This window comes from Alcanivorax sp. UBA3183 (genome assembly GCF_002364155.1).
Taxonomy (GTDB): domain Bacteria; phylum Pseudomonadota; class Gammaproteobacteria; order Pseudomonadales; family Alcanivoracaceae; genus Alcanivorax; species Alcanivorax jadensis.
Genome location: NZ_DEXN01000006.1, coordinates 53,104 through 110,774, shown reverse-complemented (window position 1 = coordinate 110,774; position 57,671 = coordinate 53,104). Strand labels below are relative to the sequence as shown.

51 protein-coding genes are annotated in these 57,671 nt (G+C 58.9%); 22 read left to right on the top strand and 29 right to left on the bottom strand.

Annotated features, from left to right (window positions below; genetic code table 11):
- Window positions 1-149: 149 nt before the first annotated feature.
- The 3 genes from B3Q33_RS01780 (at window position 150) to mscK (ending at window position 4,674) form a co-directional block, all read left to right on the top strand.
- A complete protein-coding gene (locus B3Q33_RS01780; RefSeq protein WP_273009273.1) occupies window positions 150-1,004 on the top strand; it encodes a PA2778 family cysteine peptidase in 855 nt (284 codons plus the stop codon).
- Between the two features lie 81 nt (window positions 1,005-1,085).
- Window positions 1,086-1,217 carry a hypothetical protein gene (locus tag B3Q33_RS01775; protein ID WP_269530021.1) on the top strand — a complete coding sequence of 44 codons (132 nt, stop codon included), beginning with the start codon at window positions 1,086-1,088 and terminating at the stop codon, window positions 1,215-1,217.
- Between the two features lie 88 nt (window positions 1,218-1,305).
- Window positions 1,306-4,674 (top strand): mechanosensitive channel MscK, encoded by a 3,369-nt coding sequence (mscK, locus tag B3Q33_RS01770; protein WP_035246584.1) that lies wholly within the window; start codon window positions 1,306-1,308, stop codon window positions 4,672-4,674.
- A 75-nt stretch (window positions 4,675-4,749) separates the two neighbouring features.
- Here mscK and B3Q33_RS01765 read toward each other — a convergent pair whose 3' ends face one another.
- The 3 genes from B3Q33_RS01765 to B3Q33_RS01755 form a co-directional block, all read right to left on the bottom strand.
- Entirely contained in the window at window positions 4,750-4,965 is a 216-nt protein-coding gene (locus tag B3Q33_RS01765; protein ID WP_035246582.1) for a TIGR02450 family Trp-rich protein, read from the bottom strand.
- Between the two features lie 95 nt (window positions 4,966-5,060).
- Window positions 5,061-5,396 (bottom strand): hypothetical protein, encoded by a 336-nt coding sequence (locus B3Q33_RS01760; RefSeq protein WP_035246580.1) that lies wholly within the window; start codon window positions 5,394-5,396, stop codon window positions 5,061-5,063.
- Window positions 5,397-5,517: 121 nt separating this feature from the next.
- Window positions 5,518-5,844, bottom strand: a complete 327-nt coding sequence (locus B3Q33_RS01755; protein ID WP_035246579.1) for a hypothetical protein — start codon at window positions 5,842-5,844, stop codon at window positions 5,518-5,520.
- A 362-nt stretch (window positions 5,845-6,206) separates the two neighbouring features.
- Between B3Q33_RS01755 and trmY the strand changes: the two genes are divergently transcribed.
- Window positions 6,207-6,806 (top strand): tRNA (pseudouridine(54)-N(1))-methyltransferase TrmY, encoded by a 600-nt coding sequence (trmY, locus tag B3Q33_RS01750; protein WP_035246577.1) that lies wholly within the window; start codon window positions 6,207-6,209, stop codon window positions 6,804-6,806.
- A gap of 169 nt (window positions 6,807-6,975) precedes the next feature.
- Here the strand turns inward: trmY and B3Q33_RS01745 are convergent, their stop codons facing one another.
- Window positions 6,976-7,383, bottom strand: a complete 408-nt coding sequence (locus tag B3Q33_RS01745; RefSeq protein ID WP_035246574.1) for an SMI1/KNR4 family protein — start codon at window positions 7,381-7,383, stop codon at window positions 6,976-6,978.
- 111 nt (window positions 7,384-7,494) lie between these two features.
- On the bottom strand, window positions 7,495-8,625 hold the full coding sequence (locus B3Q33_RS01740; RefSeq protein WP_035246571.1) for a sterol desaturase family protein: 1,131 nt from the start codon (window positions 8,623-8,625) through the stop codon (window positions 7,495-7,497).
- A gap of 308 nt (window positions 8,626-8,933) precedes the next feature.
- On the opposite strand from B3Q33_RS01740, the gene B3Q33_RS01735 reads away from it, so the two are divergent.
- Both B3Q33_RS01735 and B3Q33_RS01730 read left to right on the top strand, forming a co-directional pair.
- Window positions 8,934-10,814, top strand: a complete 1,881-nt coding sequence (locus B3Q33_RS01735) for an ATP-binding cassette domain-containing protein (protein ID WP_272974474.1) — start codon at window positions 8,934-8,936, stop codon at window positions 10,812-10,814.
- Between the two features lie 14 nt (window positions 10,815-10,828).
- Window positions 10,829-12,163: a succinylglutamate desuccinylase/aspartoacylase family protein gene (locus B3Q33_RS01730; protein ID WP_414630972.1), complete on the top strand. Its 1,335-nt coding sequence runs from the start codon at window positions 10,829-10,831 to the stop codon at window positions 12,161-12,163.
- Window positions 12,164-12,312: 149 nt separating this feature from the next.
- Here the strand turns inward: B3Q33_RS01730 and B3Q33_RS01725 are convergent, their stop codons facing one another.
- The 12 genes from B3Q33_RS01725 to gyrA form a co-directional block, all read right to left on the bottom strand.
- Window positions 12,313-12,615: a ComEA family DNA-binding protein gene (locus B3Q33_RS01725; protein ID WP_052042612.1), complete on the bottom strand. Its 303-nt coding sequence runs from the start codon at window positions 12,613-12,615 to the stop codon at window positions 12,313-12,315.
- 93 nt (window positions 12,616-12,708) lie between these two features.
- Complete coding sequence (gene pyrF / locus B3Q33_RS01720; protein ID WP_272974473.1) at window positions 12,709-13,404, bottom strand: orotidine-5'-phosphate decarboxylase; 696 nt, start codon at window positions 13,402-13,404, stop codon at window positions 12,709-12,711.
- Window positions 13,405-13,730: 326 nt separating this feature from the next.
- Window positions 13,731-14,900 carry a lipopolysaccharide assembly protein LapB gene (lapB, locus tag B3Q33_RS01715; RefSeq protein WP_035246563.1) on the bottom strand — a complete coding sequence of 390 codons (1,170 nt, stop codon included), beginning with the start codon at window positions 14,898-14,900 and terminating at the stop codon, window positions 13,731-13,733.
- Window positions 14,897-15,127 carry a lipopolysaccharide assembly protein LapA domain-containing protein gene (locus B3Q33_RS01710; protein ID WP_035246561.1) on the bottom strand — a complete coding sequence of 77 codons (231 nt, stop codon included), beginning with the start codon at window positions 15,125-15,127 and terminating at the stop codon, window positions 14,897-14,899. The genes lapB and B3Q33_RS01710 overlap by 4 nt, the downstream gene beginning before the upstream one ends.
- 54 nt (window positions 15,128-15,181) lie before the next feature.
- A complete protein-coding gene (gene ihfB / locus B3Q33_RS01705) occupies window positions 15,182-15,532 on the bottom strand; it encodes an integration host factor subunit beta (RefSeq protein WP_035246558.1) in 351 nt (116 codons plus the stop codon).
- A gap of 68 nt (window positions 15,533-15,600) precedes the next feature.
- Complete coding sequence (gene rpsA, locus B3Q33_RS01700; protein WP_272974472.1) at window positions 15,601-17,283, bottom strand: 30S ribosomal protein S1; 1,683 nt, start codon at window positions 17,281-17,283, stop codon at window positions 15,601-15,603.
- A 174-nt stretch (window positions 17,284-17,457) separates the two neighbouring features.
- The gene (gene cmk, locus B3Q33_RS01695; RefSeq protein ID WP_035246554.1) at window positions 17,458-18,141 is read right to left on the bottom strand and encodes a (d)CMP kinase; all 684 of its coding nucleotides are present in this window, start codon (window positions 18,139-18,141) and stop codon (window positions 17,458-17,460) included.
- Entirely contained in the window at window positions 18,138-20,396 is a 2,259-nt protein-coding gene (locus B3Q33_RS01690) for a bifunctional prephenate dehydrogenase/3-phosphoshikimate 1-carboxyvinyltransferase (RefSeq protein ID WP_272974471.1), read from the bottom strand. The genes cmk and B3Q33_RS01690 overlap by 4 nt, the downstream gene beginning before the upstream one ends.
- Window positions 20,397-20,524: 128 nt before the next feature.
- Entirely contained in the window at window positions 20,525-21,628 is a 1,104-nt protein-coding gene (hisC, locus tag B3Q33_RS01685; RefSeq protein WP_272961730.1) for a histidinol-phosphate transaminase, read from the bottom strand.
- Window positions 21,629-21,752: 124 nt separating this feature from the next.
- Window positions 21,753-22,835 carry a prephenate dehydratase gene (pheA, locus tag B3Q33_RS01680; RefSeq protein WP_035246547.1) on the bottom strand — a complete coding sequence of 361 codons (1,083 nt, stop codon included), beginning with the start codon at window positions 22,833-22,835 and terminating at the stop codon, window positions 21,753-21,755.
- 12 nt (window positions 22,836-22,847) lie between these two features.
- The gene (gene serC, locus B3Q33_RS01675) at window positions 22,848-23,930 is read right to left on the bottom strand and encodes a 3-phosphoserine/phosphohydroxythreonine transaminase (RefSeq protein ID WP_035246544.1); all 1,083 of its coding nucleotides are present in this window, start codon (window positions 23,928-23,930) and stop codon (window positions 22,848-22,850) included.
- A 192-nt stretch (window positions 23,931-24,122) separates the two neighbouring features.
- Window positions 24,123-26,882, bottom strand: coding sequence for a DNA gyrase subunit A (gene gyrA, locus B3Q33_RS01670; RefSeq protein ID WP_272980176.1), 2,760 nt, complete (start codon window positions 26,880-26,882; stop codon window positions 24,123-24,125).
- Between the two features lie 349 nt (window positions 26,883-27,231).
- On the opposite strand from gyrA, the gene B3Q33_RS01665 reads away from it, so the two are divergent.
- The 7 genes from B3Q33_RS01665 to B3Q33_RS01635 all read left to right on the top strand — a co-directional run bounded on the left by B3Q33_RS01665 (window position 27,232) and on the right by B3Q33_RS01635 (window position 34,904).
- Complete coding sequence (locus B3Q33_RS01665) at window positions 27,232-28,575, top strand: TRZ/ATZ family hydrolase (RefSeq protein ID WP_272961689.1); 1,344 nt, start codon at window positions 27,232-27,234, stop codon at window positions 28,573-28,575.
- Window positions 28,576-28,588: 13 nt separating this feature from the next.
- Window positions 28,589-29,287 carry a bifunctional 2-polyprenyl-6-hydroxyphenol methylase/3-demethylubiquinol 3-O-methyltransferase UbiG gene (gene ubiG / locus B3Q33_RS01660; RefSeq protein WP_337896632.1) on the top strand — a complete coding sequence of 233 codons (699 nt, stop codon included), beginning with the start codon at window positions 28,589-28,591 and terminating at the stop codon, window positions 29,285-29,287.
- A 170-nt stretch (window positions 29,288-29,457) separates the two neighbouring features.
- Window positions 29,458-30,138, top strand: coding sequence for an HAD-IA family hydrolase (locus B3Q33_RS01655; RefSeq protein WP_273009269.1), 681 nt, complete (start codon window positions 29,458-29,460; stop codon window positions 30,136-30,138).
- Complete coding sequence (locus B3Q33_RS01650) at window positions 30,135-30,911, top strand: YciK family oxidoreductase (RefSeq protein ID WP_035246535.1); 777 nt, start codon at window positions 30,135-30,137, stop codon at window positions 30,909-30,911. The genes B3Q33_RS01655 and B3Q33_RS01650 overlap by 4 nt, the downstream gene beginning before the upstream one ends.
- Window positions 30,912-31,207: 296 nt before the next feature.
- The gene (locus B3Q33_RS01645; RefSeq protein ID WP_272974466.1) at window positions 31,208-32,374 is read left to right on the top strand and encodes a putative solute-binding protein; all 1,167 of its coding nucleotides are present in this window, start codon (window positions 31,208-31,210) and stop codon (window positions 32,372-32,374) included.
- Between the two features lie 124 nt (window positions 32,375-32,498).
- A complete protein-coding gene (locus B3Q33_RS01640) occupies window positions 32,499-33,581 on the top strand; it encodes a putative solute-binding protein (RefSeq protein ID WP_272974465.1) in 1,083 nt (360 codons plus the stop codon).
- Between the two features lie 129 nt (window positions 33,582-33,710).
- Window positions 33,711-34,904 carry a putative solute-binding protein gene (locus tag B3Q33_RS01635; RefSeq protein WP_272974464.1) on the top strand — a complete coding sequence of 398 codons (1,194 nt, stop codon included), beginning with the start codon at window positions 33,711-33,713 and terminating at the stop codon, window positions 34,902-34,904.
- Window positions 34,905-35,267: 363 nt separating this feature from the next.
- Here B3Q33_RS01635 and B3Q33_RS01630 read toward each other — a convergent pair whose 3' ends face one another.
- Complete coding sequence (locus B3Q33_RS01630; RefSeq protein WP_272974463.1) at window positions 35,268-36,629, bottom strand: ABC1 kinase family protein; 1,362 nt, start codon at window positions 36,627-36,629, stop codon at window positions 35,268-35,270.
- Window positions 36,630-36,804: 175 nt separating this feature from the next.
- Between B3Q33_RS01630 and B3Q33_RS01625 the strand changes: the two genes are divergently transcribed.
- The 6 genes from B3Q33_RS01625 (at window position 36,805) to B3Q33_RS01600 (ending at window position 42,839) form a co-directional block, all read left to right on the top strand.
- Window positions 36,805-37,833 carry a hypothetical protein gene (locus B3Q33_RS01625; protein ID WP_273009268.1) on the top strand — a complete coding sequence of 343 codons (1,029 nt, stop codon included), beginning with the start codon at window positions 36,805-36,807 and terminating at the stop codon, window positions 37,831-37,833.
- A gap of 64 nt (window positions 37,834-37,897) precedes the next feature.
- Window positions 37,898-38,911: a putative solute-binding protein gene (locus B3Q33_RS01620; RefSeq protein ID WP_272975498.1), complete on the top strand. Its 1,014-nt coding sequence runs from the start codon at window positions 37,898-37,900 to the stop codon at window positions 38,909-38,911.
- Window positions 38,912-39,097: 186 nt separating this feature from the next.
- The gene (locus tag B3Q33_RS01615; protein ID WP_272975499.1) at window positions 39,098-41,428 is read left to right on the top strand and encodes a TRAP transporter large permease subunit; all 2,331 of its coding nucleotides are present in this window, start codon (window positions 39,098-39,100) and stop codon (window positions 41,426-41,428) included.
- A gap of 172 nt (window positions 41,429-41,600) precedes the next feature.
- Window positions 41,601-41,753: a hypothetical protein gene (locus B3Q33_RS01610; RefSeq protein ID WP_156964860.1), complete on the top strand. Its 153-nt coding sequence runs from the start codon at window positions 41,601-41,603 to the stop codon at window positions 41,751-41,753.
- Window positions 41,754-41,758: 5 nt separating this feature from the next.
- On the top strand, window positions 41,759-42,121 hold the full coding sequence (locus tag B3Q33_RS01605) for a PilZ domain-containing protein (protein WP_272975500.1): 363 nt from the start codon (window positions 41,759-41,761) through the stop codon (window positions 42,119-42,121).
- On the top strand, window positions 42,114-42,839 hold the full coding sequence (locus tag B3Q33_RS01600) for a class I SAM-dependent methyltransferase (RefSeq protein WP_272975501.1): 726 nt from the start codon (window positions 42,114-42,116) through the stop codon (window positions 42,837-42,839). Before B3Q33_RS01605 ends, B3Q33_RS01600 begins: the two co-directional genes overlap by 8 nt.
- 200 nt (window positions 42,840-43,039) lie before the next feature.
- Here B3Q33_RS01600 and B3Q33_RS01595 read toward each other — a convergent pair whose 3' ends face one another.
- The 5 genes from B3Q33_RS01595 to rnd all read right to left on the bottom strand — a co-directional run bounded on the left by B3Q33_RS01595 (window position 43,040) and on the right by rnd (window position 45,726).
- Complete coding sequence (locus tag B3Q33_RS01595) at window positions 43,040-43,495, bottom strand: HIT family protein (RefSeq protein ID WP_273009266.1); 456 nt, start codon at window positions 43,493-43,495, stop codon at window positions 43,040-43,042.
- On the bottom strand, window positions 43,492-43,839 hold the full coding sequence (locus tag B3Q33_RS01590; protein ID WP_272975503.1) for a hypothetical protein: 348 nt from the start codon (window positions 43,837-43,839) through the stop codon (window positions 43,492-43,494). The genes B3Q33_RS01595 and B3Q33_RS01590 overlap by 4 nt, the downstream gene beginning before the upstream one ends.
- Window positions 43,840-43,902: 63 nt before the next feature.
- Window positions 43,903-44,340, bottom strand: a complete 438-nt coding sequence (locus B3Q33_RS01585; RefSeq protein WP_272975504.1) for a YcgN family cysteine cluster protein — start codon at window positions 44,338-44,340, stop codon at window positions 43,903-43,905.
- A 7-nt stretch (window positions 44,341-44,347) separates the two neighbouring features.
- A complete protein-coding gene (locus B3Q33_RS01580; RefSeq protein WP_272975505.1) occupies window positions 44,348-44,653 on the bottom strand; it encodes a YcgL domain-containing protein in 306 nt (101 codons plus the stop codon).
- Complete coding sequence (rnd, locus tag B3Q33_RS01575; protein ID WP_273009264.1) at window positions 44,653-45,726, bottom strand: ribonuclease D; 1,074 nt, start codon at window positions 45,724-45,726, stop codon at window positions 44,653-44,655. The genes B3Q33_RS01580 and rnd overlap by 1 nt, the downstream gene beginning before the upstream one ends.
- Before the next feature lie 236 nt (window positions 45,727-45,962).
- Between rnd and gpmA the strand changes: the two genes are divergently transcribed.
- On the top strand, window positions 45,963-46,709 hold the full coding sequence (gene gpmA / locus B3Q33_RS01570; protein ID WP_272975507.1) for a 2,3-diphosphoglycerate-dependent phosphoglycerate mutase: 747 nt from the start codon (window positions 45,963-45,965) through the stop codon (window positions 46,707-46,709).
- 397 nt (window positions 46,710-47,106) lie between these two features.
- On the opposite strand, the gene B3Q33_RS01565 is transcribed toward gpmA, so the two are convergent.
- From B3Q33_RS01565 to B3Q33_RS01540, 6 genes are read right to left on the bottom strand one after another with little or no spacing between them, the layout of a single operon-like run.
- Window positions 47,107-50,382, bottom strand: a complete 3,276-nt coding sequence (locus B3Q33_RS01565) for an efflux RND transporter permease subunit (protein WP_272975508.1) — start codon at window positions 50,380-50,382, stop codon at window positions 47,107-47,109.
- A complete protein-coding gene (locus B3Q33_RS01560) occupies window positions 50,379-51,542 on the bottom strand; it encodes an efflux RND transporter periplasmic adaptor subunit (protein WP_272975509.1) in 1,164 nt (387 codons plus the stop codon). The genes B3Q33_RS01565 and B3Q33_RS01560 overlap by 4 nt, the downstream gene beginning before the upstream one ends.
- The gene (locus tag B3Q33_RS01555) at window positions 51,539-52,498 is read right to left on the bottom strand and encodes a phthiocerol/phthiodiolone dimycocerosyl transferase family protein (protein WP_272975510.1); all 960 of its coding nucleotides are present in this window, start codon (window positions 52,496-52,498) and stop codon (window positions 51,539-51,541) included. Before B3Q33_RS01555 ends, B3Q33_RS01560 begins: the two co-directional genes overlap by 4 nt.
- Window positions 52,495-53,586 carry a hypothetical protein gene (locus B3Q33_RS01550; protein WP_272975511.1) on the bottom strand — a complete coding sequence of 364 codons (1,092 nt, stop codon included), beginning with the start codon at window positions 53,584-53,586 and terminating at the stop codon, window positions 52,495-52,497. Before B3Q33_RS01550 ends, B3Q33_RS01555 begins: the two co-directional genes overlap by 4 nt.
- On the bottom strand, window positions 53,583-55,208 hold the full coding sequence (locus B3Q33_RS01545; protein WP_272975512.1) for a GH3 family domain-containing protein: 1,626 nt from the start codon (window positions 55,206-55,208) through the stop codon (window positions 53,583-53,585). Before B3Q33_RS01545 ends, B3Q33_RS01550 begins: the two co-directional genes overlap by 4 nt.
- Before the next feature lie 13 nt (window positions 55,209-55,221).
- Window positions 55,222-55,995: a hypothetical protein gene (locus B3Q33_RS01540; RefSeq protein ID WP_272975513.1), complete on the bottom strand. Its 774-nt coding sequence runs from the start codon at window positions 55,993-55,995 to the stop codon at window positions 55,222-55,224.
- 192 nt (window positions 55,996-56,187) lie between these two features.
- Here B3Q33_RS01540 and B3Q33_RS01535 point away from each other — a divergent pair, with 192 nt between their 5' ends.
- Window positions 56,188-57,201, top strand: coding sequence for an AraC family transcriptional regulator (locus tag B3Q33_RS01535; protein WP_035246497.1), 1,014 nt, complete (start codon window positions 56,188-56,190; stop codon window positions 57,199-57,201).
- A 132-nt stretch (window positions 57,202-57,333) separates the two neighbouring features.
- A partial coding sequence (locus tag B3Q33_RS01530; RefSeq protein ID WP_286826793.1) for a putative solute-binding protein occupies window positions 57,334-57,671 on the top strand: 338 nt, incomplete at its 3' end.

Sequence of the window (57,671 nt, the reverse complement as noted above, 5' to 3'; positions counted from 1 at the left end):
TGTCTGTCCCCTATGGCGAGGAGCCAATCGCTCCTCGCCTTTCACTCGTAAGCCTTACCCGCCCTTTCAACCTGGCATGCCTTGTCAGCCTGCTGGCTCTGCTTTCCTTGAGTGGATGTCAAAGTTTCCCGCCTCCTCAAAGTGCACAGGTGGAAACCGAGCAGCAGTTGGTGGTGCCTTTTGTCCCCCAGGAAAAATACCAATGCGGCCCCGCCGCCCTGGCCATGATGCTGCAATGGGCCGGCAAGCCGGTGAGTGCAAACAGTCTGATTGATGAGGTGTGGTTACCAGAGCGGGAAGGCAGCCTTGGCATCGAATTGCGTGCCGCCGCCCGCAGCCGTGGCCTGATGGCTTACCCGGTGGAAAACAGCGAGGCGCTGTTCCGCGAACTGCAGGCTGGCCGGCCGGTACTGGTATTGCAGAACCTGGCCCTGCGTCGCTGGCCTCAGTGGCATTTTGCCGTAGTCACCGGCTATCAGGACGAAGGTAATACCATGGTGCTGCACAGCGGCACCGACGCCGGCAAGACCAGCCACTGGAACCGCTTTATCCGCACCTGGGCCCGTGCCGATCAATGGGGCTTTACCCTGGTCGAACCGGGACAACTGCCGGCCAGTGCGGAACCGGAAAGCCTGTTCCGGGCGATTTCTGCCCTGCCCAATGCCGAGGCCTTCTGGCCGGCGGCGGTAGAGGCGTTCCCGAACAGCGGCAAGCTATGGTTCGGCCACGGCAACAGCCTGTGGAGCCAGGATCAACAGCAACCGGCGCTCGACGCCTTCCAACGGGCAACCCGCCAGGCGCCAGACTTTGCCGCCGCCTGGAATAACCTGGCCTACGCCCAGCAGGCACTGGGCGATGAGGAAGGAGCCCGCGACAGTATCTGCCGTGCCCATGCCCTTGCCCCCCAGGACAAAGCCATCCGCGATAGCGTCATGGAGCTGACCGGTCAATCCTGTCCCGACGAGGCCTCGTCGACCGGTTCCGTCTGTTGCGCCGATAACTGATCGCGCTGCTCACGTAACCTGGCCAGCTTGGCTTCCCCTTCCGCCAGTTGCGCCAGCCGATGCAAAGAACGCATACATGGCATGCGTCTGATGCTGCTCTTAATGCTGATAAACATGAACGTAGCTATTCTCAAGCAACAGATGCCGACGCAGGCAGAACAACTGCTGCGCCCCTTGCAACGCCTTGGTAAGCTTGCCGAGACTTGGGCGTAAATAATCGTCTCTGCAGGGTGCAGTGAACGCGGCAAATTTCCCTGCAAAACACATTGATAGCCCCCTTACCCATTGGAGCTTGTTGGTTATGGATCGACGTCTGCCCCTTTTCCTGCTGATTTTTCTCCCCGCCATGGCGCAGGCCCAAATCGGCGGCTTTTCCCTGCCCGGCGTCGGCGACCTGGAAAAACAGATATCCGGCAGCGAAGACACCAGCAGCGATGGCAGCGCCAACCCTGACAAGAAAATTCTGCAACAGACCCTGGAACTACGCCGCGAAATCGACAGCAACCAGCAAACCATCAAGGATCTGGAAACTTTCGCGCGACAGGCATCCACCCAGCGGGCACGCCTCAACGCCGAGCTGGCCAAGGCCCGGCAACAGCAGGACAAGGACTGGGCCGCGCAATATAAGGACTTGGCGCTGCAAGCCCTTATCGAGAGGCTGACCAGCCGCCTGGATGCGCTGGAGAAGAACCAGAGCCGCCTGGCCGAGGTCAACGGTGAACTGACCCGCGCCCAGACCCTGCCCGAACAGGCCCAGAATGTGATCAGCAAGGCCATGGAGCGCATGGATACCATCCGCTCCCGGCTCAATGAGGGCACCGACGAAAACGGTGAGCCGCTCAGCGAAAAGCAGGAACAGGGGCTCAATACCGAACTACGCGCCCTGGAAACCCGTATCGAGCGCTACAACCAGGAACTGACCGTCGTCGACAAGAAACAGGATGTGGCCCGCCTGGAACAACAGTTACTGCGTACCGAGCAAGCCACCCTGGAAGCCCAGCTTGATGCCGTGCAGCCCCTGATCCAGCAACGCCGTATCAATCAGCTGGAAGAGATGGCCAAATCGCCAGAATCATCGCTGCCGGACAGCGTGCTGGAAAACAAGCGGATCCAGAATGCCAAGGCGGAAAACCAGGCCCTGCGTGAGCAACTCGCCAGCACCAGCCAGGCCGTCAACAGTCTGCTGCGCCGCGCCATCGACACCAAAACGCAATTGGACAAGGCCCGCGCCCTGTCCAGCACCGTCAACGATCAGATCCGCCTGCTGGATGGCAGCCTGCTACTGTCACGGGTGCTGTATCAGCAACAGAAACGCCTGCCGCAGACCCAGTCGGACATGAACCTGCAGAAACGCATTTCCGACGCTCGCCTGGAGCAATTCGAGCTGGAGCAAAAGATCCAGTCGCTGGATAACTCGCCCCTGCCAGAACAGGAAAAAATCAAAGGGGAGCTCTCCCCGGATCTGGAGCAAGCGTTTACCATCTTGCATCGGGAGCGGCGCGAGCTGTACGACCAGCTCAATCAGGAGCTGGGTCGGCAACTGGCTATCCTCACCCGTACCCAGCTCAACAAGGAGCAACTGGACAAGGTATCACGCAGCCTGCACAGCATTATCTCCGAGCAGACCTTCTGGATGCCCAGCACCCAGCCGGTGAGCCTGGAATGGCTCGGCAAGCTGCCCGGGCATATCACCCAGCAACTGCGCGACATGCCCTGGAAAGCCCTCTGGCAGGGCGCCCGCGAACTGGTTACCGGAAAATGGGGCTGGCTGGTGCTGGCCGCGATTCCCGCCATTATTCTGATGCTGCTGCGCCCACGACTGAAAAAACGCATCGACACCATGAACAAGGATGTGGGTTTCCTGCGCCGCGACAGCCAACTGCACACCCCGTTGAGTCTTATCTATACCGTGCTGATCTCGTCTCCCGCGCCCATCGCCCTGGCCGTGATTGCCGCCGGACTGTGGCGTCAGCCCAGCACCATTAACAGCGTACTGGGGGCCGCCCTGGCCCAGCTCGCCCTGCTCTGGCTGGTGTTCGAAATGCTTTACCGACTGCTGAAAAACGGTGGTATTGCCCAGCGCCATTTCCGCTGGGACAACCAGCAAAATCAGCATATGCGTCGCCGCCTGGCGCTCACCGGCCTGGCCTTTATTCCGATGACCTTCATCATCGCTTTCGGTGACCAGTGGCCCGCGCAACTCAGTAACGACCGGCTCGGCCTGGTAATCATGGTAGTCAGCCTGATCGTGGTGATGATCAGCCTGCCCTCGGTGGCCAGGAGCTATCCCGGCCGGCATTACAGCCGCACCATGAAAGGCCTATCCACCGGCTTGTGCGCCGCCGCCCCTCTTATCCTCACCGTGCTGATCGGCATCGGTTACTACTACACCTCGGTGCGACTGAGCGGCCACATGATCTACAGCCTCTACTTGGTGGTGCTATGGATTCTGCTCGACGCCGTGGCGGTTCGCGGCCTGGCCGTGGCCGCCCAGCGGTTGGCCTACCGGCGCGCAGTGGCCCAGCGGGAAGCCGAGCAAAAAAGCTCTGACACCTCCTCTGCTGCATCAGAAGCGGTGGAAGTGGAAGAACCGCAGCTGGACCTGAAACAGGTCAACCAACAATCCCTGCGCCTGATCCGCCTGGCACTGATCGCCGGTATCGGCCTGCTGGTGTATTGGGTCTGGGCAGATGTGTTCCACGCCTTCTCCTACACCGAAAACATCGTGCTCTGGGAAACCGCCGATGCTGCCGGCCAGGCCAGTGGCACCTCCCCCATCAGCCTGGGCGATGTGATGACCGCCCTGATCATTGGCGCTGTCACCTTCCTGCTGGCCAGCAACCTGCCAGGCCTGCTGGAAGTGCTGGTGTTGTCACGCATGGACCTGCGCCAGGGCACCAGCTACGCCACCACCACCCTGCTCTCCTATGTGATCGTGGCCAGCGGTGTGATCATCACGTTCGGTGCTCTGGGCTTGAGCTGGGACAAAATGCAGTGGCTGGTGGCCGCACTGGGGGTGGGCCTGGGCTTTGGCCTGCAGGAAATCTTCGCCAACTTCATCTCCGGCATCATCCTGCTGTTCGAGCGCCCCATCCGCATCGGCGACGTGATTACCATCAACAACCTGGATGGCACCGTCAGCCGCATCCGCATCCGCGCCACCACCCTGATCGACTTCGACCGCAAGGAGATCCTGGTGCCCAACAAGGTGTTTGTCACCGAGCGACTGATCAACTGGTCCCTGTCCGACACCGTCACCCGCATCATCATCAAGGTGGGCTTCGCCTACGGCTCCGACCTGCAAAAATGCCGCGACATCCTCATGCAGGCCGCCCGGGAAAACAAACGGGTGCTGCGTGACCCGGAACCGGTGGTGTTCTTCCTCACCTTCGGTGCCAGCACCCTGGACCACGAACTGCGTGTCCACGTGAACGATATCGGCGACCGCCTGGCCGCCACAGACGAACTCAACCGCCACATCGATGCCCTGTGCAAGGAACACGACATCGAAATCGCCTTCAGCCAGCTGGATATCCATATCCGAAATGGGGATGGCGACAAGCTGTGTATTGAGGGGGAAAAGAAGGAAAAATCTATACAGCAAGACGACAAGGGTCAGGCACCAAAAGCCAACGACGGGGAGCACAACGAAAGCAACGACCCCCGCTAAACCCGCAGGGCGGAAATACCGACCGGGTATCTCCGCCCTACGCCCCGCTCTCCAGAGGCCACACGACCGGAATAACTACTTCCAGCCCTGCTGCCAGTTCGATTCATCTCTTAGTGCTTTCCAATCAATAGAATCTGAACGGTTTGATATAACCGCCTCTATCAGGCAGTGAATGACTTCACCCTCTTCATCGAACTCGACCTCTGTCACCAGAAAATGTTTTTCTTTCTTTACTGGCTTGACCGCAGTCCACTTGCTGTTAAGCAACTTTTGGGGATTGATTTTATTCATTGCTACTCTTCGGTTACAACCTAACGCCTCAATAACCGGCGCAGCTTGCCTGCGTCCGGCGCCGAAGGCGCGAAGTTGATTGACTTGTTATGCATTTATCTCAAGCCCTCGGACCATACGGCTTTAATAACACCCCAAAACACCTTTTCGAACGGGGTGCGGCCATGTGGAAATTCGAGCACCCCTTTAAATCTTATTTCACAACCGCAGTCATCATAGATAAAAGGAATATCCTTTTTCTTCAAAGAAAACTGAATGAAGGCAGATCCATCCTCAGTGCTGAGAGGGGAGTCGACACCTATCTCCATTTCTTCAAATGTGATCACCCCTAATTCTTTGGATGTGATCTCCCAGCTTATATCTTCTAAGTATTCCACAGGGAATTGCCATAACCCTTTAAAATAAACAATAGGGTTAAAGTGTAAATTCATACTGCTCCTTCTGTTTTCATACGAAGTTAAAGTGGCAGTACTCAAATAGATTTCCATCGAACATCTCAAATTGGCGATGCATAACGCCGGCCATCATGGGCTTGTCGCATGCATGGCATTGTTATGCTTCTTCAGTTTCGACATTTTTTGGCATTGAAGCCTCAAGAATGGCTTGCCGAAGCCCTTTTGCGAGAAAAAAGACACCTGCAATGCCAGAGACATACGCAAAATAGCCAATATATAGACCAGACGCAGTCTCATTTCCAAGCCCCAACACACCTTTAAGAAAACCAGCAACCACTGGAATTATCACCAAAAACAGAAGCGCATTCTTCAGAAGCTTCTTACCCTTCTCCCCTGCTGTATTCGCAATCCCATTAAGAGTAATAACCAGGTAAGCGCTTGCTGCGAACATAGCGCCCGTCATAAGACCATTAAGTAATTGCATTCTTCTCCCTTATTTAATGCATAACAGCGTATTAGTTAGAACGTTCCGTATAACCCAGTTCTGCATAACTCCGAGTCACCCGCCCCACACGATCTAGCAAAATACTCCCATATCAATCGGTTAGAGTGAAATGGCAAATTTCCTACACAGAGTTCAAAGGAACACTCCTTTGAATTCTGTTCCTGCCAACCTCGCACCCCGTGTAGGAATTGTCATTGAAATCAGTGCATTGGAATTGGCCTCTGCAGGATAGTCGGAACGTTCCGTTGAAAACGGGCAACTATTGCCAGCTTATGGGCAAGGATCTACGACCCGGCAGCGACTGATGTACAATCACCTCACACTCTCCTGAGCCCTATATAATGCGTACTTTCGTCCTCCGCGCCCGCGCCGCGCCCACCGATAGCCAGGCTCTGCTGGCCAATGTGGGTGGCGATGCCCATACGGAAATTCTCGCCCATACGCTGATGAACAGCCTGTTTGTGGCCCAGTCTCACCGGGATGACGTGGTGGTGCATCTGGTGCTGGAAAGCACCCAGGATTACTCCCGCACTATCAGTTTCACCGGGGCGGAGATGCAGAATATTGGCGGCTTCCATGAGAAAGCGTTGCTGGCCAAGGTGGCCAACGCCCTGGATGTGTCTCAGGGACTGGGCAAGGAGCAGGAACGGGCCGTGGAGCCGGGCATCCGGGTGCGGACACTGAGTTTTGAGCGGCTGGTGAAGGATCTGGCGGAGGACCATCAGCTGTATGTGATGGACAAGAAGGGCGACAGCATCCGTGAGCTGGATTTCGGGGAGAACCCCTGCTTTCTACTCACCGACCATATCCCCATGCCGAAGAAGACCTTCAACAGTTTGAAGCGACTGGGAGCGGAGAAGATCAGCCTGGGGCCGCGGATGCTGTTTGCGTCGCAGTGTGTGGTGTTGATTCAGAATGAGCTGGATTTGGCAGGGATGTAGAAGGCTCTCACGAGGCGTAAAGCCTCCGGAGCCGTATTCATCGTGATGGATTGGGCGCGCGGGCGGGCGCCGTTTCTTCGCCAAGGCTCAGATCGCCATGCAAGCATAGCTCCTACAGCGGCTTCGTCAGGTCGGCTGGATGTCGGGTTTAGCTATTAACTGCTCTTAATCAGCTTTCCAGCCACACCTCACGTGCCCACTGCCAGATAGAACTCCAATCCTCGTCCTCGTTGACGCCCTCCCCCGGTACCCAGAAGACGATCTGGCCGTCCTGGCCGATGGCGTAAACGCCTTCTTCGGCCTGGCAGACAGGAATCAGCGAACGGGGCATGCCCTGGCTCCAGGCCTGGGCGGCCAGCTCGGGGAGGAAGTTGTGGGCGTAGTCGTCGGTGACGGTGGCCGGTTCCAGGCTGCCGCAAATAATGTCGCCGGTGGTGAGCAGGAATTCCTTGTACTCCCCCGGCAAAGAAATAAGCAGCTGTTCTTCGATTTCTACCAGCCGGTCTTCGTCCGGCAGTTCCAGGGCTACCAGTGCGCCCTGGTGGCGTTCGCGCAGCAGGTCGATCAGGTCATCCATTTACAGCGTCCCGGTTGGCATTGTCAGCAGAATGGTTGTTGGAGCTATGCTTGCATGGCGAATTTCGCCTGGACAATTCGCCATGCAAGCATAGCTCCAACGATACAATTTTTACCCTTGGCGGTGATCCCGACGGAACGGGAACAGGAACTGGTCGACCACGCCTTCCGGCACCTTGGTGCTGGCCCGAGTGCCGTACTCGGCAGCCAGCCGGTTGGGCATGATCAGGGTGCCGAACAGTTTATCGTAGATGGGCAGAAACGCGGCGTAATTTTTGTCCACGGCCTGGTCTTCCGAGGAGTGATGCCAGTGGTGGAATTCCGGGGTGGCGATGAGCCAGCGGATGCCCGGAAAGCGGAAGCGCACATTGGCGTGGATAAAGATGGCGTGGAAGGACACGAACACCAGGTAGGCGTACACCGCCGACGGCGAAAAGCCCAGAATGAAGATGGGCAGGTAGCCGATAAAGCGGTTGGCGATGATTTCCACCACATGCAGGCGTGAGGAGGCCAGCCAGTCCATCTGGGTAGTGGAATGATGCACGGCATGGAATTTCCACAGCCATGGCACTTCGTGGAAGGCCCGATGAATCCAGTAGCTGCCCAGATCGATAACGATAAGAATCTCGATGAACTGCAGCCACAGGGGCTGGCTGGCGATGGCCTGTTGGAAGCCGATGTCCACCTTGTCGTGGAGCACCACCTGAATGGGGATGATGGTGAAGAAGCTGATCAGCTGCAGGCCCACATGGCTGAACAGGAAGTATTTGATATCCGTGACCCAGCCCCCGCGCAGGGTTTTCTGGTCCGGGTCTTTGGGGAAGGCCCGTTCCAGGGGGATAAACACCAGCGCCAGTACCAACAGGGTAAGGATGAAATAGTCGAGCCCGGCATAGAGGCTGCGACCTTCCACCGGCGGCACATCCAGCCGCCCGGAGCCGATCAGCGCGGCCATGCAGGCCAGCACCATGCCGATAATGCCGTAGCGCTTTTCCTGATGACGCAGCACACTGAAAAAGCCACAGACAAAGCCGATACCGATGCCGATGAACAGGGCAATGCGTAGCACCTCGGCGTTGTAGAAGGCACGGAATTCCGGGGTGGTCAGCAGCTCCGGGTAGAGGAAACAGAAGCTGCCCATCAGCGCCAGAACCCCCAATCCAATGGACACGGTGGCGGTGATCTTGCCCTGGCCCGGGGTCAGATCCACCTCTTCGTAACGTTCCCGCAAAAAGTCTGTCATCTGTTGTTCTCCTTCTGGGCCAAGGCTGCCCGATGATCCGTTCAGACACCACTACACGCCCGTAACAAGCTGCTACACTGCGCGTTCAGTTGAGTTACGAGTTGAAAGTTCAAAGTTGAAACGCGGGCAAGCCTGGCCGCCATCCGGAAAACGGGGCGGCCGCGATTAAAGGCAGCCAAGCGCTGGCACGGCATTTGCCATCAAAGCAGCCTCCCCTCCCGCGCTTTTGAACTTTCAACTCATTCCAGAGCCGGTGAATATTGTCACACCGGCAACCCATTATTCAAAACTTTGGTTATTCACACAGTATGCCTCTCATTACCCTCCGCGACATTCAGCTCAGTTATGGGCAGCAGCCGCTGCTGGATCACGTCACCCTGTCCATCGACCCGGGGGAGCGGCTTTGTTTGATTGGTCGTAATGGCGCCGGCAAATCCACCCTGATGAAGGTGATTGCCGAAGAGATCCATGCAGATGACGGCCAGATCGAGAAGACCCAGGGGCTGACCGTGGCCCGCCTGGAGCAGGAAGTGCCGGACGACCAGGACCACAGCGTCCATTTCATGGTGTCGGAAGGGCTGGGCGAGCACGGTGCCCTGCTCAGCGAGCACGCGGAGCTGGTCCATCATCTGGGCGATGGTGACGACAAGGTACTGGCCCGGTTCGAACAATTGAGCAGCGACATCGAGGCCTGTGGTGCCTGGCAGCTATCCCAGCGGGTGGATACAGTGCTGTCCAAGCTGAAACTGGATGGCGATCAGGCCTTTGCCGGCCTCTCCGGGGGGATGAAACGCCGCGTGCTGCTGGCCCGGGCGCTGGTACAGGAACCGGATATCCTGCTGCTGGACGAGCCTACCAACCACCTGGATATGGATTCCATCCAGTGGCTGGAAGAATTCCTCAAGAGCTACGGCGCCACTCTGGTATTCATTTCCCACGACCGGGCCTTTATCCGCTCACTGGCCACCCGCATCATCGAGCTGGACCGGGGCAAGCTGACCAGCTGGCCTGGCAGCTATGAGAAATACCTGAGCGGCAAACAGGCGGCCCTGGAAGCAGAAGAGCGCGCCAACGCCGAGTTCGACAAGAAACTCAGCCAGGAAGAAAAGTGGATCCGTCAGGGCATCAAGGCCCGCCGCACCCGTAACGAAGGCCGGGTGCGTGCACTCAAGGCCATGCGTGATGAATTCGCCCAGCGCCGCAATCGCACCGGCACTGCCAACCTCACCATTCAAGGCGGGGACAACTCCGGCAAGGTGGTGGTGGAAGCCGAGCACCTGGATTACACCGTGGACGGCAAGAGCATCGTGCGGGACTTCTCCGTGAATCTGCTACGTGGTGACCGGGTGGGTATCCTCGGCCCCAATGGCTGCGGCAAATCCACCCTGATCCGCCTGTTGCTGGGTCGGCTGGCGCCGGATAGCGGCAACGTGAAGCTGGGCACCCAGCTACAGGTGGCCTATTTCGATCAGCTGCGCGATACCCTCAACGAGGAAAAGAGCGTCATCGACAACGTGGCCGAAGGCTCCGATGTGGTCACCATCAACGGCCAGAACAAGCACGTGATCGGCTACCTGCAGGATTTCCTGTTTGACCCGAGCCGGGTGCGCCAGCCGGTGAAGTCCCTGTCTGGCGGCGAGCGCAACCGGCTGCTGCTGGCCAAGCTGTTCACCAACCCCTTCAACCTGCTGGTGCTGGATGAGCCCACCAACGATCTGGACGCGGAAACCCTAGAGCTGCTGGAAGAGCAGCTGATGAACTATCAGGGCACCCTGCTGCTGGTCAGCCACGACCGGGAGTTCATCGACAATGTGGTGACCTCCACCCTGGTGTTCGAAAACGGCGAGCTCAACAGCTATGTGGGCGGTTATCAGGACTGGTTGCGTCAGCGTCCGGAACCTGTGAAGGGAAAAACCGTCAAATCCGCCAAGCCAGTGCTCGAACCGGCTCCGACGGCGCCCAAAGCCAAAAAGCTGTCTTACAAGGATCAGCGGGAGCTGGAGCAATTACCGGAGCGGATCGAGCAACTGGAATCGGCACTGGAAGCGGTGCAGGCTCGCATGTCGGACCCGGCTTTCTTCAAGGGTGACCCGGCCGAGATCAGCGCCGCCCAACAGCAACAAACCGAGCTGCAGGCGGAACTGGAAACCACCTTTGCTCGCTGGGACGAGCTGGATCAGCTTGGCTGAATCAAGGAGTGTTTGTGTATAAAACGTGGTCCTCATTCGCTATCACGGCAATGTTTGTCCTGTTCGGCCTAGCGGCAACGCCGGGCTGGGCCAATGAAGTGGAAGACGAAGAACGGGCCGTGGAACGTCAGCAGGAAAGCGACGGCCAGGCCACAGCCGGTGACGGCAATACGGACACGGACAAGGCCGACAGCGCCGTCGCTGATGACCCGACCCAACCGGCGGCCGACCCGGCTCCCCTGCCCTTATCCCTGCTGGGACGGCAAGTGGAACCGGGCAGCTTTGCCACCCTGCACTGGACCCCGGATCAGTCGTTCGCCTCCATTGCCACCCCGGTGCCGGTGCTGGTGGCCCATGGCGACAAGCCCGGGCCGCGGCTGTGTCTGACTGCAGCCATTCATGGCGATGAACTGAACGGCATCGAGATGGTGCGCCGGCTCATGTACGAGCTGGAGCCGGACCAGCTGGCCGGTACCGTGATCGGTGTGCCCATCGTCAATCTGGATGGCTTTCGCAGCGGCTCTCGCTACCTGAGCGACCGCCGGGATCTGAACCGCTACTTCCCCGGCAACAAGAAAGGCAGTGCCGCCAGTCGCGTGGCTCACTCCCTGTTCAGCAATATCGTGCGCCACTGCGATTACCTGGTGGATTTGCACACCGGCTCCCAGAAACGGGTCAACCAGCCGCAACTTCGCGCCGACCTGGACAACCCGGACGTGGTCGCCTTTGCCAAGCACTTCGGCGGCATGACCGTACTGCACAGCCCCGGTGTCACCGGCATGCTGCGCGATGCGGCGGTGAAAAAAGACATTGTGGCGGTGACCATGGAAGCGGGTGGCCCCAACCGGCTGGAAACCGAGGCCGTCAGCTACGGCGTACAGGCCATCGATACCCTGCTGGAAAACCTGGGTATGCGTAAGGCCAGCCGTTTCTGGAGTGCGCCGCAACCGGTGTTCTATGAGTCGGAATGGATTCGTGCCACCCAGGGCGGCATTCTGCTTGCCGAGGTGGAGCTGAACCAGAAAGTGAAGAAAGGCCAGGTGCTCGGCACCGTCACCGACCCGATCAGCAATACCGGCAGTGCCATCATTGCCCCTTATAACGGCCGGGTTCTGGGAATGGCAGTGAACCAGGTGGTCCACGCCGGCTTTGCCGCCTTCCGTATCGGCGAGGAAAAAACCACCGAGGAAGTGGAAGCGAAAGCAGAAAAAGCCACCCGGGAAAAAGAACAGAAAACCCAGCCATCAGAGGATAGCCCCGCCCACGACTCACCGGCACCGGAGCCTGAAGCAGACCGGGCCGATGACCTGAGCCAGGCGGAAGAAGAGGAAAGTCACTCGGAAGAGTGAGACGATCAAGCAGAGAGACAGCAAAAAAGGCTTCTTCCAGGAAGCCTTTTTTGTGGCTGCTTTAAAACCGGCTGGAGCCTTGTTCACAAGGCGAACGTATCGCTACCTCTTCGCTTTACGAGCAAAGCGCCAACGGGGCGGGGACTTGTTTACTGCACGACCAGGCTGTCGCGCATCTTGGCCAGGGTCTTTTCACCGATCCCCTTGATGGCCAGCAGTTGATCCACGCTGGTAAAGGGCCCCTGGCTATCCCGCCACTGCACGATGGCTTCTGCCGTTTTCGGGCCCACACCCTTGAGTTCCTGCAGCTGGGTAACGTCCGCCGTGTTCAGGTCGATGCGGTTTTCAACCTGGGTTTTGGCTGCGTCCTTGACCGCTTCCATTTCCACCGCCAGAGCAGGCAGGCTCAACGCCAACAGCAGGGACATCACAACCGCTTTCAATGCTTTCATATTGATCTCCATTTTTTATACGTTGGAGACCACACCATAGGAAGCCGAGTGAGGAGGCGTTATCAGCCGGGGGTGACAGATTGCGTAAGTGGCTCAGGCAAGACTTTGTAGTATCTCGTCTACTACCGCTGTAGGTTCAGCGGCTTGGGTAATCGGACGGCCGATCACCATATAGTCCACGCCCGCATCCCGCGCCTGCACCGGCGTCAACACGCGACGCTGGTCACCGGCATCGGCACCTGCAGGGCGGATACCCGGAGTAACCAGCTCGAATTGCTGACCGCAGGCCGCCTTGAGCATGCTCGCTTCCTGGGCGGAACACACCACCCCGTCCATGCCGGAGCGCTTGGCCAGCTCGGCCAGGCGTTGCACCTGCACTCGGGGCTCGTCCGTCACCCCGACCTGTTCCAGATCGGCCGCTTCCATGCTGGTCAGCACGGTCACTGCAATCAGGTGCGGCCGACTGGCATGGTTGGCGATGGCATTAGCAGCGGCTTCCATCATGCGCTGGCCACCACTGGCGTGCACATTGACCATCCACACACCCATATCCGCCGCCGCGGACACGGCGCCGGCCACGGTGTTGGGAATGTCGTGGAATTTCAGGTCCAGGAACAGCTCAAAGCCTTTCTTATGCAGACCTTCGACAATGGCCGGGCCACTGCGAGTGAAAATTTCCTTGCCCACTTTGACGCGCACCCTGGTCGGGTCCAGTTGATCGGCCATGGCCAGCGCCTGGGCGGCATCAGGATAGTCCAGGGCGACGATAACAGGGCTGGCAATAGGCATGGCGATTTCCTGAGTGGCGGGTGGGCGTGGGTATGGTAGGCGTTGGGTTAAGCGGGTTCAAGAATTGCCAGGGCACGCTTTGATCGTCATGCAAACGGTTCCTGTAGGAGCACCACTCGAGGTGCGAACCGAACGTAGCGAGGCAACCCCAGGAAGATCACTCTTTAGCGAGCTGTAGAGCCCGGAAATGGCTGATCGCCCTGCGGTCGATTCCGTGCTTCGCACGGTTCGTCCCTCAAGAGGAACTCCTACAGCGGCTTCGTGAGAAATGACGAAGCCCTGGGAACTTCCAGACATTCCCAATCCAATCGAGGGTAGCTCGTAGCCTAGACTTCCTTGACCACCGGCTTGATCGAGCCCCAGCGCTTGCAGCTTGGGCAGCGCCATTGCATCAAGGGAGTTTCGAAGCCGCAGCGGCGGCATTTGTAGAGGCTCTTGTCGTTGAGCAGTTGCTCTGACAATTGCTTGAGCACGCCCAGGTGCTCGCGGGTTTCCCCTTCCGCGCTACCGGCCAGACTCATGTCGATGATGCGGTTGAGGCCACGTACCGAGGGGTTGGCTTTCATGTATTCGGCAATAAAGTCCGACGCTTCCTTGTCGCCGTAGCGCTCCTTGAGCGTTTCAGCGAGCAGCAGGATGCGGCTGGTGCTGGGTTTCTCGGCACTGTAGTCCGCCAGCATCTGGATAAATTCTTCGTCCTTCTCCTGCTGCTGGTAGCTGGTGCGCAGCTTGTCGAGCGCTTCATCGAAGAAATCGCTGTCCTGCACCCAGATGCGCTGCAGGGCCTGGATAGCGGCATCCCAGTTCTGCTCGCCCATCTCCAGCTCGCCTTCCGCAAAGCTGGCGCGGACACACTGCTCATCGAATGACAGCGCCCGCCTCAGCATGCGGCGGGCCGGATTGATGTCGCCGTCGCGGCGCAGGTTTTCTGCCTGCTCGCAGCAGTACTGAGCCAGCACCGAGCCCAGCGCCGGGCGGTTCTTGATCAACCGCTCGCCCATGCTGATGGCATTGACCCAGTCGCGCTCCTGCTCGTACAGGCCCATCAGTTGCTGACAGACTTCATCCTTGGCCTGACAATCCTGATCCAGCATTTCCAGCAGTACCTGCTCGGCCAGATCGAAGATGCCGCTGGCCAGGTAATCCTGGGCCAGTTCCAGCTGGATTTCTTCCTGCACCGGGCGGCCATAGTCGCCGTGCTCCAGCAGGTGGGTATGCAGCTGGGCAGCACGGTCGAATTCACCCCGCTTGCGGAACAGCTTGCCCAGGGCAAGATGGGTATCGAGACCCTCTTCGCTCACGTCCAGACTCTTGAGCAAGGCTTCGATGCCCTTGTCCGGCTCTTCATTGAGGAAGAAGTTGATGCCGGCCACATAGTCCTTGGACAGGGAGGCCATGCGCCGACGCTGCCGGCGCTTGCTCTCACGCCGACCAAGGAAAAACCCGGCAGCGATGGCAACAAAAAAGAACGGCAGCAGCCAGAACGATTCACTCATGAAAACAGGCTCTTCAGGCCGCGCAGCCCGATACCGGCCAGCAAGCCCAGAAACAGGCCAATAGCCAGTACGCTGATCACCAGCACGCCCAGGGAAACCTCCCAGTGCCATTGATAAAACAGCATATCCAGCGTCACCAGATCACGATTGCTGGTGACAAACAGAAAAGCGAAAAGAAATACGGCCAGTACGGCCAGAATTACCAGAATCCGGTACAGGTTTCGCATCGTAAGGTTCCCTCTTTACTGGCCAGGTCTGTGCCGGGCGGTAACAACAAACGTTTAGTTAGCAGCAGCCTGATTGCCGCTTGCGCCATTATCAACACCTTCACCACTTTCTTCATGCAGTGAATCGTTAACGCGCTCGCGCAGCTCTTTGCCGGGTTTGAAGTGGGGAACATATTTGCCGTGCAGCTCGACGCTGGCACCGGTCTTGGGATTGCGTCCCACACGGGGCGCACGAAAATGGAGGGAAAAACTGCCGAAGCCGCGTATTTCGATACGACCTCCGCCGGCCAGGGAATCGGCCATCTGTTCGATAAGCGTTTTGACTGCCAGCTCCACATCCTTGGGCGACAATTGGTTTTGCCGATCGGCAATCCGCTCAATCAATTCCGACTTGGTTAACGCCATTACAGCTTTCTCCCTGGGCTCCCAGCCCAGTGGGACCGGCACGATGCCGGTCCCCGGGAGGAGCCGTATTATGACTCGTTGCTGCTTTCCATCTGTTTCTTGATCAGATCACCGATGGTCTTCGGCGCATTGGCATCCTGCTGTTCAGACAGTCCGTCAATGGCTTCACGCTCGTCGGCCTGGTCCTTGGACTTGATGGACAAGCTCAGAACACGGTTCTTGCGATCAACGTTGGTGATTTTCGCTTCCACTTCGTCACCGACGTTGAGCACTTCGGTCGCATCGTTAACGCGGTCGCGGCTGATTTCGCTGGCACGCAGGGTACCTTCTACGTTCTCAGCCAGCTCTACGATGGCCGCTTTCGCGTCTACCGACTTCACTACGCCCTTAACGATTGCGCCCTTGTCATTAGCAGCAACATACTGAGCAAACGGATCGTCTGTCAACTGCTTGATACCCAAGGAAATTCTTTCGCGCTCTGCGTCGATGGACAGAACCACGGTTTCCAGCTCATCGCCCTTGTTGAAGTTACGCACGGCATCTTCGCCCTGCTCTTCCCAGGAAATGTCGGACAGGTGCACCAGACCGTCGATGCCGCCTTCCAGACCGATGAAGATACCGAAGTCAGTGATGGACTTGATCTTGCCGGAAATGCGCTCGCCTTTCTGGTATTTCTCTTCGAAGGCATCCCACGGGTTGGACTGACACTGCTTGATACCCAGGGAAATACGACGACGGTCCTGATCGATGTCCAGGATCATCACTTCCACTTCGTCGCCGATCTCTACAACCTTGGACGGGTGGATGTTCTTGTTGGTCCAATCCATTTCGGATACGTGAACCAGACCCTCTACACCTTCTTCGATTTCGGCAAAGCAACCGTAATCGGTCAGATTGGTCACCTTCGCCTTCACGCGGGTGCCTTCCGGGTACTTGCCCACGATATCGTGCCACGGATCTTCGCCCAGCTGCTTCAGACCCAGGGAGACACGCATCTTCTCGCGGTCGAACTTGAGTACCTTGACGTCGATTTCCTGACCCACTTCCACGATCTCGCTCGGATGCTTGATACGCTTCCAGGCCATGTCGGTGATGTGCAGCAGGCCGTCGATGCCACCCAGGTCCACGAACGCACCGTAGTCGGTCAGGTTCTTCACGATACCTTTGACTTCCATGCCTTCCTGGAGGGTTTCCAGCAGTGCTTCACGCTCCTGAGAGTGCTCGGCTTCCATCACTGCGCGACGGGAAACCACAACGTTGTTGCGCTTGGGATCCAGCTTGATGACCTTGAAGTCCAGCTCTTTGCCTTCCAGGTGCGCGACATCGCGAACCGGACGGATATCTACCAGGGAACCGGGCAGGAACGCGCGGATCGGGCCGATATCGACAGTGAAGCCACCCTTCACCTTGCCGGAAATCATACCTTTTACGATCTCGTCTTCGTCGAAAGCTTTTTCCAGCTCGCCCCACACTTCGGCGCGCTTGGCTTTTTCACGGGACAGACGGGTGAAGCCCATACCATCGTCGATGGCGTCTACGGCAACATCAACTTCATCGCCTTCGACGATTTCCAGCTCGCCTGACTCGCTAAGGAATTCTTCACGGGCAATAATGCCTTCGGATTTCAGGCCTGCGTTAACGGTTACCCAGTCGCTATCGATGGATACAACAGTACCCTTGATGATAGAACCACGGGCAACGTCCAGGTCCTTAAGGCTTTCTTCAAAGAGATCAGCAAAAGATTCGGTCATGAAATTCACTCAGTGTTTTCGCACATGCCAACCAGCAGACATGGGTTAGTAAAAAAATGAGACCCGCCCTTCCCCAGCTGGCTTACTTTTTCAGGGTTGAGCAGATCGGCCGCTTGACACAGAATCACCCCTCGACAGTGCACTATCGAAGGGTTTCAACAACGTGTGCTGCCTTCACACCAGTTGGCGTGCGGCAGCCTCTTCAAGGATCCGGTTTACCACTTCATCAACCGTCAGGGTGGTGGATTCGATTACCACGGCATCGTCTGCCGGGCGCAACGGCGCCACCTCACGGTTCATGTCACGGTCATCCCGGGTGCGGATGTCCTCGACGAGGGTCGCGAGGGTAGCATCAAAGCCCTTTTCCTTCAACTGCTCAAAGCGCCGTCTGGCGCGCTCTTCAGCGCTGGCGGTGAGGTAAATCTTGAGGGGGGCAGAGGTAAACACCACGGTCCCCATATCGCGGCCATCCGCCACCAGCCCGGGGGGCTCGGCGAACACCCGCTGGCGGGCCAATAGTGCATCACGCACCGGCTGCAGCACGGCCACCTGGCTGGCCAGCTCACCCACGCTTTCCTGGCGGATGATGTTGGACACATCCTCGCCATCCAGAATTACCGCTGTTTCCCCCTCCTGCTCGATAAATCTCACCGGCAAGGTTTTCGCCAGTTCGACCAGGGCGGGCTCGTCATCCAGTGCAAGCCCTTGATTTTTCGCGTGATAACCGAGAACCCGATACAGGGCACCGGAATCCAGCAGGTGCCAGCCGAGACGGATTGCAACCAATCGGGCAACGGTGCCCTTACCGGAGGAAACCGGTCCGTCGATGGTCAATACCGCGGTGGACGGAGCAGTCATTTCACCTCCAGGTTCAAGCCCGCATGGGCGGCCAGCTGGGCAAAGCCCGGGAAGCTGGTGGCCACATTGGCGCAGTCATTAATGGTAATCGGGCCAGTGGCACGCAGGGACGCCATGGCGAAGCTCATGGCAATTCGGTGGTCACCGTGGGACTGAATCTCGCCGCCGCCGAAGGCGCCACCGCTGATGCGGATGCCGTCTTCAAACACTTCGTGATCCACGCCCAGCGCGGCCAGACCGTCCGCCATCACCTGGATGCGGTCAGATTCTTTCACCCGCAGCTCTTCGGCGCCGCGCAACACGGTATCGCCTTCGGCGCAGGCAGCGGCGATGAAGATGGCCGGGAATTCGTCAATGGCCAGGGGCACCAGCTCCTGGGGGATCTCGATACCTTTCAGGGGCGCCGCTTTGACCACCAGGTCCGCCACCGGCTCGCCGCCGGCATCTCGCTGATTTTCCAGGCGAATATCCGCCCCCATCAGCTTGAGGATGTCGATCACGCCGGTACGGGTAGGATTGATGCCCACGTGGGGTAACGTCAGCTCGCTGTCAGCGGCAATGGACGCACCGACCAGGAAGAAGGCTGCCGAGGAGATATCCGCCGGGACTTCCAGCTTGCAGGCGGCGAGTGTGCCGCCGCCAGTCAACGCACTGGTGGCTCCCTCACGGCGCACTTCGTAGCCAAAGCCTCCCAGCATCCGTTCGGTATGATCACGGGTCGGTGCCGGCTCAGTCACTGAGGTGTCGCCTTCAGCGTAGAGACCGCCCAGCAGGACGGCGGATTTCACCTGGGCAGAGGCCATCGGTAGATCGTAATGAATGCCCTTGAGCGGCTGGCCACCGCGGATGCGCACTGGCGGGCGCCCTTCGTTACCGGTGGAAATCTGGGCGCCCATCTCGCGCAGGGGGCTGGCCACCCGCTCCATGGGACGCTTGGACAGGGACGCATCGCCGGTGAGCTCCACATCGAAGGCCTGCCCGGCCAGCAAGCCGGTGAGCAGGCGCATGGAGGTGCCAGAGTTGCCCATGTAGAGCGGTTTTGTCGGCGCCTTGAGGCCATGCAGGCCGACCCCGTGGATGGTCACCTGGCCATTGTGGGGGCCTTCGATGACCACACCCATATCCCGGAATGCCTGTAGCGTTGCCAGAGCGTCCTCGCCTTCCAGGAAGCCTTCTACCTGGGTCACGCCTTCGGCCAGGGAGCCAAGCATGATGGAGCGGTGGGACATGGATTTGTCGCCGGGTACCCGTACCCGGCCAGTGAGTCGGCCACCCGGGGTCACCACAAAGGTGGGGTTGGCACTCTTGCTTTGGAGGATGGTGCTGTCTGTCATGGTTGTGTTGTCACCTGAATGGTGGGCGCGGGTATAGGAGGTGCGCTCGTTCATGGCCATAAAATGGGCCCGCGCCGTATTGGCGCGGGTCATGATGCCCATCAGGGCATCGGAATCATCGTCACTCACCGCCTGACGGAAGCGCGCGATACCGTCGCTGAACAGGTCCAGGGACTGCAGCAGCGCGGCCTTGTTCTCGCGGAAAATGTCATGCCACATCACCGGATCGGAGCTGGCGATACGGGTGAAGTCGCGAAAACCGCCGGCAGCATAGCGGAAGATCTCTGTGGAGTCGCCCTGCCGGGCCAGAGTATCCACCAGCGAAAAGGCCAGCAGATGGGGTAGATGACTGGTTTCCGCCAGTACCTGATCGTGGTAATCCGGCGCCATCTGCAGCACTTCCGCGCCCATGGCGGTCCAGATCGCCCGCACCCGGGCGGTGGCTGCCGGGTCGGTGGCCTCGGTGGGCGTCAGGATGACCCGGTGATCCTGGTACAGGTCCGCATCGGCAGCACCAACGCCGCTCTTTTCCTTGCCGGCAATGGGGTGGCCAGGCACGAAGCGGGAATAATGCTCGCCCAAAGCCGCATGGGCAGCGGTGATCACATTGCCTTTGACACTGCCGCCGTCAGTGATGATCGCCGTGCGGGACAGGCCCGGCTTCAGCGCACTCAACACCTTGCCCATAGCCGAAACGGGCGTAGAGACAAACACCAGATCAGCGCCCTTGACCGCTTCAGCCAGATCCTGACTGCCTTCGTCGACAACGCCGAGGGCGATGCCCTGCTCCAGGGTCCGGGCGGAGCGGGAACCGGCCACAATGGATCCGGCCAGCCCGTGCTTGCGAGCGGCAGCCGCAAAGGAGCCACCGATCAGGCCCAGGCCGATCACGGCAATGCGATTGAAGAGGGGTTCAGACATAACAAACGCCCCCGGTTCGCATTGTAGGAGCACCTCTCGAGGTGCGAACCGAATCTGGCACGGAATGCCGCAAGCAGGTTCGCGTCTCAAGCGACGCTCCTACGGCGGAAAAACCGAAACGATGGAGATTACCCATCCGCCAGCACCTTCTTAAGGGCGGCCAAGAAACGCTCATTCTCGCGGCTGGTGCCCACGGTCACGCGCAGGAAGTTGGTCATGCCGTAGCCTCCCAGAGGACGCACAATCACGCCTTCGCGCAACAGACCCTGGTAAACCGGCATGGCGTCGCGACCACAGTCAAAGGCGATGAAGTTGGCCACCGAGGGAATCTGTTCCAGGTGCAGCTTCTGCAGGCCTTCGGCGATCTGCACCAGACCACTGGTGTTTTCGCCGCGGGAATTCTCGATGTGATCGTCATCGGACAGCGCCGCTTCGGCGGCCACCATGGCCGGGGTGTTCACATTGAACGGCTGGCGCACCCGGTTAAGCACATCGGCAATTTGCGGGTTACAGACACCATAGCCAATACGCAGGCCGGCCAGACCATGTATCTTGGAGAAGGTGCGCGTTACTACCAGATTCGGGTATTTTTGCAGGCGCTCGATGCCGTTCGGGTAGTGGCTTTCTTCCACGTATTCGAAGTAGGCCTCGTCCAGCACCACGATCACCCGCTCCGGGATCCGCGACAGGAACTCATCCAGGGCATGGGCGTTGAACCAGGTGCCGGTGGGGTTGTTCGGGTTGGCCACGAAAATCACCCGGGTGCGCTCGGTGACCGCCTCGGCCATGGCCGCCAGATCGTGGCCATAGAGATTGGACGGCACCGCCACCGGCCTGGCATTGCAGGCCAGGGTCACCAGTGGATACACCGCAAAGGCGTACTCGGAGAAAATCGCTTCATCGCCGGGCTGCAGGTAAGCACGGGCGATCAGGTCCAGCACATCGTTGGAGCCGTTACCCAGGGTCAGCTGATTGGTTTGCACACCCAGCTTTTCTGCCAGCGCTGCCTTCAGGGAAAAACCGGCGCCATCCGGGTACAGGTGCAGCTCATGCAGATGCTTGAGCGCATGCAGGGCCTTGTGGCTGGCGCCCAAGGGATTCTCATTGCTGGCCAGCTTGACGATATCGGTGAGGCCCAGTTCCCGCTCCAGCTCCTCGATGGGCTTGCCCGGCTCATAGGGCTTGAGCTGCTGAACGCCACTGTTGGCGAGTTCGATGTAGTCGCAAGTCATGATGACTCCTTGAACTGTGGGAGCGGTCGTTCGACCGCGATTTCCGGCCTGTGGTGAAATTTCCCGGTCGAACGACCGCTCCCACAGCTTATCGCCAGCCGATAGAGCATTGTCCAACCCTGTGTCACAACACCGCTTTCGGGTACGAGCCCAGCAGCTTGATGGTATTGCCAGCCGCTTCCAGCTTGTCCAGTACCGGCTGCAGCTTGCCATCTTCCTTGTGGCCTTCGCAGTCCACGAAGAACACATAACTCCAATTGGACGTCCGCGAGGGCCGGGATTCAAGGCGGGTCAGGTTAATGCCTTCATCGCGGAACGGTGCCAGCACCTCATAGAGCAGGCCCGGGCGGTTCTTGCCGCTGATCATCAGGCTGGTCTTGTCGTTACCGGACGGCGGCGTGTCCTGCCGGCCGATAATGATGAAACGGGTAGTGTTGTCCGGGCGGTCTTCGATATTGCGTTGCACCGCTTCCAGGCCATACAGCTCTTCCGCCATTTCCCCGGCAATGGCCAGGGCATTCCATTCGTCCTTCAGACGACGGGCAGCTTCGCCGTTGGAGCTGACCGCAATGCGCTCTACCCCGGGCATGTGGGCATCCAGCCACTGGCGGCACTGGGCCAGGGTCTGCTGATGAGAATAAACCCGGGTGACCTTGTCACGACGGGTGTGCTCGCCGGCCAGCAGATGATGGTGGATGCGCAGCTCCACCTCGCCACAAATTTTCAGGCTGGAGGTCATGAAGGTATCCAGGGTGTGGTTGACCACCCCTTCGGTGGAATTCTCCACCGGCACCACGCCGTAGTGAGCAGCCCCGGCTTCCACTTCACGGAATACTTCATCAATTGCGCCCAGCGGTACGCTTTCCACCGCATGGCCAAAGTGCTTGAGGGCGGCCTGCTGGGTAAAGGTGCCTTCCGGCCCCAGGAACGCCACTTTCATGCGCTGTTCCAACGCCAGGCAGGCGCTCATGATCTCGCGGAAAAACCGCGCCATGGTTTCGCCGTCCAACGGCCCCTTGTTGCGCTCTTTTACCTGTCGCAATACCTGGGCTTCCCGTTCCGGGCGATAAAACACCGGGTTGGGGTCGGTGGCGGTCTTCACCTCGGCCACCTTGTGGGCCAGGGTGGCGCGATCGTTGAGCAGATCCTGCAGCCGCTGGTCCAGCTCGTCGATCTGCTGTCGCAGGTTGTCCAGTGATTCGGTCATGGCGGTCCCCGCTCAGCCGTTGCGTTTTTCGAAGTCCGCCATAAAGGCGATCAGCGTATCCACTGCTGCTTCCGGTACCGCATTGTAGATGCTGGCACGCATGCCGCCCACGCTGCGGTGGCCCTTCAGGTTCAACAGGCCCGCCTGGTCGGCTTCACTGAGGAACTGCTTATCCAGGTTGGCGTCGGCCAGCACAAAGGGCACATTCATCCAGCTACGGCTGATTTTTTCCACCGGGTTGCTGTAGAAGCCGCTGTTATCAATAAAACCATACAGCTTTTCGGCCTTGCGCTGGTTGGTTTCTGCCATGTTCGCCACTCCGCCCTGCTTTTTCAGCCACTGGAACACCAGGCCGGCCAGGTACCAGGAAAAGGTGGGCGGCGTATTGAACATGCTGCCATTGTCCGCGTGGGTCTGGTAATTGAGCATGGCAGGCACATGGGCGCCGGCCTTGCCGAGCAGGTCCTTGCGGATAATCACCAGGGTCAGGCCGGCGGGGCCAATGTTCTTCTGGGCACCGGCATAGATCACCCCGAAGCGATTCACATCAATGGGGCGGGACAGAATGGTGGAGCTCATGTCTGCCACCAGCGGGGTATCACCCACGTCGGGAACAAAGCTGTATTCCAGGCCACCGATGGTTTCATTGGGGCAGTAATGCACGTAGGCCGGATTGGCCGACAACTGCCAGCTGTCCTGTGGCGGTACGGTGCTGAAGTTGGTGTCTTCACTACTGGCGGCCACGTTGATGTTGCCGTAGCGGCCGGCTTCCTTGATGGCTTTCTTGGACCATTGCCCGGTATTGATGTAATCCGCGGTTTCGCCCTCGCCCAGCAGGTTCATGGGCACCATGGCAAATTGCGTGGAGGCGCCGCCCTGCAGAAACAGCACGGCGTAATCGTCGCTGATCCCCATCAGGCTGCGCAGATCCTGCTCGGCCTTTTCGGCAATCTCCACGAACACCTTGTCCCGATGGCTCATTTCCATGATGGACAGGCCCATGCCCTGGTAATCCAGCATTTCCTGACGGGCCTGCTCCAGAACGTCCGTCGGCAACGCCGCGGGACCTGCGCAGAAGTTATAGGCGCGGGACATGCATTTTCTCCGTGACTAGATTGAAAGTACCAAACCGGTGAATCAAAGAAGCCCGGTAACACCGGGCTCGGGTTGTTGCTTACTATTGTCTTTCAAGCAGCCCGTAGGAGCGGCGCTTGAGCCGCGAATCGTACTTGGCACGGCTTGTCGCGAGCACGTTCGCGGCTCAAGCGCCGCTCCTACAGCAGCCTTTTATTCCTCGGCATCGTCGGAGGCGTCAGACTCCGGCGCTTCAGAGGTAACGTCCCCTTCCAGCACCTCGCCCTCTTCGATGTCGTCCTCGTCACCGTCCAGGTCGGGGATGGTGGCCAGACCACACAACTTCTCGCCGTCGCCCAGACGAATCAGACGCACACCCTGGGTGTTACGGCTGGAGGTGCTGACCTGATTGACGCCGGTGCGCACCAGGGTACCTTGGTTGGAGATCAGCATGATGTCCTCTTCACCAAACACCTGGGCAGCGCCGACCAGCTCACCGTTACGCTCGTTGACCACCATAGCGATGACGCCCTGGCCACCACGACCCTTGGTCGGGTAGTCAGTCAACGGGGTGCGCTTGCCGTAGCCGTTTTCGGAGGCAGTCAGAATCTGGCCCTCTGCTTCCGGCACGATCAGGGAAATCACGTCCACGCCATCGGCCAGTTTGATGCCGCGCACACCACGGGCCAGACGGCTCATGACACGCACCTTGGACTGATGGAACCGCACGGCCTTGCCGTTGCGGGCTACCAGCATCACATCTTCGTCGCCGTGGGTAATAGCCACATTCACCAGATGCTCGCCTTCCTGCAGTTTCACGGCAATCAGGCCGGAGCTGCGCGGACGGGCAAAGTTGGCCAGGGCGGTACGCTTGACGATACCGCTGGAGGTGGCCATGAAGATAAACGGACCAGGCACGGTATCGACTACCGCTTCTGCCTCGACCTCATCACTGTCGACGGCGTCTTCGATCACCTCTTCCGCATCGATGACGTCATCTTCCTCGGTTTCCACCTCCACGCCAGCGGCTTTCTGCTGGCGTACCATTTCCGCATCGAGACGCAGGATGGCGGTAATACGCTCGTCGTTGCCCAGTGCCGGCAGCAGATTGACGATGGGCTTGCCACGGGACGCCCGGCCACCTTGCGGCAACTCGAAGGTACGCAACCAGAAGACCTTGCCAGCGTCGGTGAACAACAACAGGGTGTCGTGGGTGCCCGCCACCAGCAGGTGCTCCACGTAATCCTCGTCTTTAAGCTGGCCGGCAGACTTGCCACGGCCACCACGCTTCTGCGCCCGGTAGGTATCGATGGGCTGCATCTTGGCGTAGCCACTGTTGGACAGGGTCACTACCACGGTTTCTTCGGCGATCAGGTCTTCCATGCTCAGGTCGAGACGGGAGGTGACGATTTCGGAACGGCGCTCGTCGGCATATTCCTCACGGACCGCCTTCAGTTCATCACGGATCACTTCCATCAGACGTTCGGGGTTACCCAGAATCTTCAGCAGTTCGGCAATCTGCTCCAGCAGTTCCTGGTAATCGTTGATCAGTTTTTCCCGTTCCAGACCGGTCAGCTTCTGCAGACGCAGATCCAGAATGGCCTGGGCCTGTTCCGGGCTCAGGTAATAAAGGCCATCACGCAAACCGAACTGCTCATCGAGGCCATCCGGGCGAGCCGCGTTTTCACCACCGGCGCGCTCCAGCATTTGCAGTACATCGCCGGGGGTCCAGCCTTTGCCCAGAAGTTTTTCCTTGGCTTCCGCGCCGCTGGGGGACGCCTTGATCAGCGCAATCACCGGATCGATATTGCTCAGCGCCACCGCCAGACCTTCTAGCAAGTGGGCCTTTTCGCGGGCCTTGCGCAGTTCGAACACGGTACGGCGAGTCACCACTTCACGGCGGTGACGAATAAAGGCATCCAGCAGCTCACGCAAGTTGAGGGTCTTGGGCTGACCATCGACCAGAGCTACGGTGTTGATACCAAACACCGACTCCATCTGGGTCTGCTGATACAGATTATTGAGCACCACCTCGGCGTTCTCGCCGCGACGCAGCTCGATCACAATGCGCATGCCCTCTTTGTCGGACTCATCGCGCAGCTCGGTGATACCTTCAATCTTCTTGTCTTTCACCAACTCGGCGATCTTCTCGATCAACCGCGCCTTGTTCACCTGGTAGGGAATCTCGTGGACGATAATGGCTTCTTTGCCACTTTTGTCGGTCGGCTCAATCTCGGCACGGGCACGCATATAGACGCGGCCACGGCCGGTACGGTAGGCCTGCACGATCCCGGCGCGACCGTTAATGATGCCGGCGGTGGGGAAATCCGGGCCCTTGATGTATTCCATCAGGTCGTCCGGCGTCAGGCTGTCGTCGTCGATCAGCGCCAGACAGCCGTCTACCACTTCGCCCAGGTTATGCGGCGGAATATTGGTGGCCATGCCGACGGCGATACCGGAGGAGCCGTTCACCAGCAGGTTGGGCACCCGGGTGGGCATCACATCGGGAATCTTTTCCGTGCCGTCATAGTTATCGACGAAATCCACGGTTTCCTTGTCCAGATCGGCCAGCAGCTCGTGGGCGATCTTGGCCATGCGCACTTCGGTGTAACGCATGGCGGCTGCGGAATCCCCGTCGATGGAACCAAAGTTACCCTGACCATCCACCAGCATGTAGCGCAGGGAAAACGGCTGCGCCATCCGCACGATGGTGTCGTAAACGGCGGAGTCACCATGGGGGTGGTACTTACCGATAACGTCACCGACCACACGGGCGGATTTCTTGTAAGCCTTGTTCCAGTCGTTGTTCAGCTCGTGCATGGCGAACAGTACGCGGCGATGCACCGGCTTGAGGCCGTCGCGCACATCCGGCAACGCCCGCCCAACGATCACGCTCATGGCGTAATCCAGGTACGACTGTTTGAGTTCGTCTTCGATGTTGACCGGGGTAACTTCTCTGGCGAGATCCGTCATAGCGATCCTTACTTTCCACAAGTATCGGGAAAGCCCCTGCGGCTTTCCCAAGCCGGCCCTTGATCAGGGCCGTTTTCACAGCGTGCCGATGGCACCCTGTGCAGTCTGTTCTTATGACAGCCCGCTCGCTGCCGACAGCGGCGGACCGGGCGTACATTCCTGCTCCTGGCACGAAGCCCGGAAAAGCCCCGGATGATAGCACAACCGGGCGGCTTCGGCGCCATAGTCCACCGCCATTGTTATCTTGGCGGCAAGAGCGCCGCTGACACGCTATACTGCGGCCTCAATTTGAGGGCAAGCCCCTCTAGCAGGCTGCTGAAAAGCCCGCCAAGATATCAAGGAGTTATGCATGAGCGACAATCAGGCTGACCTGATCGTCCACGCCCGCTGGATTGCCCCGGTCGCGCAGGACAAGGCGCCCAGTGCCGAGGTACTGGAAAACCATGCCCTGGTCGTCCGAGATGGCCAGATTATCGACCTGCTGCCCGGCGCCCTGGCCGACGAAAAATGGCAGGCTGATACGGTCACCCGGCTGGACAGCCACCTGCTGATTCCCGGCCTGATCAATGCCCATACCCATGCCGCCATGAACCTGCTGCGTGGTATCGCCGATGACCTGCCGCTGATGACCTGGCTGGAAAAGCACATCTGGCCGGCGGAAGGCCAGTTTGTCAGCGAGCAATTTGTGTTCGACGGCACCCGGCTGGCGGCGGCGGAGATGATTCGCTCTGGCACCACCTGCTTTGCCGACCAGTACTTCTTCCCGGCCAGCGCCGCACGCGCCACCGTGGAAGCCGGCCTGCGCGCCAGCCTGTTCTGCCCGATTCTGGATTTCCCCACGCCCATGGGCGCCGGGCCGGAGGACTACCTGCGCCTGGCCACCGATGCCATGGACGAGTGGCGCCATGACCCGCGCATCCAGATCGGTTTCGGCCCACACGCTCCCTATACCGTGTCCGACGGCCCCCTGCAGAAGGTGCTGACCCTGGCCGAGGAGCTGGACGTGCCGATGATGATGCACGTGCACGAAACCGCCGGAGAGATCCAGATGGCAGTTGGCAACACCGGTGAGCGGCCGCTCACTCGCCTGAAAAACCTGGGCCTGCTCTCGCCACGTCTGCTGGCGGTGCACATGACCCAGCTCACCGAGGACGAAATTGCGTTGGTGGCCGAAACTGGCACCCAGGTCGTGCACTGCCCGGAATCCAATCTGAAGCTGGCCAGCGGCTTTGCACCGGTGGAAACACTGCGCAAGGCCGGGGTCAACGTGGCCCTGGGCACCGACGGTGCCGCCAGCAACAACGATCTGGACATGATCGGCGAGGCCCGCATGGCCGCCTTCCTGGGCAAGGGCGTCAGTCTCCAGGCCGACGCTCTGCCCGCCGCCGAAATACTGCAGATGGCCACCCTGAACGGGGCCCGCGCCCTGGGCCGGGACGACCAACTCGGTTCACTGGAAATTGGCAAACAGGCGGATATGGTAGCGGTGGATCTGAACCGTCTGGAGACCCAGCCGGTCTATGATCCGGTGGCGCAACTGATCTATGCCGCCAGCCGCGATCAGGTGACACATACCTGGGTGGGAGGGCGCTGTTTAATGGACAACCGCAAACTCACCACCCTCAACGAAGCCGTGATCCTCAAGAATGCCCAGCAGTGGCAGGAAAAAATTGCCGGAGCCGACCGTGACTGAACAGCAACCGCAGATTCCCAATGTAGACGCCGGAGAAATCGCCAAATTCAATGCCCTGGCGGATCAGTGGTGGGACCCCAATTCCGAGTTCCGCCCGCTGCACGACATCAACCCGCTGCGACTGAACTACATCGACGAGCGCGTCAGCCTGCCCGGCAAGAAAGTCATCGACATCGGCTGCGGCGGCGGTTTGCTGTCCGAAGGCATGGCCCGGCGTGGCGCCGAGGTCACCGGTATCGACATGGGTGAAGCGCCGTTGTCGGTGGCACGCATCCACGCAGAAAAAGCCGGTGTAGCGGTTGAATACCGGCAGATTCCGGCGGAACAGATCGCCGAGGAACGGCCCGCCCAGTACGACGTGGTCACCTGTCTGGAAATGCTGGAACACGTGCCCGATCCGTCATCCGTGATTCGCGCCTGCGCCACCCTGGTAAAACCCGGTGGGCAGATTTTCTTCAGCACCATCAACCGCAACCCCAAGGCCTTCCTGTTCGCCATTGTCGGCGCTGAATATGTGTTGCGCCTGTTGCCGCGGGGCACCCACGAATACGCCAAGCTGATCAAGCCCTCGGAACTGGCCGGCTGGGCCCGGGACGCGGGGCTGGAAGTGAAAGACACCACCGGCATGGTCTACAACCCCCTGACCCAGGTGTACAAGCTGAACCGGGATGTGTCGGTGAACTACCTGATGCACGCGGTTAAAGCAGAATAATTTTCCCTGTAGGAGCGCCGCTTGAGGCGCGAAAAAACAGTTTCGAGGTACGAGTAACGCGTTGCGAAAGACATGACAGGTTTTGCTTTTCGCAACTCGAACCTCGTTACTCGCTTCGCTCGTTTCGCGCCTCAAGCGGCGCCCCTGCAGCGGCGTTGTAGAGAGAATCTATGAACAAGCTTGAAGCCGTTTATTTCGACCTGGACGGCACCCTGATTGATACCGCTCCGGATTTTTATACGGTGCTCAATACCCTGCTGAAACAACATGGGCGGCCGGAAGTCAGCTATTCCGCAGTGCGCGCCAATGTCTCCAACGGTGCCCGCGCGCTCACCGAGCTTGGTTTTGGCGCAGGGCCGGAGGATACCGAATTTCCGCCGCTACTGGATGAACTTCTGAACGCCTACGAGCAGCATCTGGCTGTGGATACCTGCCTGTTTCCCGGCATGGCAGAGACGCTGGACTGGCTGGATGCCAATGGTCTGCCCTGGGGCATCGTCACTAACAAGCCGTCACGGTTCACCGGGCCGGTGCTGGCGGGCCTGCATCTAGACCAGCGCGTCAGCGCGGCAATCTGCCCGGACCATGTAAAACAGCGCAAGCCGGACCCGGAAGGGTTGCTGATGGCGGCTCGCCAGGACGGCGTAACCCCGGCCCACTGCCTCTACGTGGGCGACCATCTGCGTGATATCCAGGCTGGCCAGAATGCCGGTATGGCCACCGCCGTGGCGGCCTTCGGTTATATCGACGCGGATGATGACCCCCACGACTGGCAGGCCGATTATTATCTGGAACAGGGCAGCGATCTGTTGCCTCTGCTGCAAACGATGAACACAAGGAGTACCGCATGAGCGAATTATCATCCGTGAATGCACAAGCACTGGCTTACCAATGCCCCGCCGATGCTTTCAAGGATCGCATTATCCTTGTCACCGGCGCGGGCGCCGGCATCGGCCGCAGCGCCGCCCTGACCCTGGCTCGCCACGGCTCCACCGTGATCCTGCTGGGACGCACCCCGGAAAAGCTGGAAAAGGTCTACGACGAGATCAAGGCCGCTGGCGGCCCGGAGCCAGCCCTGGCACCGGTGAATCTGGCGGTGGCCCGCCCGGAAGACTTCCAGGAACTGGCCGGCCTGTTCGACAAGGAATTCGGACGCCTGGACGGCATCCTGCATAACGCCTCCGTGCTCGGCGACATCACTCCGCTGGAGCGCTACGGTGTCGGCACCTGGGACTCGGTCATGCAGGTGAACGTGAACAGCGCCTTCTACCTGACCCAGGCCATGCTGCCGCTATTGCGTGCCAGCGACGATGCTCGCCTGCTGTTCACCTCCTCCAGTGTTGGTCGCAAGGGCCGCGCCTTCTGGGGTGCTTATGCCGTCTCCAAGGCCGCCACCGAAAACCTGGCACAGGTGCTGGCCGAAGAGCTGGAGAACACCAGCAACATTCGCGTCAACACCCTCAACCCCGGCGGCACCCGCACCGACATGCGCGCGCTGGCCTACCCCGGCGAGGACCCGCAGACACTGAAAACCCCGGACGAGATCATGGCCCCCTACCTGTTCCTGCTCGGCCCGGACAGCCGCGATGTGAACGGGGAATCCATCGACGCGCAGCCTAAGTAAAAACTCTGAGTTGAAAGTTAAAAGTTCAAAGTTGAAAAGGCGCGATCACGTTTGGACCGTCTCTGTCCGGTCCAGTGCCAGCGGCCAAATGCAGCGCGGGCACTGGACTGAAATGAACCCCCGGCCCTGCCCGCGTTTCAACTTTAAACTTTGAACTTTCAACTCGCTCCACCATTGACCCTTTCGACGGGGATTGCCGTAACGCGGTCACCCCCTGCGCCAAAGCTCTCCCTTATCCTGCCAGCGCGTGATAAATGTATTATCTATAACAAGAATGCGGCATCAGGGAGATCACCATGCGCACCCCCATTACCCTTTTCTTTCTAGTCAGTCTGCTGTGTTCATCACTGAGCGCGGCCAACCTGACACAAGCTCAAAAGCAGCAACTCCAGGCACTACTGCCCGGCATCACATTGAATGACTCCACCCTCGAAAAGCTCGAGGATGTGTTTTACACCAGAGAGATGCCGGTTCGCAGCCGACTTAAAGCCATCAGCCAGATGGTGGGACTGGATCAGATGCCCGCCGGCAGCACCCTCAAACGGACCATCTGCATCTGGGATATCGGCGGGCGTAACGGCGTGGTATTCAATGCGGCTATGGAGCAACGGGCGCTGGCCCTGGAATACGGCATCAACCTGGATCTGGTGCCTTACACCAACGAAACCGTCATGGTGGATGAGCTCAAGGCCGGCCGTTGCGATGCTGCCCTGATGAGCGGATTGCGTGCTCGCCAGTTCAATCTTTACAGCGGCAGTGTGGATGCCATTGGCGCAGTGCCGTCCCAGAAGCATATGCAAACCTTACTTAAAGTGATGGCTCATCCGAAACAGGCTGGTCACATGGTACAGGGGGATTATGTGGTGATGGGCATCTACCCGGCGGGTGCCGCACATATTTTTGTTAACGACCGAAGCATCAGCTCCCTGGCCAAGGCTGCCGGCAAACGGGTTGCCGTTCTCGATTATGATGAAACCCAGGCAGAAATGGTGGCGGCCATCGGTGCTACCCCCGTTACCACCGATATCGTCAGCGCTCCCAACAAGTTCAACAACGGCCAGATCGATATTCTGCCCGCCCCGCTGGTCGCCTATGAAATTCTCGAACTGTATAAAGGCATGAGTCCGGATGGTGGCGTGGTCGACTATCCGCTAACACAACTTTCCATGCAGTTGATCGGTCGCCTGGACAAGTTTCCCAATGAGGTGGCGCAATTGATTCGTGAGGCCTCCTTTGAAGCCTACCCAGACGTGATAAAGCGCATTGAAGTGGAAACACGCCGAGTGCCTGAGCGCTGGATGATCGCTATTCCTGACAAGGACAAGCGGGAATACGAAGTGATGATGCAGGATGCCCGCGATGCACTGCGTGCGCAGAAATACTACAGCAGCGACATGCTGGATCTGCAGCGCAAAATACGCTGCAAATTCGACCCCACCCGCTCGGAATGCAGCATCACTTGAGCTGACGTTGAAGCGGGCATTACGCGGCGCCACCAGACGCCGCGTACAATTGTCATACAGGCGGTAAAACTTCCCTCCCCTTCTACATGCTATAAGCATGACAACGAATGACAAAGGAAGCGTCATGGGGAATTATCGCACCCTTATTACCAGCCTTCTGGGCTCGGCCCTGCTGTCTCTGGCTTGCACCAGTCAGGCTCTGACACTGACTCCCAAGCAGGAAAAACACCTGACGGAAGCGCGTGAGGAAATGGGCCTGGGCCCGGACGATATGCTCAAGCGTCATATCTGTTTGTGGGATCTGTCCGGTCGCTCCGGCCCCATTTTCAACGGCGCCACCAACCTGCGCCTGGATTTGCTCCGCTATAAAATTGATATCAGCCTGGAGGCCTTTACCAACGAAGGTGCCATGGTCGCATCATTGAAAAACGGTCAATGCGACGCTGCCCTGATGAGCGGTTTTCGCGCCCGCCAGTTCGTCCGCTTCAGCGGTACTATCGATGCCATCGGCGCCCTACCGTCGCTGAAGCATATGGATATGCTGATGCGATCCATCGCTCTGCCTCAGCTCAGCGAAAACATGGTCAGCAACAAATATCAGACTCTGGCAGTTACCCCCGCCGGCGCCGCCTATTTATTTGTCAATGACAAGAGGCTGAATTCACTGGAGCGCGTCGCAGGGAAAAAGATTGCCGTACTGGATTTCGATCCCGGCCAGTCGAAGATGGTTGCACAGATTGGTGCCACCCCGGTGGCTACTACCCTTGCCACGGCCCCCAACCAGTTCAACAACGGCAGCGTGGATGTACTGCCCGCACCTCTCGTTGCTTATCAGGTATTGGAACTTTACAAGGGTATGGAACCCGACGGTGGCATCGTTGATTACCCCATTGTTCAGCTCACCGCCCAGTTGATTGGTCAAACTGATCGTTTTCCTCCCGCATTCGCGGCAGTGATCCGGGAAGTGGCAGCAGACAGCTTTTCGTCTATCCAGAGCGCCTTGGAAAAAGAAGCGGGACAGATCCCGGCAACCTGGTGGATCGACGTGGATCAACATGAAAAACAGGAATATGACAGCATGATGCGCGCCGCGCGTCTGAAACTGCGCGAAACCGGCTACTACGACGCCACCATGCTGAAGATCATGAAACGTATTCGTTGCAAGCTGGATCCTCAGCGCCCCGAATGCAGCCAGGATACGGAATAAGGATTACGCAGCAATATCATCGTTGGCATCGCGGCCAGCCATCCCGGCTGGCCAGCCAGCGACTCATCGGTCACGACTGTCACAATGGGCGTTCAACCTGAAGCAACAACTTCCGGTTCAAACAATAAAATGCCCATGGAGGCTTGCGTGACATTTTTTCGCCATCTGCTCATTCTTCCCCTGCTGATCGGCGCCCTGATCGCCCAGGCAGACAACCAACTGAATCTGACGCCAGCACAACAGGCGGAACTGGAAAAGTTTGCCCCTGGTGTATCGCTCACCCCCGAGCTCGCTGAGAAGCTGCGCGCCATCGCCTACGACCAGAGCCGCAGCCTCGACGATCGCATCGACGCGATGCAGAAAGTGGCCGGCTTCAGCATGGGCGAACCCCTCAAACGACGCATCTGCATCTGGGATATCGCCGGTCGCGCAGGACCGATCTATAAAGCTGCCGAAGACCAGCGCACCCGTCTGCTGGAATACGGTGTGGACCTGGATATTCAAGCCTACACCAGCGAAAGCGTGGTAGTGGAAGACCTGAAGGCTGGCGTCTGCGATGCTGCCCTGATCACTGGCCTGCGCGGTCGTCTTTTCAACAAGTACACCGGCACCATTGATTCCATCGGCGGCGTACCCAGCGACGAGCATATGAGAATCCTGCTGCAGGTCATGGCCAGCCCCAAGTCTGCCGACAAGATGGTGAGTGGCGAATACGTCATTCTCGGCCTGGCCTCTGCTGGTGGCGCCTATGTGTTCGTTAACGACAGAACCATCAACACCCTGGCCAATGCAGCGGGCAAGCGGGTAGCCGTCCTCGACTATGACCCGACCCAAGCGGAAATGGTCTCGCAAATCGGCGCCACCCCTGTCGCCTCCGATATCGTCTCTGCCCCTAACAAGTTCAACAACGGCGTCGTCGATGTCTTGGCCGCCCCACTGGTGGCCTACGAGGTGCTGGAACTTTACAAGGGCATGTCACCGGACGGCGGCATCATCGACTACCCGCTGGCGCAGATCACCATGCAACTGATCGGCCGCAAGGATAAATTCCCCAACGAGGTGGCACAGCTGGTTCGCGAAGAGTTTTTCAACAGCTACCACCTGATCAAAGAGCGGCTGGACCAGGAAGCGGCCAAGGTACCGGACCGCTGGTGGATCGACATCCCGGATGCGGACAAACGCGAATACGAAACCATGATGCAGGAAGCTCGCCTGACCTTGCGCGAAAAAGGCTACTACGATGCGGACATGCTGACCCTGCAACGCAAGATTCGCTGCAAACTCAATCCGTCGAAAGGGGAATGTGCGGATCCGGTGGAGTGAAAAGCAGCTACGAGCTATAAGCTTCTAGCTGCGACGCGGCAGGGACTTGCAAAGCACGCGGCGCCCTGCCCGAGGTTTTTCCATGAAGTTACTTGTAGGCGGTCCAGTAAAGGTTGTAGGAGCCCATGCTTGCATGGCGAACCGAGCGTAGCGAGCGAGGCGGCAAAGGAGAAACCTAGCCGCCGTTCTTTCTGGAAAGACCTGTCGAACACTCAAATGTCTGATCGCCCTGCGGTCGATTTCCGCGCAAGCGCGATTCGCGGCTCAAGCGCCGCTCCTACAGCGGCTTCGTAGAAATGACGAAGCACGAGGAACATTCCAACCTTTGCCTACCCTACCAGTGCAGCTTGTAGCTAGCTGCTTTTAGTGCAGAAAACCGCCCGGCATATCATCAATCGCGCCGAACATATCGACGCGATTATCACTGAACATATCCATTTCAGGTGCCAGCACCTGCACATAACGATCGAAGTAGAGGAACTGCTTGAGTAGCAGGGCGAATTCGCGAGGGAAACGAATGCCGTGGCCCTCACCGATTTTCACCAGATCCATCAGCAAGCGGTTCACTTCCTTGTCGTTGCGGTCGGCCTGCACCAGAGCAGACGGATCGACCTGGCCAAGCGCCCCTTGCAGGCTTTCGATATCCCGCGCCAGCGCATCCACATCCACCTCTTCCCGGGTCATGCCAATGATCGCCATGGCCTCCGCCATCTGGCGAACATCACCACGTCCGATGGCATCAAAGAATTTGGCCATGCCATCCCATGCCTCACGGCGGATCCGGCCGACAATACCAAAGTCGATGAATCCCACCCGACCGTCTTCCAGCAACATCAAATTGCCAGCATGCACATCCGCATGGAAGAAATCGCACAGCATCAGGCTGGAGAACCAGGTATTCAGTGCAGAGATCAGAGTTTGCGCCGGATCATCCGTATATTGCCTGAGCACATTCATGTCGGTGAGGGGCACCCCGAAGAAGCGCTCCATGGTCAGCACCTTGCCGGTGGTGTGAGACATGACCGGATCCGGCGCGACAGCCGAGGTATTGCCGGTGTCACGCAGGAAAGCATTGAACGCCTGGAGATTGTGAGCCTCCTTGATGAAGTCGCACTCCTCCAGCATGCCGGCCTGCAACTCCTCGATCACACCGGAAATGGCGGAGCGCGACAGACCTGGCGCCAGCCGCTCGGTAACCCGGGCAGCAAAGTAGAGAAAGTTGAAATCCGTCAGCAGCACATTACGGACACCGGGCCGCTGAACCTTGATCACCACGTCCTGGCCGTTTTTGAGCTTCGCCGCATGAACCTGCGCAATAGACGCACTGGCCAATGGCTTTGGGTCGACAGACTGATATAGAGACTCCAGCGATCCACCCAACTCTTTCTCGATCGTTTCGCGAATATAGTGAAATGGCAGTGCCGGGGTACGGTCCAGGCAGCGCTGAAATTCCTCGACATACTCTTCCGGGAAAATCGACGGCGAGCTGGCAATAAACTGCCCAAGCTTGATGTAGGTGGTACCTAGGGATTCAAAGGTCGTGCGCAGCAAAGCCGGTACTGGCGGGCGATCGCCGAGCATCCAGCTTAACCCCTGGCGACCGACCACCCCGATCGTCTCCAGTATCCGCCAGCCGCCACGGGCCGTATTCATGGCCAGAGAAACACCGCTTCTCTCGCCTGCCAGCCAGGCCTTCATGTCTTTGATATCAGTATGGTCGGTCATAATAAAGTCTTACTTTCCTGGTGGGTGCGCTGCACAACGTAACGTATTCCATCATAAAGCAAATTTATTGTTTGTAATTGCTTGCAGGCTTTTTTGTAATTGCCGCTTGTGCCAATGGACGGACTTTCGTACCTTTGAATCCGCTAATTCGAGAACAATAACAAGGAGCTTTAGAATGGGTTCTCTGACCTTGACAAAAATGTTACGACATTCCCGTCTGGCCCTGGTAGGGGGCGCCATCCTGGCTCTGCAAGGCTGTGGCGTCATCTACAAGACAACCGGGGACGTGCTGATCAGCTTCGGCCGCTCCGAAATGCTTCCCTACATGCTCACGTTTGATGATGTACGCATGGCCTGTGTCACCGGCGAAGCCCAGACTCCGCTGCTGATGGCCTTTGAACGCGTCGGTTCTCACCCCGAGAAGCTGGGTGCCATGGTCTTCACCACGGCCGCCACCTGTGCCGAACAGATCGCCATCGATGCCGAGTTGCGCTACATGCGTGCTGTGAAGGATGGCAATGTGAACGAAGCCCAGGACGCCCGCATCGAGCAGAAGCGCTGGTCTGCGGTTGCAGCACAGCGACAGTATACCGCCTACCAGAACATGCTCACCGCCTTTGGTGAACAGAAAGAAGGCGAATGTCCCAAGCTGAAAACCGATTTCGACGAACTGGTATGGATGGTCGGCAATATCTCCGGTGTCCAGGCCCTGCTCAATGATGGCGCATCCGATGGCGCCGTGGGTGTACCCCGCGATCTGGCTGCCAAGGTTGAGCGAAACATGAAGTGCCTGGAGAACGACAAGTGGTGGGGTGTGCCACGCGGTGCCCGTGCTGCTGTCTGGAACCTGTTGCCGATGCTGGCTCCGCCCAATGCCGAGCCATGGAAAGAACTGGAAGCGTCCGCCAAAGCCGGCTTTGACGGTGGCGTTCGTCTGGGCAGTGCCCTGTATGCCATGAGCGCCTTCAGCAAAGGCGATGACGAACGTATGCGCAAAGCCATTCGTGACTTTGCCGCCAACGACCAAAACCTGGACCCGGAATATGCCATGATGGATGCCATTGCCGGCTTCATCGTTACTGGCATCTCCGACCGGGAATGGACAGAAAATACCGGTAAGCGCACCCCTATTGGTGGTCTCGGTAGTTTCTGGGATGACGCCGCCAAGTCTGGACCGGCGATCAATATTGACGATTTGCTGTAAGCCTGTTTGCGGCCCCGGTTGGGGCCGCTTTGAATTAGATTAAGAAGTAACCAGGAGACAAGCCATGCGCTATTTGAAGGCGTTTACCACTGCAGCCACTGCTGCACTTGCATTGACATTCAGCCCTGCCCAGGCCGCTGAAGAGCGGACCATGTGTGTGTTTGACATCATCGGCGCCAACGGTGACATCTATAACATCATGAAGGATTACAAGACCGCAGCCCTCGGCTGGGGTGTTGACCTGGAGCTGAAGCCCTACACTGACGAGAAAATCGCCTCCGAGGATCTGAAAGCTGGCCAGTGTGATGCTGCCGTGCTCACCGGTATCCGTGGCCGCCAATTCAATAACTACACCGGCAGCCTGGACTCCATCGGTGCCATCCCCTCCTATGACGCCATGCGAACCGTCATAACCGTGCTGGCCAGCGGCAACCCGTCCATCAATGAGAAACTGGTTTCCGGTCCCTACGAAGTGGGCGGCATTGCTCCCATGGGTGCCGCCTACCTGTTTGTGAAAGATCGCACCATCGACACTGTGAGCGAGCTGTCCGGCAAATCCATCGCCGTACTGGAATACGACAGCGCCCAGGCCAGCATGGCGTCCCGTGTTGGCATGTCTCCGGTAATGTCTGACATCACCAACTTCTCCGGCCGTTTCAACAACGGCTCTGTGGACATCTGCTTTGCCCCCATTGCTGCCTACTCCGCGCTGGAATTGTACAAGGGCATGCAGCCGGACGGCGGCATGATCGACTACGTGCTTGGCCAGCTGACCGCCCAGGTGATCCTGAAGAAAGACCGCTTCCCGGACGGTTTTGCAAACAGCTCCCGTAAGTACATGCTCGGCCAGTTCGACCGTGCCATGACCGTCATTGAGAACGCCAACAACGAAGTCGACAAGAAGTGGTGGATTCGCATCCCCGAGGCCGACAAGCTGCGTTATGACGAAATGATGCGCGAAGCCCGTATTGCACTGACCAATGATGGCGTTTACAGCAAGGACATGATGTCCCTGCTACGCAAGGTGCGCTGCAAGGAAGAGCCTTCCCGCGCGGAATGCGTTAATCCGGTCGAGTAAGCCTATAAAGATTCAAGCGGGGTCTCGCGGCCCCGTTTTCCCTAGCAACCTACTTCTGTCACCCGGCCTGCGTCTGCCGGGTAGTCAAGGTGTTTACACTGTCCTGGAATGCGGCAAAAGGCTTTGAGGGCCCATGGGTTGCCTCTTCCCCCAATCCAAGACGGTATAACAATAACCGGGTGCACAATGGACAAACCTTCTTCTATGAAAGTGGCGAACCGTTCCGTCGGTGAATGGTTGTCATCGCTACCAACCCTGATTCTCCTGTTGCTGACGGTATTTCTCGCGTCAGGGGAAGTCATTCACTCTCAATTGCTGAAAATTGGTGAAAATACCTGGGAAGGCTACTTCCAGTTACGGGGTGCTGGCATTCTCCAGGAACCGACCTGTAATCCAGACGCCAATATTGATGAACAGCTGGAAAAAGCCATCATCAGAAAGAAACAACAGATGGCAGATGACCCTCTTGCCGGCATGTTCGGCACCGAGGTCAACGAAGACGCCCTGCGTACTTCGCTGGAATCCTCGCAGCAGATTTGCCGAGAGAAATGGGCCACCTACACCATGGTGCAGGAGAAAGTGACCCCTGGGGTCATTGCATTCCGGACCCTGGAAGGCGGTGTGGCCAAGATCGTGACCACGCTAGGCCACTACAAGCGACTGCTGCTCTGTATTCTGGTGATTATCTGTGCTGCCACAGCCACCCTGACACGTCACCATATTTCCCTGCGTCCGGCACAGACCCGCAAGGACCATTTCGTTTCCAGTCTTGGCCAGCTTTCCGCCAATGTGATGTTGCTGATGTCTGCCTGGATTTACCGTGGCGAAGAAGTCAGCGCCATGGCCGACGGGGTTCAGGTCAACCACTTCTATCTTCACCAGTTCTGGATCGCTGGTTTCGCGTTGCTGTCCCTGGCCGCGCTCTGGCAGTTGGTCAAGCCCCCCAAGGATCTGGAAGAAGGCGGTAGCTGGGGCAAAGCCCTGCTGACCATTCCGCTGTACAGCTTCATGTGTATCACCGCAGGCATCCAGTTCGTCAGCCAGGGCTATTACCACGGTATCAGTGTCTACCTGGGCATGATGATGGAACTGTCCACCCTGTTCCTGAGCCTGGCTCTGTACATCTGGATCGGTATGATGCTGCGCCAGACCAAGATGGCCCATCTGGTGTTTGATGTACTGCGTCCGTGGAAAATGTCCCCGGAACTGATGTGCTTTGTGGTACTCGCCGTTACTGCGATTCCTACCGCCTTTACCGGCGCCTCCGGTATCTTCGTTATTGCTGCCGGTGCCACTATCTACAACGAGCTGATCCGTGCCGGCGCCCGCAAGCAGCTGGCTCTTGCTGCCACTGCCATGTCAGGTTCCATGGGTGTGGTACTGCGTCCCTGTCTGCTGGTGGTCATCATTGCCGCCCTGAACAACTCCGTAACCACGGACGAACTGTTCACCTCAGGCTTGAAGATCTTCGGCCTGTCGCTGCTGCTGTTCTTCATCTACAGCCAGTTTGCGCGGACCGAAGCGGCCCGAATTGCCCCCTTCTCCGAAGCCGTGCCGGCCAGCATCAAGCGCCTTGTTCCACTGCTGCCCTATGTGATCATCATGGGTACGGTGCTGGTGTTCTTCCGGGACCTGCTGGATACCGAGCTTAACGAAAACTATGCACCAATCATCCTGCCGGTAATGCTGCTTTCCATTCTCATCTACGAGAAATTGAGCACTAAATCCCTGCATTTGTTTACTGTGGTACTGGTTCCTCTCCTGGCGTACTCCATGTACAACCTGGTAGGCATCAATGCGATGCTGGAAGCTGGCAATATTCCCACCGGCACCTCCGCCGAGGATCTGGAGTCCCTGTTCTGGGGGCTGTTGTGGCGCAACCTGTTCCTCGGGGGTGCGGTATTGCTGCAGTACTTCATGAAAAAGCCGCATATCGACACCCATTACGAACCGGAGAAAGGGGTTGGCGAAAAACTGGAGACCTCTCTGCGTTTTGCCACCAACGAGACCACCGGCCATATTGGTGCCCTGCTGATGCTGATGGCACTGTCCGTAAGCGTAGGCGGCATCATCGAGCGCTCCGGTGTCATGGAGAACCTGCCGGAAACCTTCGCCAACGTCTGGCTGGCCATGACCCTGCTGGTAGTGACCATGGTGATCATCGGCATGATCATGGACCCCTACGGGGCGGTGATCCTGGTGAATGCCACCATTGCACAGATAGCCTTCGACAACGGCATTGCGCCGCTGCACTTCTGGATGATTACCCTGGTAGCCTTTGAGCTGGGTTATCTGTCACCACCGGTGGCACTCAACCACTTGCTGACGAGACAGGTAGTCGGCGAAGCCGAGGTAGAATCGGCCAAGCTGAAGGAAGGCAGCTTCTTCCGTCGCTATGAGAAGTTCCTGCTTCCCATCGCGGTGATGCTGACAGCGCTGCTGCTGGTATCTTATCTACCGTTGATGTCCGATTCGGTGCATGAGTACATGTTCCAGAAGATCGAGATTGGCGGCTAAATTCCGCGCTGATCTCAACCCACCAAAGAAGGAGCCTCAGGGCTCCTTCTTTTTTGTCTGGCATTCGGCCGACAATCCAACACTCAAGTAGCAGCCTGATTCGATACCAGTTTCCTATCGTCGGCGGATAGCTGATACTGTAAAGTATCCACACAAATCAGGGAGATGGCTGATGAGTAAAACGCAGGAGACCCGCACTCCACGGGAAACCGAACCCTTGCCGAAAACGGTTAAACCCGCCCTGCTGTTCCTGCTGTTCCTGGCAGGGGTAGTCGCCACCATGGCGATTGCCGCCTATGCCGTCGACAGAATGATTTACGGATAAATCCTATGGCAACGGCAATGGACAATCGTCGCTTCCCCCGCACCTCACGTGAAGAAAACCTGGCGCTAACCCTGCTACCCAGCCAGTCAGGCTCTCTGGATCCCGCTGATCGTCTGTATCTGACCACACACGATGTCTCTCTAGCGGGCATCAGCATTGAGCTGCCTGCTCCGATCAAGCCCAATACCGATGTGGAGCTGTGGGTGGCCCTGCTCGAAGAGCACGGCACCTATCATCTCTACGGCACTGTGGCATGGTGTGCGGCTCCGGAAGGCCAGCTCCTGGCAGGTATTGCCCTGGATCTGGAACGGGCGGATGGCCGACTGTGGTCTGCCCACTTCGACGATGACGGTTTTTTCAGTGACTGAATCGCTGTTTCAGCGCGGCAGTCAATACCAGCAGTTTCGCCCCACTTACCCCCCTTCCCTTTTCCAATGGCTGAGCAATCAGAGTGCTGGCCATGATCGTGCCCTGGATTTGGGCTGCGGCAGCGGACAAGCCAGCCAGGGCCTGGAGCCCTGGTTCCAGCAGGTGCTAGGTGCCGACATCAGCCATGAGCAGTTGCTGGCAGCCCCGGCCTCGCGGAGCCACTATCTGGTCAGCATGGCCCAACGATTACCGCTGGCAGACGCCAGCCTGGACCTGATTACCGTCGCCCAGGCTTACCACTGGTTTGATCAAGCTGTCTTTCAGGCCGAAGCGGAACGCACCCTGCGCACCAACGGCGTGCTGGCGCTGATCAGTTACGGGATCTGTGAGGTGGCAGGACTGGAAGGCATGATCCGGGACTTTCACGACGGCCCGCTAGCGCCCTGGTGGCCCCCTGAAAGGGCCCAGGTGATCGCCGGCTACCCGGACGCCGATCTGCCCTGGCCGGCACTGCCCTACCCTGGTGACACCATCAGCCTTAGCTGGTCCGCCACCGACATGCTCGGCTATCTGGACACCTGGTCCGCTCTGGTTCAGGCCGCCCGAGCCGGGGAGAACCCGCTGGACGACTTCGCACCAAGGCTAAGACAAGCCTGGGGGAATACACAGCGCACGGTTCGATGGCCATTGCGGCTGCGTGCCTGGCGCAAACAGTGAACAGTGAACAGTGAACAGTGAACAGTGAACAGTGAACAGTGAACAGTGAACAGTGAACAGTGAAGGCTGCGTTTCCTGTATCACCTGTCAAGGTTTATTGATTTTTACGCAAGAGGCCGAGCCCAAATATGAGCGCGGCCTCTTGCATCTCAGATACCGGCAAACTCCAATCCGCGACGCTGTTAACTATTCACTGTTAACTATTTAGCTGCTTCCGGAAAGTGCTCACCCAGCAGGCCAGCCAGGCGATCCAGTCGTTTGCGGCGGCGGGCCAGGCCGAAGACGTTGAGCAGTCGGGTAGCCCAGGTGAAGGCAGTCGCCAGGGTGTCGCCACCGCGGCGGGGGATCACGTGCACATGAACGTGGGGCACGTGCTGGTTGGCTTCGCGGCCATCATTAACCACCACGTTATGAGCCCTCACCGCCAATCCGGCCTTTTTCTGGGCCATGATGGTGCGACGAGCCAGATCCATCAGGTGATGCGTCAAGGAGCTATCCAGTTGTTCCAGCAGGGGCGCATGGGTCTTTGGAATCACCAGACAATGGGCTTCGCGGATCGGAAACAGGTCGAGAATGACCATGGCCCGGTCATCCTCATAGACCACGCTGGCGGGCAGCTTGCCGTCACGGATCTGACAGAAAATGCACTCGCTCATTGCTCAGCGGCCCCAGCGCTCTGCTTGCGCCGTTGACGCCACAGTTCCAGCACCGCCACGATCAGGGCCACCACCAGCATGGCCAACAGTGGACCACCGGCACGCCACAGGCTCACATCTTCCTGGGCCAGGCCGTCGAACAGCGTGACCACCCAGGCCGGCGCCCATTCATCATGCTGCGGTGATACCGACCAGGGAGTCAGCAGCATCGCTGTCAGCAGAATACGCAACGGTACCTTGGCCCAGACGGCCAGCGGCCGGGTCAGCCACCACCAGACGAAGAGCACACCCACACAGCCCAACAAGTACGCCAACCAGCCCCACATATACGCTTGTGTTGTCACAATGACTCCCATCCGGTTCAGTCGTGGATAAAGCAGGCCGCCCTGAGCCCAGGCGAAAGGCGCCTACTCTATCCAATGAATAACATGCTCTTCCCAATCATCTTCGTGCACAAGCTGCTCGGAGACCACTCGCCCGGCCACGCTGATTCCCGCCTGCCTGACCGTTCCCGCATCCCCACTTATAAGCGGATGCCACTCGGGCAATGGCTGCCCATGGGCACGTAGCCGGTAGGCGCAAGTGGACGGCAGCCAGGCGGTGTTTCGTGCCACTGCTTCGGTGACCTGGATACAATCGGGCACCTTGCTAAAACGGGTATCGTACACCCGGCACTGGCATTTTTGGCTATCCAGATAACGACAGGCCAGATTCGTGAAGGCCAGCTCGCCACTGTCCTCATCCTGCAATTTCACCAGACAGCAGCGGCCACAGCCGTCACACAGCGCTTCCCACTCCGGTTTCGACAACTCGCCCAGAGGCAGTTCCCAGAAACGTTCGCGCATGCCCTTCTCAGGCATCCGGCCCTGCCGGTTTGTCCGGATGGCCATCGGCCATGAACATGTCTTCATCCGGTGGCGGCGGCATTTGCAGGTAGAACCCCTTAATGCGGATGTCATCCATGACTTTGGCCACTTCGGCACGGGCCAACGGCCGGTCCGGGCTGAGAATCATGTCGCTCACATGCACCGGCTTGCCAAACTGATTCAACAGCACCTCGGGCAGATCTCCGGTTCCCTTCTGCCGATCCACATACAGGTACATGCCCGCCTTGCGGCGGCTTTTATAGATCGAGCAGAACAGCTTGCCCTTCAACATCAAAGCAACTCCAGTAAGGGCCTGGTGACAATGTCATGGCGCCAGCCGGTGAGTGGCTCGGGCACCTGATCCGGATGACGAATCAGGGATTCCAGCCAGCGGCGGCGCATCAGCACATCCGGTTTCATATTCATGGACTCGGCAATCTCACCGACCCGTTTACGCAGAATCTTGGCCAGTTTTTTCTGGTGAGCATCCGGCGGCCCCGGCAACGGCTCAGGCGGCGCGCCACGCCGGCCCTCTTCCAGCAATTCCAGAATGGTATCACCATCACGGCGGACCACCTTGGGATGCAGACCCAGCTCCGAGAACAAACCCCGGTCACTGCGGCTGGAACGCGCCAGGTCCAGTAGCTGGGCATCCTTGAGCACAAAGCCCTTGGGCAGATCCCGCTCCCGCGCCATGCGATCACGCCAGGGGGTCAGCACCGCCAGCACCGCCAAGGCCTGACCCTGAAGCAGGCCGGCGCCTTTCACATTGCGCCAGGCCTTTTCCGGGGCGGTTACCGCCTGGGCCTGGGCCAGCAGCCGCTCGCACTCTTCCCGCCACCAGCTCTCGCGGCCCAGGTTCACCAGCCGGCCACGGAGAATGTCGGTCACCTCGGGCAGGTATTTCACATCATCCTCGGCATAGAGCAACTGCTCCTGGCTGAGCGGTCGCTTCAGCCAGTTGGTGCGGGTGGCGCCCTTGGGCAAGTCCACCCCGAGCAGCATCTGTACCACCTTCTGGTAACCCAGCTGCATGTCCTCGCCGGTGAGGGCGGCGGCAATCTGGGTATCTTCGATGGCCGCCGGGTAGTCGCCGCTGAACGCGGCGATCGCCTCCAGATCTTCGGAACAGGCATGCATCACCAGGGTGTGCTGCTGAAACATAGGCGCCAGATCCGGGCCGCTCGTTTTGGTGGTATCGATCAGCCGGATCTGCTCACCATCGTGAACCTGCACCAGGGCCAGTTGCGGCCAGAAGGTGCGCTCGCGCATGAATTCGGTATCCAGGTAGAGAGGCGTTGTCGCCGCCAGCCCGGAGCGCCAGGAGGAGATGTCGTCGCTGTTGTCACACCAGAGATAAGCCATGAAGTCGCCTGAGTCTGAATTGGCGACGATTATACGGGCTCAGGGCGGCACATTTCAGCAACGCAGGCCCCCGATCTGGCATTTATCCGCAACTGGACCAGATAACCGCCTGATGGCAGTGTGAAAAATTGCACTCAGCGGGTCGAATAGCAGCGAAATATCCCCGCTCACGCTCAATTTCCCGGCGCTTTTCTGCTACGCTTTGCGCCGCACTGAAAACCGCACAGGAATAACCCATGAGCACGAAACTGGTACTGGTCCGCCATGGCCAAAGCGTTTGGAACAAGGAAAACCGTTTCACCGGCTGGAAAGACGTGGATCTCACTGATCAGGGCCGCGAAGAAGCCCGCAAGGCCGGCGAATTGCTGAAGGAAGCAGGCTTTGAGTTCGATGTGGCTTACACCTCCGTGCTCAAGCGCGCCATCCGCACACTGTGGTCCATCCTCGACAATATGGACCAGATGTGGATTCCGGTGATCCGCGATTACCGTCTTAATGAACGCCACTACGGCGCCCTGCAGGGTCTCAACAAGGCAGAAACCGCCGCCAAGTACGGCGACGATCAGGTGCATATCTGGCGCCGCAGCTACGACACCCCGCCGCCGAAGATGGAACGCGACGACGAACGCTACGCCGGTAACTTCCGGGTCTACCAGGGCCTCAGCGAGAACGAGATCCCCCTGTCCGAAAGCCTCAAGGACACAGTGGATCGCTTCGTGCCCTACTTCGAAAGCGAGATCAAGCCGCAGGTCGAAGCCGGCAAGCAGGTACTGATCTGCGCCCACGGCAACAGCCTGCGGGCACTGGTGAAGTACCTGGGTGACATTTCCGACGAGGAAATCGTCAAGCTCAACATCCCCACCGGCGTGCCGATGGTCTACGAGCTGGATGACAACCTGAAGCCCATCAAGAACTACTACCTGGGCGACGCCGAGGAAGTGGCTAAGGCTGCCGAAGCCGTGGCCAATCAGGGCAAGGCGTAAGGGTCGCTGGACGCCAGAGGCCTGACGCAAAAAGCCCGCTCCGGGAAACCGGGGCGGGCTTTTTTGTGGGTGCTGCTCAGCTTCGTAGAGATCCTATAAACGTCAATTTTTTTACCACAGAGGGCACAGAGTTCACTGAGGAAAAAAACCGGGGTTTTCTGAACGTTGCATGCCTTTGTGATAAATCAATCAGATCGTGTCGCGATGTGACATTTTGGAAGGGATTGTTGCGGTCAGCATCGCCGTTTGGTGCGGTTCTGAAAGGGGAAATAGTCAACCATGACGGTGATCAGGAGCACCCAGACACCCTGCTTTTCCTCTGTGAACTCTGTGAACTCTGTGAACTCTGTGAACTCTGTGCCCTCTGTGGTGAAAAAGAATTTCAGGTTCAGAGCGCCTAAAGAAGATCCGTGCTGCCCTGGCCCTGATCCTGCCGCCCCGCTTCCCATGCTGAATGCAACACCGGATCTTCATAGGGATTGCTGGCGCCCCACCAGATAGTCAGGCGGCCCCGTTCGTAGGCCACCTCCACAGTATCGCCCTCAGAGGCATCCGGCGCCCGCCAGCGGTCCAGCCAGCGCTGCTGCAAGGCTCGCACGTCATGGCTGACCACCAGCAGACACGGCACCAACAGCAGACTCACCAGCGTCGCAAACAGCACACCAAAGGCCAGGGACACCGCCATGGGGATCAGGAAGCGGGCCTGTACACTGGTCTCCAGCATCAGCGGCGCCACCCCGGCAAAGGTGGTGATGGAAGTCAGCATCACCGGTCGCAATCGACCGCTCACGCCTTCGATCACCGCATCGCGCAGGCGCATGCCATGGGCCCGGAAACTGTTGATGGCATCAATCAACACCAGGTTGTCGTTGACCACCACCCCGCTCACCGCGATCACCCCCACCAGCGACCACAGGGTCAGGCTGTAGCCCAGCAGGAAGTGGCCCATGAAGGCCCCCACCATGCCGAAGGGAATCGCCGCCATCACCAGCAGTGGCTGACCATAGCCGCCGAACAGCACAGTGAGCAGGAAGAAGATCGCAGCCAGGGCGATCAGGTAGCTGATCGACAGATGATCGAGAAAATCCTGGATGGCCGCCTGTTTGCCGGCCACGGTCCAGCCGGCCTGTTCATCCGCCGTCTGCATGGGGGCCAGTACTTGTTCACGCAACACCGTCATCACCTGGGCCGGAGAGGTCATGTGCTCATCCACGAAGGCACTGACGGTGGCACTGCGACGGCCATCGTAATGACTGATCATGGCAGGCACCTGGCGCCGATTCAGGTCCGCCACCGCCGCCAGCACGGTGATCTCCCCATCCGGCAGCTGCACCGGCAGTCGTTCCAGGTCGCTGATGCGGCGGCTGTCGCCGCTGGCCAGGCGTAGCATCACCGGCACTTCCTGATCCTGTTCGAACCAGCGGTCCAGCTCGATACCGTGGAAGGCATTGCGGATCTGCAGGCCCAGCTGCTCCGCCCGCAGACCGGCCAGCTTGCCCTCCTCACGCAGGCCGATATCGACGATGGTGCGGCGGGCATACAGGTTGTTGGCCACTTCATGGACCCCTTCCATGCGCGACAGGGCCAGCGCCGTCTGCTCACTCAAGCGTTGCAGCGTGGCCAAATCCGGGTGGAACAGATTGACATGAATATCCGGCTTCACCTGCATCAGGCTGGCGTGGAATTTGACCGACAGGGCATCGGCAATCGACCCGTGCTGCTTACGCCACAGGCTGGCCAGCTCCCGGGGCGGCATGGCACTGGTATCGCCACCAATAGCCAGAGTCACCCGCACCCGGAAACGGGCCCCCGGATCGCGGGCATTGGAGGTTTTCTGGCGTACCCCTTGCTCGGCGAACACCGCATCTACGGTCACAGGCTGATCGTCAGCCTGCAACTGCGCCGACAGCTTGCGGGCGGAGCCCTCCAGGGCCTGCACTTCGCGCAGCAGCCGCGCCTCGCCGGTACCCTGCGGAAACACCACCTCCGCCATCACCCGGTCTCCTTCCACCCGGGAGAACAGCACCATGGTCAGCCAACCGCTGTTGACCAGGGCGCAGCAGAAAATAAACAGCCCAACAAACACCACCACCAGCACATAGCGCCAGCGCAGGGAGCGGCGCAGCAACGGCCGGGCGCGGTATTCCAGCCAGCGGTCCAGCCCGGCGTTGATACGGGTGGAGAGCTGCTCGGACTGGCGCCAGATGCCCCGGGCCGGGCGGTCATAGCTGAGGTGGGAAGGCAGAATCCACAGGGATTCCACCAGCGACAGCACCAGAATTGCCATGGAAACGATGGGGATCACCCGCATCAAGGCCCCTTCCGGCCCCGGCAGGAACAGCAGGGGCGCAAAGGCAAACAGGGTGGTCAGCACCGCAAACAGGATCGGCCGTGATACCCGCTGGGCGCCGGCAATGGCCGCCTCCTGGCCGCTCATCCCACCCTGGCGGCGCTGATGGTCGATACTCTCGCCGACGATCACCGCATCATCCACCACGATGCCCAGCACCAGAATAAAGGCGAACAGGGAAATGGTGTTGAATGATTCCCCCAGTACCGGCAGCAAGGCGCAGGCCCCCAGCATGCACACCGGAATCCCCAGCGCCACCCAGCCGGCCAGGCGCAGGGTGAGAAACACCCCCAGCATCAGCGTCAGCAACACCAGCCCCTGCAACGCATTACGCCACAACAGGTGGGAGCGTTCGCGGAACTGAGCGGCATCATCACTCCACACCCGCAGGGCCACGCCGCGGGGTAATTCCGCCTCCTGCAGGTAGCCGCTCACTGCGCCGGCCACGTCCAGCACGTTCTGATCGCCCACCCGGTACACATCCAGGGCCACTGCCGGCTTACCGTCCAGCCAGGCGGCCTGGCTGTCCCGGGAGAACCCATCCTCGATTTGCGCCACGTCTCCCAGCCGCAACAGATCGCCCTGCTCCGACTGGCGGATCACCAGCTGCTCATAGGCAGCGGCATCCCCCGGCTGCTGACCGGTCTGCAGCAGCCAGTCGCCCCGGTCGCTGCGCAACAAGCCGCCGGCAATCCGCTCCACACTCTCGCGGGCTGCGGCGGCCATGCCTTCCAGAGTGAGCTGGTAGCGGTAGAGATCATCCCGCGCCACGGTCAGCGCCATTTCCCGTTCCGGCAGGTTCTCGATATCCACGCTGGAGACCGCATCGTGATTAAGCAGCTGTCGGCGTACCTGGTGGGCCAACTGATAGATATCCTGGCGCGACAGGCTGCCACTGAGCAGAAGCCGCACCACCCGGTTGCGCACGATCAGCTCCTGCACCCGGGGCCGTTCGGCGTCCCCGGGCAAGCTGTCCAGCCCTTCCAGGCGAGTACGGATCTGTTCCAGCACGGTGCGGGTGTCATGGCCCTTGAGCACGTCCAGTTGCACCGAACAGAGCCCCTCACGGGCTTCACTGATCAGCTCGGTACCGCCTTCCACATCGTCGATGGCGGTTTCCACCGGCGTGCAGACCATGGCTTCCACGCTTTCCGGGGTGGCCTGGGGCCAGGCCACATAGATGCCGATACGGTCCAGCGGCACGTTGGGCAGGGTTTCCTGGCGGGTATGGGGAATGGCCATCAACCCGGCCAGCAGCAGGGTAATCATCAGCAGGTTGGCCACTGCACCGTTACGGGCGAACCAGGCAATGCTGCGATTCACAGCGCTGTCCCAGCGGCAGAACGGTCCGCCAGCCCACTGGCAGGAACGCGGGGATCGATGCGCATGCCTTCGAGCAGTTGCAGGTCACCGGCCAGCACCACCCGGGACGACGCTGTCACCCCATCATGCAGGTACAGGTAATCGTCATCGTGATGCAGCACTGCCACCGACTGACGACGCAAGCGCTTGTCCCTATCCACTACCCAGACGGTATTCTCGCCGGCCTGGGCCGCCCGGGGCAGCATTGCCACGTTGCGCGTCGGCGCGCCGCGCAGCTCCGCCTGCACCAGCACCCCCGGTTCCAGGGGCAGGCCATCTTCCGAATTGGTGACCTGGACGATCAGATGCATCATGCGGTTCTTGTTCAAGCCACCCTCGCGACGCACCACCTTGCCCTGCCACAGACCATCGCGGCCGGCAAAACGGCCGCGCAGGGTAACGCTGACCTGCCGCAGGGTCGTTTCATCGCCGGGCATGATGCCAAGCAGCGCCAGCCATTCATCGCGGACCGGCAAACGCACTTCCACCCTGTCCTCCTGATATAACCGGGCCAGCACACTACCAGCCTGAATCTGCTGACCGGCCATCACCTGCACCGCTTTGAGCCGCCCGCTGATGGGCGCCACCAGCTCGGTCTGTTCCTGGTTACGCTGGGCCTGACGCAGCCCGGCGCGAGCAGAGGCCAGCCGGCTGTTGGCCTCGTCCAGTTGTGGCTCGAAACGGCCCAGGGCGGAAGACCGTTTGGAGGACCCGGACACCCGCGCCCGCGCCCGGGTTTCTTCCAGATGCAGGCGCGCCGCGTGGACCGCGTTCTGCTGGGCGGTAACATCCAGCGCAAAGGGTTCTGGATCCAGCTTCAGCAATACCTCGCCGGCAGTCACCCGCCCCCCGTCCGCCAGCAGCGGCGACACCTCCTGCACCCGGCCGGAGACTTCCAGGCTCATGGGCAATTCGTGACGGGCGCGAACCAGGCCCTGGCTGTGCACCGGGATCACCACGTCTTTCCATTCCACTTGCCAGGTATCCAGCGCGAGTATGGTTTCTTCCGTTTTCAGGGTGGGCGTAGCCGGCGGCACCAGATACAGCGCAGTCACCGCCAGTCCCATGGCCAGGGTCGCCAGCAGGGCCACCAACGCGCGCAGACTGAGAATTCGTTTCATGCCGTCACACCCAGCTCATCAACCCAGCGTTGCAGGCACTCCTGCACCACTGCCTCTGACGCACCCAGAGAGGGGTGTAGCTTCAGCGCCAGGCTCAAGCTGCCGTTAACAATCATCATGCCGTTGGCAACCGGATGAGTGGGACTTCCCGGGCCACAGCAAGCGAACACGGTGTCGGGAGCCAGGCCGCCAGAGACGAAGTCGATCTGCCACTCACCCAGATTGGAAAAGGAGCCACCGTGCTGGGCGCCGTTGAGTAAACGTCCACATAACCAGTCCACACCCCGCTGACCAACCAGACGACCAATGCGAGCAAGGTGCCAATAGCGCCAGTGAATATTGGCTTTCAGATAGCTGCGAATGGTGTGATCCAGGTGCGTCAGCGAGTCGTCACTGTCCACCGTCATATAAAATGCGCTGGACAGATTCATGTCTGGTCGCCCCATCGGCACCACTCCGCGCATGTTCACCGGAAAGCACCAGCTTATCGGGCTTGCATGGGTCATCAGGGTATCCGCTACAGCCAGATGCAGAGCCTTCAGCAAGAGGCTGTTGAGTGACACCTGCTGCGCCTTCGCCCGTTGCCGTAACGCACGGGTCTGCAGCGGCGTTAGCCATTGCACCAGGGGCTCGTCGGCTTGCTCATCGACAGTGGTGGTGAAAATACGCCACGGGGGCGACTGTGGTTGACGCTGCTCCGGTCGAGCCTGCCAGCGACGCCAGAAAGATGGCGCACGAGTCTGGCGACTGAGGGGCATGGGCGGTTGCCGGACGCCCATGCGCTTGAGAGACTCGGCGATCCCGCCTACGCCATCATGGTCCCGGTGCCGCAGCGCCACCGTATGGCGTTTGCCTGAGTCCGGATTGATGAAAATAAACTCGATACGGTCATCGATACCGAGCCGGGCGCGGGCCCGGTACCACATGCCGATGTAGTCGGTTGCACTGGCACTCACAGGCGGGCGACCTCCACATAGGGCAGGCGCCCATCCAGCTGATCTCGCGGATCGCCGTCATAGCTCACCAGAAAATGATCGCTGAGCAACAACCTGCGACGGTAACCCGTTGGCACCCGGGCCAGCGGGTCCTGGGTAAAAAAACCACATACCAGCGCATCGTAGTGACCATGGAAGCGGCTGATGGCATCGTCCAGCAACAGCCGCAGCAGCTCCGGGCGATTGTCCTCCACCACCAGGCTGTGCAGAGTCAGGTAGGACAGCACACCGCCCGGTGCAGGCAATTTCATGCCGCCGCGCAGCAGGCTGTGAGTGTTGTAAAGATGGCGCATGACACCCATGCCGCGGGCATAGCCCAGCACCCGAGTCTGCTTGATGCCTTGTTGATCCCAGAAACCCATCAACCCCTTCAGGACTCCCCCGATCCACAAACCGATAAAGTTGCGCGGGCTGAGCCCGTAGCAATAAGCATCACCCCGAACGCGAGACACATCCCAGTAGGGGAAAAACTGTTTCTGGGAGCCTTGATAGCGCAGCAGCTGGGAAATGGCATCCAGATCTGCCTCACCGGTCTGGCGAATGACCACATCGTCGGGCAGTTTGCGGCGGCGAGCCCGCGTATAAAGCATGCTGGTTTCAATGGTGCCCGACGGATAGTAGGTAGGCAGCCCGGCACGACCACTAGCCACCGTGGACAGGGACGCCATGTTGTCGCGCAACACCGTGGTCTGCATCCACTCACCGTCCCCCAGTTGCTTGCGCAATTGGCGAAACAGCCTATGCAGAATCATGCCGTTGCGACATTGTGGCGAAATACGCAGATCGTGGGCGTAACGCACCGGCCTCGCCTGCCCGTTTACCCACACATGGCGCCAACCCACGTTATAGACCGCACCAATCGGGCCCTCACCCTCGCGGGGCTCGGCCACCCATACATCCGGTTCTTCACAAGTCACCCGGGCGCCACGAAAGTAATCCGGGTTACGCTCAAAATTCAGGGTGACAGCACCGGGCTGAGGCGTGCCTTGCAACAGCGACAGGATAGCGCCGTTGTCCTCCTCCCGGGCCTGGCGAATGCGGTAATTCACAGCACCGCCTCCCCGACTGCCCGAGCCGATGCCTGCGAGTGGCCAAACCATAGCGGCAACACTCCAGGCCAGTACTGCAAGGACTCCATCTTGATGTTGCCTTCGATCATGCCGCGCTCGCGGCATTGCTGCAGATACCGCTCACGCATGTCCCGGTGAATCACACAGCGCAGCGGTGCCAGTTGCTCCAGATTACGGGCCAGCTGGTAATGGAAATGCTGCTGCAGGGCAGCGTCGAGAGCGCCTGCCACTCTCTCACTTTCCATGCTCTCCCCTTCCAGCAACAACACATAACCGGGAATACCCTCACCGGCATCCTCCACGGCCACGGTGCACACCGGCAGGGTTTTTGCCGGCAATCTGACCTCGGCAAGGGCGGCATCCAGCGCCGCCGCAGTCAGCTTTTCACCAACCATATCCGTGGTACCGGCACGCCCCAAGAAGGTCAGAGCAGGAATTCCCCCAGGCAAACCATCCACTCGCACCAGATCGTTCAGCCGATAGCGCAACAGGCCGCTGCCGGTACTGAGCAAGGGCATCACCTGCTGTCCCTGCTCCAGCTCCCATGGCGCATAGATAGTGCCATCCGATGGATCCTGGAATTCATACACATGGCTGCGGTAGGCCAGCGCGTGTTGCCCCTGATAGGGAATGGTGACCACCCCTTCAGTCGCCCACAGCCCCTTGCCCTGGAACGCTGCCTGCGGCAACAGGGCATGCAACTGCCTGGCCCATGGGCCAGATGCCGCGGTATCCCAGGCGCTGACCAGCGCCAGGGACGGCCACAACGCCATAAAGAAATCCGCACTCAACCGTCCATCCCACTGGCGCAGCAGTTCGGCCCCTCCGGGGGATCGGGGGCAGGACTGGGTATTGCTGCCCAGCATGCGGTTACCCCAGGAGCCGGTTGCCAACACCTCTGCCAATTCCTCACGCCACATGGCCATGGATTTGAGCAAGCCCAATCCAAAGGTGGGGCTCCAGATGGACATCATCGACAAGGAGGAATCACTGATCAGATAGGCCAGCGTGGCAAACAGGGAATCCTCGGACGTACGCGCCAGAGACACATCCTGTGGCACCGCCTGGGTAGCACCGGCCAACAGCCGCTTGCCCATGGACATGAGCTGAATATCGTCATTGATATCCTCACGCATGTTGTCACGCAGCGAGGTGGGCACCCAGGACATGGACCAGTAGTGGCGGCCCTGTCTGAGCCTGGGGAACTGACGATACAGATCCACAATCCAGGGGCTGATGGCGTTATCCAGCTCCGATAGAAAATGGCGGGTATAGGGAATCCACTTGATCGCCGAGGTGGACCCGCTGGTGGGCTGGTAGCGAACCACTGGAGACTGGATCAGGGCGTTACCGCCGTACTCGCGGGCACGATCGACCGGGTCACGCCAGTGGTCGTAGTCACTTACCGGCACCTGCTCGGCAAAGGTTTCCCATTGCCAGTGTGCCGCTACCCCCTGGCGCTGCCCGGCCTCACAGGCTGCCACCTTGCGCAGCAACAGCGCCAGTTTTTGCCTTTGCACGCTTTCCAGATGTGCCCGCCCCACGGCAAAGCGCCGCTCCCCCGGCCAGGCGGCCATTTTGAGCAAACGATGTCCAAACATGGTTACCCCGGTGTTATTCGCAGGCCACAGCTGCAACTTGTGTTTTTGTTTTTCTTCGTTGTTTACGCCACAGGGAAAACGGGTAACTCACCAGCAGGGAAAGATTAATCTCCCCTATACAAGGCAATTCGGTTCCCCGGTTCCAGGTAGGATTCCGTATTTCGAAAAACTGAATTTTTTCGTTTTCCTGTCGCATTTCTTCGGTAATTTTTGCCACGTTGGATTTCAGATGGGTATAACCCTCGCCGAAATCCAGCAACTTTTTATCTTCACAGTAATAGTCAGCAAACAAACGCTCACAATAGGAATCCACAAAGGGGGCAAGATCGTCACTTTTACCTTCTGGATGCGGGTAATAATTGTGGAAGTTATTCGCCATCAACAAATAGGTTTTATAGCCTTTTGATATCAGCAACCAGAACAGCGGACGAAAAGGGTGCCGCAACTTTTCACGGATCATTCGGAAGAAAAATGTTACTTGCAGGGCTCGGCTACCCCAGTACTTTTCTTCAATGATGGTGTCACCGCTAAACACCCCTTTTACCTGGCGGCCAGCCACGGTCATATCCAGGGTTTTTAAGGTGGAAAAACCGACCACGCGCTTGGTCGGTTTTTCCTCAACCAGAATCACACCACTTTTTTCCACCATGTCGCGGCAGAAAACGTCGAGACTTATATTTTCGTAGTACCCGGAGTAAATCTCATACATTCTTCGCATGACGGGAACCGATACTTTGGAAAGGGGGAGATAACGGGCTTTTAGGGTTTCTTTTTTTTCCCTTTGCATTTCTCTGCTCCATGATTATTTTTATGCACAAAAAAGCGGGGCTCATCATCTCCATGGAAGGTGACCGACTTAATAGTTAAAGCGGCCATTTTTTTGTTAAAAAGGGCAAGCAGCATTTAAAATCGGCAAGACAGCCCGCCTAATGAGAGCTTGATCACAAGCATAACAACAACTACATCAGGCATAATAAAAATGAAAAACGACGGAATGGCACTCGACGTTCCTCTCATCTCAGTCCGTTATGCCCGCCGCTTTTTGCGGTTTGTACAAAAACACGGAATTAGTGGCACGGTAGTGCTCGAAGGATCAGGCATAGATAGCCATATTCTCGACAACCCGGATGCCTATCTTTCCATGCGGCAAGTGCAACATCTGCTACACAACGGCAACCGTCTACTCAACGATCACACCGCACCGTTTCGCTTCGGTCAGGAGCTGGACCTGCAAGGTCATGGGCTGTTCGGATTTGCGCTGCTGCGACAACAGGATTATCGCAAGCTGGTGAACATGGTGGTGCAGTACCTGCGGGTATCGTTGCCGCTGATGGATATGGAAATCCACTGCACTGGCGAACTGATTTCCATCCGCCTGCATGACAACTGGGACCTGAAAAAACTTAAACCCATGGTGGCCAATATCTACATGGGCAGCATCCATGCACTGGCATCACTGGTCTGTCGAACGTTCACGTTCGAATTTGATTTTGCCTGTCCCGGCAACAGTCTCGCCTGGCAGAGGCTGGCCGACGGCGTAGAGGTAAAGTTCAACCGGCCACACAATCAGGTGTTGATGCCGCTATCGGGACGTCAGGCCAGGGATGACGATGCCAGCGTGGCCACCTACTTGGCCGCCGCCCGTTCCCGGGAGCAGATCCAGGGCGATGACAGTCTCAAGGTAGTCATCAAGGTGCGCCACGAAATCATGAACGCTCCAGGACGTGACAGCACCCTGGAGCGAGTAGCCCAGAAACTGGGCATGAGCACGCGCTCAGTACGGCGTCACCTGGGCCTGGCCGGTTTTGCCTTCAGCGGCATCCGCAATGACATCCGCGAAACCTTCGCAAGCCGCTATCTACTGGAAACGGACATGCCGCTGGAGAAAATCGCCGACCAGCTCGGTTACAGTGACCAGGCCAGCTTCAGCAAGGCCTACCGCAGCTGGACGGGACGCACCCCGGGAGAGGTCCGCCGCACCAGCCGCCCATGACAGGAATTAACAGGAATTGACCTGAACGCTTCAGCCCGAAGCGCTTCGGCTTTTCCATTTCCGGATCTTTCCCACTACTATCAAGGTCACATCTGCATACTTCATACCAGTAATAACAAGCAGGAAGGATCCATGAAGAAGTTGATTACTGCCGTCGCTACGGCCTTAGCCCTTACCATCTCACTGCCCGCCCAGGCCGAATCCATCAAACGCAAGGTCTGTGTCTTCGATATCGTCGGCAATGTGGGGCCGGTGATGAGTGCCATGAAGGACTGGCAGGCCGCCGCTTTGGCCTGGGACCTGGAAGTGGAGTTGATTCCCCATACCAACGAAGCCATTGCCGCTGAAGATCTCAAAGCTGGTGTCTGCGATGCTGCCCTGATCACCGGTATTCGCGGTCGTAACTTCAACAAGTACGCCGGCACCATCGATTCCATCGGCGCCATTCCCTCCATGGAACACATGAACGT

Bases quoted from the DNA above. Each gene is read 5' to 3' on its own strand.
- B3Q33_RS01775 (WP_269530021.1), top strand. From the start codon at position 1,086: ATGCGTCTGATGCTGCTCTTAATGCTGATAAACATGAACGTAGCTATT.
- mscK (WP_035246584.1), top strand. From the start codon at position 1,306: ATGGATCGACGTCTGCCCCTTTTCCTGCTGATTTTTCTCCCCGCCATG.
- B3Q33_RS01765 (WP_035246582.1), bottom strand. From the start codon at position 4,965: ATGAATAAAATCAATCCCCAAAAGTTGCTTAACAGCAAGTGGACTGCG.
- B3Q33_RS01760 (WP_035246580.1), bottom strand. From the start codon at position 5,396: ATGAATTTACACTTTAACCCTATTGTTTATTTTAAAGGGTTATGGCAA.
- B3Q33_RS01755 (WP_035246579.1), bottom strand. From the start codon at position 5,844: ATGCAATTACTTAATGGTCTTATGACGGGCGCTATGTTCGCAGCAAGC.
- trmY (WP_035246577.1), top strand. From the start codon at position 6,207: ATGCGTACTTTCGTCCTCCGCGCCCGCGCCGCGCCCACCGATAGCCAG.
- B3Q33_RS01745 (WP_035246574.1), bottom strand. From the start codon at position 7,383: ATGGATGACCTGATCGACCTGCTGCGCGAACGCCACCAGGGCGCACTG.
- B3Q33_RS01740 (WP_035246571.1), bottom strand. From the start codon at position 8,625: ATGACAGACTTTTTGCGGGAACGTTACGAAGAGGTGGATCTGACCCCG.
- B3Q33_RS01735 (WP_272974474.1), top strand. From the start codon at position 8,934: ATGCCTCTCATTACCCTCCGCGACATTCAGCTCAGTTATGGGCAGCAG.
- B3Q33_RS01725 (WP_052042612.1), bottom strand. From the start codon at position 12,615: ATGAAAGCATTGAAAGCGGTTGTGATGTCCCTGCTGTTGGCGTTGAGC.
- pyrF (WP_272974473.1), bottom strand. From the start codon at position 13,404: ATGCCTATTGCCAGCCCTGTTATCGTCGCCCTGGACTATCCTGATGCC.
- lapB (WP_035246563.1), bottom strand. From the start codon at position 14,900: ATGAGTGAATCGTTCTGGCTGCTGCCGTTCTTTTTTGTTGCCATCGCT.
- B3Q33_RS01710 (WP_035246561.1), bottom strand. From the start codon at position 15,127: ATGCGAAACCTGTACCGGATTCTGGTAATTCTGGCCGTACTGGCCGTA.
- ihfB (WP_035246558.1), bottom strand. From the start codon at position 15,532: ATGGCGTTAACCAAGTCGGAATTGATTGAGCGGATTGCCGATCGGCAA.
- rpsA (WP_272974472.1), bottom strand. From the start codon at position 17,283: ATGACCGAATCTTTTGCTGATCTCTTTGAAGAAAGCCTTAAGGACCTG.
- cmk (WP_035246554.1), bottom strand. From the start codon at position 18,141: ATGACTGCTCCGTCCACCGCGGTATTGACCATCGACGGACCGGTTTCC.
- B3Q33_RS01690 (WP_272974471.1), bottom strand. From the start codon at position 20,396: ATGTCTGAACCCCTCTTCAATCGCATTGCCGTGATCGGCCTGGGCCTG.
- hisC (WP_272961730.1), bottom strand. From the start codon at position 21,628: ATGACTTGCGACTACATCGAACTCGCCAACAGTGGCGTTCAGCAGCTC.
- pheA (WP_035246547.1), bottom strand. From the start codon at position 22,835: ATGACCGAATCACTGGACAACCTGCGACAGCAGATCGACGAGCTGGAC.
- serC (WP_035246544.1), bottom strand. From the start codon at position 23,930: ATGTCCCGCGCCTATAACTTCTGCGCAGGTCCCGCGGCGTTGCCGACG.
- gyrA (WP_272980176.1), bottom strand. From the start codon at position 26,882: ATGACGGATCTCGCCAGAGAAGTTACCCCGGTCAACATCGAAGACGAA.
- B3Q33_RS01665 (WP_272961689.1), top strand. From the start codon at position 27,232: ATGAGCGACAATCAGGCTGACCTGATCGTCCACGCCCGCTGGATTGCC.
- B3Q33_RS01655 (WP_273009269.1), top strand. From the start codon at position 29,458: ATGAACAAGCTTGAAGCCGTTTATTTCGACCTGGACGGCACCCTGATT.
- B3Q33_RS01650 (WP_035246535.1), top strand. From the start codon at position 30,135: ATGAGCGAATTATCATCCGTGAATGCACAAGCACTGGCTTACCAATGC.
- B3Q33_RS01645 (WP_272974466.1), top strand. From the start codon at position 31,208: ATGCGCACCCCCATTACCCTTTTCTTTCTAGTCAGTCTGCTGTGTTCA.
- B3Q33_RS01640 (WP_272974465.1), top strand. From the start codon at position 32,499: ATGGGGAATTATCGCACCCTTATTACCAGCCTTCTGGGCTCGGCCCTG.
- B3Q33_RS01635 (WP_272974464.1), top strand. From the start codon at position 33,711: ATGCCCATGGAGGCTTGCGTGACATTTTTTCGCCATCTGCTCATTCTT.
- B3Q33_RS01630 (WP_272974463.1), bottom strand. From the start codon at position 36,629: ATGACCGACCATACTGATATCAAAGACATGAAGGCCTGGCTGGCAGGC.
- B3Q33_RS01625 (WP_273009268.1), top strand. From the start codon at position 36,805: ATGGGTTCTCTGACCTTGACAAAAATGTTACGACATTCCCGTCTGGCC.
- B3Q33_RS01620 (WP_272975498.1), top strand. From the start codon at position 37,898: ATGCGCTATTTGAAGGCGTTTACCACTGCAGCCACTGCTGCACTTGCA.
- B3Q33_RS01615 (WP_272975499.1), top strand. From the start codon at position 39,098: ATGGACAAACCTTCTTCTATGAAAGTGGCGAACCGTTCCGTCGGTGAA.
- B3Q33_RS01610 (WP_156964860.1), top strand. From the start codon at position 41,601: ATGAGTAAAACGCAGGAGACCCGCACTCCACGGGAAACCGAACCCTTG.
- B3Q33_RS01605 (WP_272975500.1), top strand. From the start codon at position 41,759: ATGGCAACGGCAATGGACAATCGTCGCTTCCCCCGCACCTCACGTGAA.
- B3Q33_RS01595 (WP_273009266.1), bottom strand. From the start codon at position 43,495: ATGAGCGAGTGCATTTTCTGTCAGATCCGTGACGGCAAGCTGCCCGCC.
- B3Q33_RS01585 (WP_272975504.1), bottom strand. From the start codon at position 44,340: ATGCGCGAACGTTTCTGGGAACTGCCTCTGGGCGAGTTGTCGAAACCG.
- B3Q33_RS01580 (WP_272975505.1), bottom strand. From the start codon at position 44,653: ATGTTGAAGGGCAAGCTGTTCTGCTCGATCTATAAAAGCCGCCGCAAG.
- rnd (WP_273009264.1), bottom strand. From the start codon at position 45,726: ATGGCTTATCTCTGGTGTGACAACAGCGACGACATCTCCTCCTGGCGC.
- gpmA (WP_272975507.1), top strand. From the start codon at position 45,963: ATGAGCACGAAACTGGTACTGGTCCGCCATGGCCAAAGCGTTTGGAAC.
- B3Q33_RS01560 (WP_272975509.1), bottom strand. From the start codon at position 51,542: ATGAAACGAATTCTCAGTCTGCGCGCGTTGGTGGCCCTGCTGGCGACC.
- B3Q33_RS01545 (WP_272975512.1), bottom strand. From the start codon at position 55,208: ATGTTTGGACATCGTTTGCTCAAAATGGCCGCCTGGCCGGGGGAGCGG.
- B3Q33_RS01540 (WP_272975513.1), bottom strand. From the start codon at position 55,995: ATGCAAAGGGAAAAAAAAGAAACCCTAAAAGCCCGTTATCTCCCCCTT.
- B3Q33_RS01535 (WP_035246497.1), top strand. From the start codon at position 56,188: ATGAAAAACGACGGAATGGCACTCGACGTTCCTCTCATCTCAGTCCGT.